This is a genomic window from Jiangella rhizosphaerae, from assembly GCF_003579925.1.
Lineage (GTDB): Bacteria > Actinomycetota > Actinomycetes > Jiangellales > Jiangellaceae > Jiangella > Jiangella rhizosphaerae.
Genome location: NZ_QUAL01000044.1, coordinates 1 through 42054, shown reverse-complemented (window position 1 = coordinate 42054; position 42054 = coordinate 1). Strand labels below are relative to the sequence as shown.

At 73.2% G+C, this 42054-nt stretch carries 36 protein-coding genes; 17 read left to right on the top strand and 19 right to left on the bottom strand.

Annotated elements, in window-relative coordinates:
• The first annotated feature begins 224 nt into the window (after positions 1–224).
• Both DY240_RS31680 and DY240_RS34005 read left to right on the top strand, forming a co-directional pair.
• Positions 225–395, top strand: coding sequence for a hypothetical protein (locus tag DY240_RS31680; protein ID WP_158602745.1), 171 nt, complete (start codon positions 225–227; stop codon positions 393–395).
• A gap of 69 nt (positions 396–464) precedes the next feature.
• The gene (locus DY240_RS34005; RefSeq protein ID WP_158602744.1) at positions 465–3371 is read left to right on the top strand and encodes a helix-turn-helix transcriptional regulator; all 2907 of its coding nucleotides are present in this window, start codon (positions 465–467) and stop codon (positions 3369–3371) included.
• Positions 3372–3462: 91 nt separating this feature from the next.
• Here the strand turns inward: DY240_RS34005 and DY240_RS05415 are convergent, their stop codons facing one another.
• Together DY240_RS05415 and DY240_RS05410 are read right to left on the bottom strand one after the other, a co-directional pair.
• Positions 3463–4233 (bottom strand): NAD-dependent epimerase/dehydratase family protein, encoded by a 771-nt coding sequence (locus DY240_RS05415; protein ID WP_119658937.1) that lies wholly within the window; start codon positions 4231–4233, stop codon positions 3463–3465.
• A 7-nt stretch (positions 4234–4240) separates the two neighbouring features.
• Positions 4241–5377 carry a mandelate racemase/muconate lactonizing enzyme family protein gene (locus tag DY240_RS05410; protein ID WP_158602743.1) on the bottom strand — a complete coding sequence of 379 codons (1137 nt, stop codon included), beginning with the start codon at positions 5375–5377 and terminating at the stop codon, positions 4241–4243.
• An 82-nt stretch (positions 5378–5459) separates the two neighbouring features.
• Here DY240_RS05410 and DY240_RS05405 point away from each other — a divergent pair, with 82 nt between their 5' ends.
• Positions 5460–6197 carry an SDR family NAD(P)-dependent oxidoreductase gene (locus DY240_RS05405; RefSeq protein ID WP_119658935.1) on the top strand — a complete coding sequence of 246 codons (738 nt, stop codon included), beginning with the start codon at positions 5460–5462 and terminating at the stop codon, positions 6195–6197.
• A gap of 107 nt (positions 6198–6304) precedes the next feature.
• Positions 6305–7072, top strand: a complete 768-nt coding sequence (gene map, locus DY240_RS05400) for a type I methionyl aminopeptidase (RefSeq protein ID WP_119658934.1) — start codon at positions 6305–6307, stop codon at positions 7070–7072.
• Between the two features lie 18 nt (positions 7073–7090).
• Here map and DY240_RS05395 read toward each other — a convergent pair whose 3' ends face one another.
• The 6 genes from DY240_RS05395 to DY240_RS05370 all read right to left on the bottom strand — a co-directional run bounded on the left by DY240_RS05395 (position 7091) and on the right by DY240_RS05370 (position 17145).
• Complete coding sequence (locus DY240_RS05395) at positions 7091–8221, bottom strand: mandelate racemase/muconate lactonizing enzyme family protein (RefSeq protein WP_233552618.1); 1131 nt, start codon at positions 8219–8221, stop codon at positions 7091–7093.
• Between the two features lie 22 nt (positions 8222–8243).
• Positions 8244–12923: a golvesin C-terminal-like domain-containing protein gene (locus DY240_RS05390; RefSeq protein ID WP_119658932.1), complete on the bottom strand. Its 4680-nt coding sequence runs from the start codon at positions 12921–12923 to the stop codon at positions 8244–8246.
• A 94-nt stretch (positions 12924–13017) separates the two neighbouring features.
• Positions 13018–13914 carry a carbohydrate ABC transporter permease gene (locus tag DY240_RS05385; protein ID WP_119658931.1) on the bottom strand — a complete coding sequence of 299 codons (897 nt, stop codon included), beginning with the start codon at positions 13912–13914 and terminating at the stop codon, positions 13018–13020.
• Positions 13911–14855: a carbohydrate ABC transporter permease gene (locus DY240_RS05380; protein WP_119658930.1), complete on the bottom strand. Its 945-nt coding sequence runs from the start codon at positions 14853–14855 to the stop codon at positions 13911–13913. Before DY240_RS05380 ends, DY240_RS05385 begins: the two co-directional genes overlap by 4 nt.
• Before the next feature lie 4 nt (positions 14856–14859).
• Positions 14860–16317, bottom strand: coding sequence for an ABC transporter substrate-binding protein (locus DY240_RS05375; protein WP_119658929.1), 1458 nt, complete (start codon positions 16315–16317; stop codon positions 14860–14862).
• Between the two features lie 30 nt (positions 16318–16347).
• Complete coding sequence (locus DY240_RS05370; protein WP_119658928.1) at positions 16348–17145, bottom strand: IclR family transcriptional regulator; 798 nt, start codon at positions 17143–17145, stop codon at positions 16348–16350.
• Positions 17146–17231: 86 nt separating this feature from the next.
• On the opposite strand from DY240_RS05370, the gene DY240_RS05365 reads away from it, so the two are divergent.
• From DY240_RS05365 to DY240_RS05355, 3 genes are read left to right on the top strand one after another with little or no spacing between them, the layout of a single operon-like run.
• Positions 17232–18401 (top strand): mandelate racemase/muconate lactonizing enzyme family protein, encoded by a 1170-nt coding sequence (locus DY240_RS05365; RefSeq protein ID WP_119658927.1) that lies wholly within the window; start codon positions 17232–17234, stop codon positions 18399–18401.
• Positions 18398–19303 (top strand): dihydrodipicolinate synthase family protein, encoded by a 906-nt coding sequence (locus DY240_RS05360; RefSeq protein WP_119658926.1) that lies wholly within the window; start codon positions 18398–18400, stop codon positions 19301–19303. The genes DY240_RS05365 and DY240_RS05360 overlap by 4 nt, the downstream gene beginning before the upstream one ends.
• Positions 19304–19317: 14 nt before the next feature.
• Positions 19318–19911, top strand: a complete 594-nt coding sequence (locus DY240_RS05355) for a YesL family protein (protein WP_119658925.1) — start codon at positions 19318–19320, stop codon at positions 19909–19911.
• Between the two features lie 14 nt (positions 19912–19925).
• On the opposite strand, the gene DY240_RS05350 is transcribed toward DY240_RS05355, so the two are convergent.
• Complete coding sequence (locus tag DY240_RS05350) at positions 19926–20996, bottom strand: 3-deoxy-7-phosphoheptulonate synthase (protein WP_119658924.1); 1071 nt, start codon at positions 20994–20996, stop codon at positions 19926–19928.
• 474 nt (positions 20997–21470) lie between these two features.
• Between DY240_RS05350 and DY240_RS05345 the strand changes: the two genes are divergently transcribed.
• Positions 21471–21740: an SGNH/GDSL hydrolase family protein gene (locus DY240_RS05345; protein WP_119658923.1), complete on the top strand. Its 270-nt coding sequence runs from the start codon at positions 21471–21473 to the stop codon at positions 21738–21740.
• A 371-nt stretch (positions 21741–22111) separates the two neighbouring features.
• Here DY240_RS05345 and DY240_RS05340 read toward each other — a convergent pair whose 3' ends face one another.
• Complete coding sequence (locus tag DY240_RS05340) at positions 22112–23713, bottom strand: type IV secretory system conjugative DNA transfer family protein (RefSeq protein ID WP_119658922.1); 1602 nt, start codon at positions 23711–23713, stop codon at positions 22112–22114.
• A gap of 7 nt (positions 23714–23720) precedes the next feature.
• Positions 23721–24863 carry a M48 family metalloprotease gene (locus DY240_RS05335; protein WP_119658921.1) on the bottom strand — a complete coding sequence of 381 codons (1143 nt, stop codon included), beginning with the start codon at positions 24861–24863 and terminating at the stop codon, positions 23721–23723.
• A gap of 308 nt (positions 24864–25171) precedes the next feature.
• Here DY240_RS05335 and DY240_RS05330 point away from each other — a divergent pair, with 308 nt between their 5' ends.
• Positions 25172–26611, top strand: coding sequence for an amidase (locus tag DY240_RS05330; RefSeq protein WP_199700867.1), 1440 nt, complete (start codon positions 25172–25174; stop codon positions 26609–26611).
• The gene (locus DY240_RS05325) at positions 26581–27453 is read left to right on the top strand and encodes an LLM class flavin-dependent oxidoreductase (protein ID WP_199700866.1); all 873 of its coding nucleotides are present in this window, start codon (positions 26581–26583) and stop codon (positions 27451–27453) included. Before DY240_RS05330 ends, DY240_RS05325 begins: the two co-directional genes overlap by 31 nt.
• A gap of 556 nt (positions 27454–28009) precedes the next feature.
• Here DY240_RS05325 and DY240_RS05320 read toward each other — a convergent pair.
• The gene (locus tag DY240_RS05320; RefSeq protein ID WP_119658919.1) at positions 28010–28816 is read right to left on the bottom strand and encodes an IclR family transcriptional regulator; all 807 of its coding nucleotides are present in this window, start codon (positions 28814–28816) and stop codon (positions 28010–28012) included.
• Between the two features lie 67 nt (positions 28817–28883).
• The gene (gene pepN / locus DY240_RS05315; protein ID WP_119658918.1) at positions 28884–31436 is read right to left on the bottom strand and encodes an aminopeptidase N; all 2553 of its coding nucleotides are present in this window, start codon (positions 31434–31436) and stop codon (positions 28884–28886) included.
• A 124-nt stretch (positions 31437–31560) separates the two neighbouring features.
• On the opposite strand from pepN, the gene DY240_RS05310 reads away from it, so the two are divergent.
• A complete protein-coding gene (locus DY240_RS05310; RefSeq protein WP_119658917.1) occupies positions 31561–32169 on the top strand; it encodes a mycothiol-dependent nitroreductase Rv2466c family protein in 609 nt (202 codons plus the stop codon).
• A gap of 20 nt (positions 32170–32189) precedes the next feature.
• On the top strand, positions 32190–32669 hold the full coding sequence (locus DY240_RS05305; protein WP_119658916.1) for a ribose-5-phosphate isomerase: 480 nt from the start codon (positions 32190–32192) through the stop codon (positions 32667–32669).
• Here DY240_RS05305 and DY240_RS05300 read toward each other — a convergent pair.
• On the bottom strand, positions 32666–32869 hold the full coding sequence (locus DY240_RS05300) for a hypothetical protein (protein WP_119658915.1): 204 nt from the start codon (positions 32867–32869) through the stop codon (positions 32666–32668). The two genes, DY240_RS05305 and DY240_RS05300, sit on opposite strands and share 4 nt — an antisense overlap.
• A 14-nt stretch (positions 32870–32883) precedes the next feature.
• On the opposite strand from DY240_RS05300, the gene DY240_RS05295 reads away from it, so the two are divergent.
• On the top strand, positions 32884–33693 hold the full coding sequence (locus DY240_RS05295) for an Fpg/Nei family DNA glycosylase (RefSeq protein WP_119658914.1): 810 nt from the start codon (positions 32884–32886) through the stop codon (positions 33691–33693).
• Positions 33694–33759: 66 nt separating this feature from the next.
• A complete protein-coding gene (locus DY240_RS05290; protein ID WP_119658913.1) occupies positions 33760–34866 on the top strand; it encodes a PP2C family protein-serine/threonine phosphatase in 1107 nt (368 codons plus the stop codon).
• Between the two features lie 644 nt (positions 34867–35510).
• Here the strand turns inward: DY240_RS05290 and DY240_RS05285 are convergent.
• From DY240_RS05285 to DY240_RS05275, 3 genes are all read right to left on the bottom strand, one after another.
• A complete protein-coding gene (locus tag DY240_RS05285) occupies positions 35511–36161 on the bottom strand; it encodes a Rid family hydrolase (RefSeq protein WP_119658912.1) in 651 nt (216 codons plus the stop codon).
• A 16-nt stretch (positions 36162–36177) separates the two neighbouring features.
• Complete coding sequence (locus DY240_RS05280) at positions 36178–37695, bottom strand: flavin monoamine oxidase family protein (RefSeq protein WP_119658941.1); 1518 nt, start codon at positions 37693–37695, stop codon at positions 36178–36180.
• Positions 37696–37891: 196 nt separating this feature from the next.
• Positions 37892–38494, bottom strand: coding sequence for a TetR/AcrR family transcriptional regulator (locus DY240_RS05275; protein ID WP_119658911.1), 603 nt, complete (start codon positions 38492–38494; stop codon positions 37892–37894).
• Positions 38495–38595: 101 nt separating this feature from the next.
• On the opposite strand from DY240_RS05275, the gene DY240_RS05270 reads away from it, so the two are divergent.
• The 3 genes from DY240_RS05270 (at position 38596) to DY240_RS05260 (ending at position 40770) form a co-directional block, all read left to right on the top strand.
• Entirely contained in the window at positions 38596–38991 is a 396-nt protein-coding gene (locus tag DY240_RS05270; RefSeq protein WP_119658910.1) for a cupin domain-containing protein, read from the top strand.
• Between the two features lie 121 nt (positions 38992–39112).
• Positions 39113–39466, top strand: a complete 354-nt coding sequence (locus DY240_RS05265) for a YciI family protein (RefSeq protein ID WP_119658940.1) — start codon at positions 39113–39115, stop codon at positions 39464–39466.
• 5 nt (positions 39467–39471) lie between these two features.
• A complete protein-coding gene (locus DY240_RS05260; protein ID WP_119658909.1) occupies positions 39472–40770 on the top strand; it encodes an RNA polymerase sigma factor in 1299 nt (432 codons plus the stop codon).
• On the opposite strand, the gene DY240_RS05255 is transcribed toward DY240_RS05260, so the two are convergent.
• Together DY240_RS05255 and DY240_RS31675 are read right to left on the bottom strand one after the other, a co-directional pair.
• The gene (locus DY240_RS05255) at positions 40771–41451 is read right to left on the bottom strand and encodes a hypothetical protein (RefSeq protein WP_119658908.1); all 681 of its coding nucleotides are present in this window, start codon (positions 41449–41451) and stop codon (positions 40771–40773) included. It abuts the gene before it with no gap.
• Positions 41452–41500: 49 nt separating this feature from the next.
• Positions 41501–42054, bottom strand: a 554-nt coding sequence (locus DY240_RS31675) for a hypothetical protein (RefSeq protein WP_119658907.1), incomplete at its 5' end; no start/stop codon positions are given.

Here is a 42054-nt window from a genome sequence, read left to right as displayed (position 1 = left end):
CTCGCCCTCACCTACCGCGGAGGCATCGTGCTCGCCGCCGTCACCATCTGGCTACGCCAATAAGGAGACGCGCCCTAGGCCGCTCAGCCCACCTTAGGTGGTGCCTCAGACCGCCTTAGACGACACCGGGCGGCCACAATGCGGCAGTCTCCCGATGCGTCACACGGCGCCTCAGAACCATGCTCGATGACAGAACGCACGAGTATGGCGAGGAGCCGAGCATCATGAGCATCCACGGGGACTACGCGGCACGGATCGTCCACGACCAGAGGTCGCGCGAATTCCAGGCCGACGCACGCAGGGACGGGCTCGTCCGGCAGGCGCTGGCCGCGGCCAAGCGCACGGCCGGCCGCAAGGCCGCCGCCACGGCGCGCAGCCGGGCCCGGACGGCCTGAGCGGGGGGACGGGTCAGCTGGAAGGACATTCGGATGGGGCTGTCGGTGGCGGGTGGCAGGATGAATGACGTGGTCGTTCACGTCACCCGCACCACTGGCCTCGTCGGAAGGGAAGCGCAGCTCGCCGACCTCCGGGCGGCGCATGCCGTCGCGTGCGCGGGTGAGCCGGTCACCGTCCTCGTCGGGGGCGAGGCCGGCATCGGCAAGACCCGCCTGGCCGAGGAGTTCGTGGCCGAGGTGGCCGCGGCCGGCACGCGCACCGTCGCCGGGCAGTCCGTCCCGCTCGACGGCGAGGGGCCGGCCTTCGCGCCGCTGGTCGGCGCGCTGCGCGGGTTGCACGCCGAGTTCGGGGCGCAGCGGCTGCTCGAGCTGGCCGGCCCCGGCGGCGAGACACTGGCCGGGCTGGTGCCCGAGCTGGGGGTCGCGCCGGCCGAGGGGCCCGAGGGCCGCGGCCGGCTGTACGAGGTGGTCACGTCGCTGTTCGAGCGGGTGGCGGCCGACCGCCCGCTGGTCGTGGTGCTCGAGGACCTGCAGTGGGCCGACAGCCCGACGCGCGACCTGCTGCGCTTCCTGGTGCGCGGCGTGCGCGACGCCCAGTTGATGCTGCTCGCCACCTACCGCTCCGACGAGCTGCACCGCGGCCACCCGCTGCGTCCGCTGCTGGCCGAGCTCGACCGCCTGCGCCAGGTGCGCCGCATCGAGCTGCCCCGGCTCGACGCCGACGAGGTCGTGCAGCAGCTGCGCGAGCTGCTCGGCCGGCCGCCCGAGCGCGCCCACGTCGACCGCGTCATCAAGCGCAGCGAGGGCATCCCGTTCTTCGTCGAGGAGCTCGCGCACGCCGACGGCGGCTGCGCCGAGCTGCCGGGCTCGCTGCGCGACCTGCTGCTGGTCCGGGTCGAGCCGCTGTCCGAGGAGACCCAGCGGCTGCTGCGGCTCATGTCGGCGGCCGGCAACCGCGTCGACCATTCCGTGCTCGAGATCGTCGCCGACGAGCAGTCCGGTCCGCTGGAGACCGCGTTGCGCGAGGCCGTCTCGGCCGGCGTCATCGTCGTCGACGGCGACGGCTACGCGTTCCGGCACGCGCTGCTGCGCGAGGCGCTGCACGACGACATGCTGCCGGGCGAGCACGCCCGCATGCATGCCCGCTACGCGCAGGCGCTCGAGGCGCACCCCGAGCTGATGCCCAACACGCCCACGGCGGCCGAGGTGGCGCACCACTGGTACTCCGCCCACGACGTCGAGCGCGCGTTCGCCTGGTCGCTGACAGCCGCCGACGAACTGGTCCGCAGCTACGCCCACGCCACCGCTCAGCAGCTGCTCGAGCGGGCGCTGGAGCTGTGGGACCAGGTCGCCGAGCCCGAGCAGGTGGCCGGCAGCGACCGCCTCGACGTCCTCATCCGCGCGGCCACCGAGGCCTACGCCGCCGGCGACTTCGAGCGCACCTTGTCGCTGGTCAAAGAGGCACTGCGGCTGGTCGACCGCGCGGCCGACCCCGCCCGGGCCGGCTGGCTGCTGGCGCTGCAGGGCAACGTGAAGAACCGGCTCGGCCGCCACGGCGCCATCGAGGCGCTCATGGAGGCGCGCGAGCTCATCCCGGCCGAGCCGTCGGTGCAGCGGGCCGAGGCCCTGGACTGGCTGGCCACCATGCTCATGCTCGACTGGCGGTTCGACGAATGCCTGGTCATCGCCGACGAGGCCGAGCAGGTCGCGTCGGCCGCCGGGCTCGAGCGCATCGTCGCGTCCGCGCAGATCACCCGGGGCACGGCGTGGGTGCACATGGGCGACGCCGACAAGGCGCTGGCCGAGCTGCGCCTCGCCGGCCCCACCGCCACCGCCGATCCCGACCACCTGCACCGCTACTTCGTCAACCTCTCCGACGCCTACACCCTGCTCGGCCGCTACCGCGACGCCGTCGACGTCGCCACCGAGGGCTACGAGCACGCCCGCAAGCGCGGCCGCAAGCGCACCTCCGGCGTGGTGCTGGCCGGCAACGCCGCCGAGCCGATGCTGGCGCTGGGCGACTGGGAGCGGGCCGAGCGGATGATCGAACGCGGCCTCGAGCTCGTGCCGCCGCCCAACCACGAGCGGCACATGATCGGCCTGCAGGCCTGGCTCGGCCTGTGGCGGGGCGACGTCGACGCGGCGGCCGCGGCGGTCGAGCGGCTGCGAGCCGGCATGACCCGCCGCGTCGTGCTGCCGCAGGACAGCCGGCTGGTGGCGCGCCTCGAGGCCGACGTCGCCCTCGCGCTGGACGACGCCGAGCGCGCCTGGGCCACCGTCACCGGCGAGATCGGGGCGCACCCCGACGCCGCGGTGCCCGGCTACGACCTGCCGCTGGCCTTCGCCGGGGCGCAGGCGCTGGGCGCGCGCATCCGCGCCGCCGGCGGCGACGACGGCTTCGCGTCCGACGCTGCCTGGCTGCGCGCGCTCACCGAGCAGGCGGCCCGCGGCTGGCCCGTCGGCGTGTGGACCGTGCTGATCGACGCCGAGCTGGCCGGACGCGGCGGCACCGACGCCGAGACGTGGGAGCGCGCGCTGGCGGCGTTGCGGGCGGCCGAGGGGCCGGTCCACCTGGTCCCGTACGCCGGCTATCGGCTCGGCCAGGCTCTCGTCGCCGCCGGCGACCGCGACGGAGCGCTCGACGCGCTGCGCCAGGCCGCCGCCGCGGCCGACGCCCTGGGCGCCGGGCTGTTCCGCGGCTGGATCGGCGCCTTCTCGCGGCGGGCCCAGCTGCCACTCGTCTCCGGCGTCCCCGCACCGCCCGCGCCGTCCGGCCTGACGGTGCGCGAGCACGAGGTGCTCCGGCTGGTCGCGGCCGGGCGCAGCAACCGCGAGATCGGCGAAGAGTTGTTCATCAGCGCCAAGACCGCCAGCGTGCACGTGTCGAACATTCTCGCCAAGCTGGGCGCCTCGGGCCGGGGCGAGGCGGCCGCCATCGCCCACCGCGACGGCCTGCTCGACACCGCCGCCTCCTGAGCCTGCGCGCGCCCACCCGGCCGGCCCCAGGCGCACCCCGTCGCGCCTCGCCCCACCCCACCCCACAGCAAAGATCAACGGGTGGACGGGGTCAGGGGACGGCGACGCGCTCGTCGCGCCACCGGCACAGGCCGCCGTCGCCGGGGACGACGTCGCCCGCGTAGGCCTCGGAGTCCGACTCCGGCCGGTAGCCCAGCTCGTCCGTCGCGTTGGCGTAGGAGAAGACGCCACGGGTGTTGGCCGACACCCCGAAGTAGCAGCCGTACCGGACGTCCGCCGCCAGCGCGGCCCGCACCAGCAGCCGCAGGTCGCCGGGGGAGAGCCAGCCGAGCAGGTTGCCGGTGTCGGCGGGCCGCGGCACCACGCCGCCCAGGCGCAGGCACAGCACTGCCGGCCCGCCGCCGTCGGCGACGGTGCGGCCGTAGGCCTCGGCGAACACCTTGGCGGCGCCGTAGGTGCAACAGGGCCGGACCGGCCACGCCGGGTCGACCAGCGTGCCGGCGGGCAGGCCCTCGGCGACGTAGCCGCCCATCGCGTGCACCGAGCTGGCCAGCACCACCGTCGACACGCCTGCCGCCCAGGCCGCGTCCAGCAACGTCACGACGGCGTCGGCGTTCGGGCGGCGCAGCTGATCCCAGGACGCCCCGGGCGACGGGTTGGCGGCGAGGTGCACGACGGCGTCCATGCCGTGCACCGCGGCCGCCGTGAATGCGGGGTCGGCGAGGTCGCCCGTGCGGGTGTCGGCGCCGTCCCAGCCGGTCACCTCGCGGGTGTCGACGGCGCGGACGTCGAGGCCGGTCAGGCCGGGCCGGAGCATGTGTGCGACCTTGCCGGCCGCTCCGGTCACGAGAACAGCGGACATGCGTACCTCACCAGTTCGTCAGCGAGCCGTCGGGACGACGGTAGCGGGGCGGCGGCCCGAGCTCGCCCGTGGCCGCGCGGCGGGCCGCCGGCAGGTCGATCTCGACCCCCAGGCCGGGCCCGTCGCCGGGGCGGACGGTGCCCGCCTCGACCACCGGGCCGGCCAGCACCAGCGGGTCGCCGGCCCACCCGTGCGGGTGGCCCTGCTCCTGCACGCTGACGTTCGGCAGGTTGAGGTTGAGGTGCGCCGACGCCGCCGTGCAGACCGGGCCGAGCGGGTTGTGCGTGGCGACCTGGATGTGGTGTGCCTCGGCCATCGCGGCGATCTTGCGGCCCTGGGTGAGCCCGGTGTTGGCGAGGTCGATGCGGGCGTGGTCGACGAGGTCGCCCTCGAGCAGCGGCCGGAACTCCCACACCGTCGTCAGCTGCTCGCCGGCCGCCAGCGGCACGCCGGTGCGGGCCCGCAGCGTCCGGTACGCGTCGAGGTTCTCCGCCCGCAGCGGGTCCTCGACGAAGAACGGCCGAGCCGGCTCGATCTCGCGGCAGAAGACGGCCGCCTCGGCCGGGTCCAGCCGGGTGTGCACGTCGATGAGCAGCTCGACGTCGTCGCCGACGGCCTCGCGCAGACCGTGGAAGACGGCGATGTTGTCGCGCAGCGTCGCCCGCGGCTCGAGTACCGGCTCGGCCGGCGGCTGCAGCCCGAGGCGCAGGTGCTGCCAGCCCTGCTCGACCAGCCGCTGCGCCCGGTCGACGTACTGTGCCAGGCCGCGGCCCTGCAGGTGCACGTAGGCGGGGACGTGCTCGCGGACGGCGCCGCCGAGCAGCTCGTGGACGGGGACGCCGAGCGCCTTGCCGCGCAGGTCCCACAACGCGAGGTCGATGCCCGCCGCGGCCGCGGCGACGTCGCCGACGGCGGGGAAGAAGCCGCCGCGCAGGAACAGCTGCGAGAGTTCCTCGATGCGGTGTGCCTCGGTGCCGACGGCGAGTTCGGCGAAGTCGGCCAGCGCGCCCAGCACGGCGCGCGGCCGCGACCGCATCCCGACCTCGCCGAGGCCGTGCAGGCCCTCGTCGGTGTGCACGACGACCAGCAGGTACGTCCCGGTGCCGGTGGCGACGACCAGCGGTTCGACCTCGGTGATCTTCATCGATGCGACCTCAGCTCGATATCCATATGGTGATAGTGTCATGCTGATGATGCACTAGTTGTGCAATTTTGAGGAGGTCGGGGTGTCCGGACGCGGTGTGCTGCTGATCGGTGCGTCGTCTGAGATCGGTCGTGCCATCGCCGACCGGTTCGCCGCCGGCGGCGACACCGTCGTCGGCGTCAGCGTCCACCCGCTCGACCACCCGTCCCTGGCCGTGCACCTCGAGGCCGACTGCGCCACCGCGGCCGGCGCCCGCCGGGTCGTCGGCACCGTACTCGAGCGGGCCGGCCGGCTCGACGTCATCGTGCCGGCGGCGGCCGTCCAGCCGACCGCGCCGCTCGTCGAGACCACCGACGAGCAGTGGCACGCCGCCCTCGGCGCCGTCCTGACGACCGCCTTCCAGGTCTGCAAGCAGGGCCTCCCGCACCTCGCCCCGGGCTCGTCGATCGTCGCGGTGTCGTCGGTGAACGGACGGGTCGCCGCCCCGTGGCTGCCCGCGTACGCCGCCGCGAAGGCCGGCCTCGAGGGCCTGGTGCGCCAGCTCGCGCTGGACTACGGCCCGCGCGGCGTCCGCGTCAACGCCGTCGTCCCCGGACTCATCACCACCGACGCCGACGACCGGCCGGGCCTCGCGGAGGGTTACGCCCTGTGCCGCACGGGGCGTCCGGCCGAGGTCGCCGAGGTGGTGCACTTCCTGGCCGGCGACGGCGCCTCCTTCGTCACCGGCCAGGCTCTGCCGGTCGACGGCGGGCTCACCATCGCCAGCCCGGCCGCGTTCGCCCGGCCCGAGATGCGCGCCCGCTTCCTCCCCGGCGGCTGAGCAACCACGCCACCCCGCCCCGGTCCTGCCCCACCCAACTTCAGGGTGGGGTGGGGCGGGGGCGAGGGGGGTGGGCGGTGCCGGTATAGTAATACCGGAGGTGCGGTGTGATCGAACTGAAGACCGAGGCCGAGATCGCCAAGATGCGCGCGGCCGGACGACTCGTGGCGGGCATTCTGGCCGAGCTGCGGCCGATGGTCCGGCCCGGCGTGAACCTGCTCGACATCGAGCACCGGGCGCGCGAGCTCATCGCCGACGGCGGCGGAGTGTCGTGCTACTGGGACTACGCGCCGTCGTTCGGCCGCGGGCCGTTCCGCAACGTCATCTGCCTGTCGCTCAACGACGCCGTCCTGCACGGACTGCCCCATGACGTCACCCTTCGCGACGGCGACCTGCTCAGTCTGGACATCGCCGTCTCGCTGGACGGCTGGGTGGGCGACAGCGCGATCAGCGTCATCGCCGGCACGCCCCGCGCCGAGGACGTCCGGCTGATCCGGGCCACCGAGGAGGCGCTGGCGGCCGGCATCGCGGCGGCCCGGCCCGGCGGACGCATCGGCGACGTCTCGGCGGCCATCGCCGAGGTCGCCCGCGCCTACGGGTACACGCCGAACGGCGAGTTCGGCGGCCACGGCGTCGGCCGGACCATGCACGAGGACGAGCCGGCCGTGCCCAACATCGGCCGGCCGGGACGCGGCTATCCGCTGCGTCCCGGCCTCACCTTCGCCGTCGAACCGTGGTTCGCCGCCGGCACCAGCCGCATCGTCTACGACCCGGACGGCTGGACGATCCGCTCCGCCGACGGGTCGCGCACCGCCCACAGCGAGCACACCATCGCCATCACGCCGGACGGCGCCGAGGTGCTGACCGCGCCCTGACGGGCGCCGTCGAACCGGTCAGCGGTCGACGACGGCGGCACGGACCTTGTCCTCGTCGACCACCACGCCGAGGCCGGGGCCGTCGGGCAGCAGGTACGCGCCGGCCTCGGCGACGATCGGCTCGGCCAGCAGGGCGTTGGCCAGGTCGACCGTCCCCGGCGAGTACTCGAAGAACGGCGCGTTGTCCGCCGCCGCCGCGACGTGCAGCCCGGCCGCCAGCGCCAGCCCGAGCGCCGCCGAGTGGTGCGGCATGATCGGCCGGTACGCGGTGTTGGCCAGCGTCGCGATGGCGTTGCCCTCGGTGATGCCGGTGCGGCCGATGTCGGGCTGGTAGATGTCCAGCGCGTCGACGGCCAGCCAGTCGGCCACCTCGTAGCGGTGCCGGTGCGCCTCGCCGGCGGCGATCGGCAGGTCAGCGGCGGCCGCCAGGGCGGCGTACCCGCGGGCGTGCTCGGCCGGCAGCGCCGACTCGAGGAACCACGCGCCGCGGGCCGCCAGCTCGCGGGCCAGCCGCAGGCCTGACGCGCCGTCCAGCCGGCAGTGCACGTCGACGGCGAACCGGGCGTCGGGCAGCACCGCGGCGGCCCGGTCGAACACCACCAGCGCCTCGTCCACGTCCGGGCCGAGGTGCAGCTTGAACCGCCGGACGCCGTCGTCCCAGTGCCGCCGGAACTCGTCGGCGGTGGTGGCGGTGCCGACGGACGTGAGGTAGCTGGGGATGCGCCGCTGGAACGCCCCGCCCAGCAGCGCCGCCACCGACAACCCGGTGGCCCGCCCGAGCAGATCCCACAGCGCGATGTCGACCGCGGCCAGCGCGTCGGCCTGGTGGCCGCCGAGGTGGCCGCGCTCGCGCATCAGCTCGCCGAGGCGGAACCGCAGCGGCCGCACGTCCGCCGCGTCGGCGCCGAGCAGCGCCGGCGTGAGCAGGTCCTCGACGATCGCGGCGACGACCCGCGGCCCGACCGGCACCAGCGCCTCGCCCCAGCCGACCAGCCCGTCGGTCGTCTCGATGCGGACGAACACCGTCTCGCGGCTGGGCGAGTAGATGGTCGGCCGCTGGTGCGGCGCCTGGTAGTCGGGGCCGCCGCGGTCGGGCGTGCCGTCCAGCGCCAGCCGGAGCGGGAACGCCTCGACCGCCGCGATCACCATGCTCTTCACCTGTTCTCCGATCTCACTGCGCGGGCACGACGGGCTCGAACCGGGCCGCGTCGGCACGATGGTGGCCGGCCGCGACGGAGGCCAGCCGGACCGCCGCGGTCGCGGGGTCCAGGTCGACGATGCCGAGCTGCCGCCAGGCGCCCGCGCCGACAGTCTGGTCGACGACGACGGTGAGCGCATCGCCGGCGGTCACGACGGTGTAGCTGGCGGCCGTCGTGGTCGTCGCGTTCGTCGGGTACCAGACGCTGACCCGGTAGCGCCCCGCCGCGGCGAGCGCGGGAGTCCAGGTCGCGACGGCGCCGGTGGCGCCGCCGGTGAACCGGGACCGGCTGCCGTCGTGACCGAGCAGGCTGCTGGCGCTCCACGCGCCGGACTCCGCGTAGCCCGGGTCCTCGTCGTCCACGACGACGACGGCGGAGGGGTCCGGCGTCCCGACGGCCACGGCCAGCGCCGTCTCCGCACCGGCGGCCGACAGCATGACCTCGTGCAGCATGCCCGCCACGGCGTCGGCCGGCGCCGTCAGCTGGAACTCCAGCGGCATCGAGGCGCCGCCGGCGAGGTCGACGTCCACGGAGGCCGGCGCGACGGTCCAGCCGGCCGGTGCCGCCACGGTCGCGGTGCCGCTCACGGGCGTGCCGTCGCGAGCCGTCAGGGTCGCCGTCAGCGTCGTCGTCCCGCCCGGCCCGGCGACGTCCGCGGCGGCCACCTCCGACAGCACCGGCAGCAGCGCGGCCGCGTCGACCGGCTGGAACCGCACCGCGTCGGCCCGGAGGAAGCCGGGGTTGCGCACCTCGGCCCGCACGTAGCCCTCGGTGCCGGCGGTGAACCGGAACCGGCCCAGCGGCCGCCAGCTGTTGGCGTCCTGCTGCTGGTCGACGACGAACTCGCTGTCGCCGTCGGCGTGGTGGACGATGTAGACCGCCGCGCGTGTCGTGTCGGCGTTGCTCGGGTACCAGACGGCGACGTCGTAGCTGCCGTCGGCGGGCAGCTCCGGCCGCCAGGTGGCGGTGCCGCCGAGCCGGTTCTCCTCGCTGTAGCGCGAGGGCGTGCGGTTCCAGCCGGTGAGGCCGCTGGGCAGCCACCAGCCGGTCTCGACGTAGCGCGGCCAGGGGTGCGCGTCGTCGACGATGATGTCCGTGCCGGCCAGCCGGACGGTGACGGCCCGCTCGCCGGCCCCGTCGGCCGCGACGGCGACGCGGTGCGCGCTGCCGGGGGCGGCGTCGGCGGCGGAGGTCACGGTGACGGTGTACTCGCGCTCCTCGCGCCCCGGCACGTCGAACGCGATCTCGGTGGCGTCGGCCGTCCACCCCGCCGGCAGGCTGACCCGCAGCGTCCCCGAGCGGGGCAGCGGCCCGACGTTCAGCACGGCGGCGGTCAGCTGGAACGCGTCGCCCGCCGCGGCCAGCTCGGCCGGCGTCGCGGTCAGCGCCGGCAGCTTCAGCGGCGCCAGCACCTCGACAGCCGCCGGGGCGAGCGCGACGCTCCCGCCGGTCCAGCTCGCCGTCCCGGCCAGCTCGACGCCGCCGGTCGCGTCGGACGGCGCGGTGACGTCGAACGTCCAGTCCGCCGTCCCGCCGGCCGGCACCGTCGCGGGCACCTCGCCCACCGGCTGCGCCGTCCAGCCGTCCGGCACGGTCAGCGCCACGGCGGCGCCGGAGAGCTCCGCGGCGCCCGCGCGGACCCGTGCCCGGACCCGGACGGTGTCGCCCGGCGTGGTGTCCGGCGACGCCGACAGCTCACCGTTCGCGGCCTGCCCGGCCGGGACGACGCCGGTGACCGACGCCGGCAGCCGCAGCGTGTGGGGCTGCGTCGCCGCCGCACCGGCGACGACCCGGTACGTGAACGGCGTGGTGAGGCCGTCGACGGGGACGGTCCACTCGTACGGGAACACCTTGGCCGGCGCCTGCTGCTCCGCGCCGTCGCCGACGGCGTAGAACAGCTGCGGCTGCGGCGACTCGACGTCGACCTGCACGTACGCGTCGTACCCGGACCGGTCCGGCCGGACCAGCAGCACCGCGCGGACCAGGCCGGTCTCGGCGGCGGGGTCGAGGAACGCGTCGTGGTGGCTGTCCGGCGACCGGTCGGCGGCGTCGGAGGTCCAGTGCCACGGCACGTCGATGTCGACGCCGCGGACCACGAGCGCGGCGTGGCCCTTGGCCGGCACCGTCGCCGTCAGCTGCCCGCCGCGCAGCGCACGGGACGCCCGGACGCGCGCGCTGGCGCCCAGCACCTCGACCCGGTTCGCGTCGCGCCGCGCCAGCCCGGTGACCGGCGTGGCGACGTCGACGGTCACCCGCTCCTCGGTGTCGCTCTCGTTGGTGAGGCTGATGTACAGGCTGCCGTTGCCGACCGCCGTCAGCCAGTTCACCTGCGGGTTGTCGACTTCGACGATGCCCTTCGGGAAGTAGGGCCAGACGCCGTCCTCGCCGTAGAACGTCCCGGGCGCGTGGCCGTAGGTCGAGTACTTGAAGAACACGTAGTTCGTCTCGAACTGGCGCGGGAAGTCGATCTCGCCGCCGGACCGGGTCATGTGCTCGGTGACCAGGTAGTCCAGCGCCAGGCCCAGCTGGCCGGGGATGTGGTGGAAGTAGATGGTGCTCGACCCGGGCGGGCCCTGGTACGGGAAGTCCGGCTTCATCTGGTCGACGATGAACTGCCGGTTGTAGTACCCGGGGTAGTTGGTGAACCGGCCGACCACCAGGTTGTGCGCCACGTCGCGGAACAGGTCGTCGCCGGTGTGGCGGGCCAGCCGCAGGAAGAACGCCGCCCACGCCGGGATCCAGGTGAAGCCGCCACCGGGGTTCACCCGGCCCGCGGCGATCTTGAACGTGGACAGCTGCTCGAACGTGACGCCGTTGGTCGACGGCATCCAGGCCGGGACCTCTTCGCTCTTCACCGTCGTCTCCGGGTACTCCGGCAGCAGCGGGGTGTTCCAGCGGTCGATCTGGGCGTCGATGAACGGCTGGTTCGGCACCGTCACGGTGGTGTCCGGCACCGGCCGCACCTGCATGAGCGTGACGTAACGCTGCGCCTCGCGGTACGCGCCGTCGAGGAACTCCTGCTCGCCGGTGAGCTCGAACAGCACCAGCAGCTCGGTCCAGCCCTTGACGTAGTTGTAGCCGAAGCCGTTCTCCGCCTGGTTGGTGGTGTACGGCCGCATGATGAGGTCGCGGATGTACCGGCGCGCCTCGGCCTTGGCCTCGGCCAGGTACGCCTCGTTGCCGGTGAGCACGTAGGCCTGCAGCGGGGTACTCACCGGAGTCCGGGCGTCGCGCGAGGGGCGCTGCTCGACCACGTCGCGGGCCAGCCGATGGATGCCGGCGTTCTGACCGCGGGTCTGCTCGTACAGCGGCACCAGCGTGGAGGCGTCGCCGGGGATGCGGCCGATGCGGTACAGGTTGGGGTCGCCGTAGACGGAGGCGCCCGGCACCGGCGTGCTGCCGTGGCCGGCCCGCGACAGGTGGTACTCGATCAGCGGGCGGGCCCGGCGCTCGTACAGCCCGTCATGGCCGGTCAGGTAGTACGCGGACAGCAGGACGCCGGCGATCGGGGTGCGCACCGCCTGGTCGTTCTCGATGTCGACGAACCCCTTGGCCCGGTTCCACCAGCCGCTGAACGACGGCACGAACGACTCGCTGTCGTCACCCTCGGGCTCGACCATGATCAGGTCGATGAGGTTGTGGATGGTGTCGGTGAGCGAGGTGTCGTAGACATTGCGCCGGTAGGGCGCGTAGTCGTACTCGTGGCGGACGAGGTCGCTGTAGGCGTCGTACATGGTGCCGGCCGCGGCGTACAGGCCGAACGCGTAGCCGCGACTCTCGCCGGCGGCCAGCGGCGAGCGGCGGCCGGCCTGCGGCGCGAAGACCACCGGCTGCACGTTGCGCTCGTCGTTGCGCAGGCTCATGCCGAACGGCTGGCCGTCCGGCCCCAGCTCCCGCTCGTGCTCGAACAGCAGCACCTCGCCGGGCGTGTAGACGCCGAGGGTGACGTCGTGATCGCCGATGCGCCGCTGGGTCAGCGACATCGGCGCGAACAGCTCCCACGCGCCGAGCGCCTGCGCGCCCTCGATGACCCGGGCGTGCTGCCGCGACCCGCACAGCACCTCGTCGACGTCGTCGGGGGTTACCGCGTCGACGGACTGGTAGCCGACGACGTAGTGGCCGGCGGCGCCCGCGGTGAGCGTCCACTGCAGTTCCGGGTTGGCGCCGGCCAGCGACCAGCGGACGGTGAGGTCGTAGCCGCCGGGCGGGGTGCTGCGCAGCTCGACGGTGTGCGCGTCGATCTGGGCGAGCGAGTCGAACGCCACCCAGTTCGGCGTCATCGACGTGTAGTAGTCGGTGGGGTTGCCGTCGTCGCCGGTCAGGACGATCCACTGCTCGTCGAAGCGGGCGCCGGGGTCGGTGACGCGCAGCCAGCCGCCGTCGGGGGTGCGGACCTCCACCTCGCGCACGTAGGTGTGTCCGCCGTCCCAGCCGGCGCGGTGGAAGCTCACCCGGTGCCGGTCGCCGGTGATCGTCGCCGCCGGCTCGGTGACCAGGTTGGGCATCGGGAGCCGGCGCAGCGCGTCCGGGAGCGGCGGCTGGCCGTCCGCGGCCGGGGTGGTGGCCGCGGCCACCGGGAGCCCGAACGCGTTGACCACGGGTGGCAGGACGGCCGCGCCGAGCAGCAGCCGGATCGCGGTGCGACGGGACATGCCCGGATTCGGGCAGGCTGACGCCAGGGGTACCTCGTGCATGTGCCAGACCTTTCGTGCGGGGGTCACATGGGGTCGGGTGCGGGGTGAGAGGTCAGTTCTTGACCGCGCCGGCGATTCCTTCGACGAACGTGCGCTGCAGGAAGAGGAAGACGACGACGATCGGGATGGTGCTGATGCACGCGGCGGCCGCCATCCCCGTCCAGTCGGTGCCCTCCTGGCCGAAGAAGTTGTACATGCCGACGCCGAGCGTGCGGAGGTCGGGATTGCCGAGCGTGAACACCAGCGGGACGAAGAACGAGTTCCACGCCGTGATGAAGTTCAGCAGCGTCACGGTGCCGATGACCGGCTTCGAGAGCGGCAGCATCACCCGGAAGAACGTGCGCAGGTAGCCGGCGCCGTCCACCCGCGCGGCGTCCTCCAGGTCGCGGGGGATGCCGGCGAAGAAGCCCATGAACAGCAGGATCGGCACCACCAGGGCGGGTCCGGCCTGCGCGAGCGCCGCGCCGAGCAGGCCGTTGTTCAACCCGAGGTCGCTGACCAGCAGGAACACCGGGATGATGGTGTACCCGTGCGGGATGAACATGGTGGCGATCAGGATGCCGACGATCACCTTCCTGCCCGGCAGGTCCGGCCGCGACAGCGCGTAACCCGCCGCGGCCGACGCGAGCAGCACGATCAGCACCACGGTGATCGAGAACGTGACGGTGTTGATCGTGTAGTCGCCGAACCGGGCGGTCGTCCAGGCCCGCTCGAAGTTCTCGAACGTCCACTCGTCCGGGATCAGCGACAGGCCGCCGAGCAGCATCTCGCTCTGCGACTTGAACGCGGCCGACACCATCCAGATGAACGGGTAGACCCAGAGCAGGCAGAACGGGATGAGGAACAGGTGCCACAGCTTGGGCCGGAGCTTGTACCAGCGGTTGCGCCGGTCCGGGCCGGCCGGCGCGACCGGCGCCGGCGTCTCGCGGACGAGTTCGGTGGTGCTCATGTCGTCGCTCCCGCCTTGTACTGGCGCCGGAGGACCGGGGCCTGCAGCAACGTGATCAGCAGCGTCATCACGCCGAACACCACACCGGCGGCGCAGGCGAACCCGTACCGCGGTGCCTGCAGGAACGGGTCGAACGCGAACCGGTAGATGTAGGTCGGCACCACGTCGGTGGCGTAGTTCGGGCCGCCCTGCGTGGTCGCCTGCACCAGGTCGAACGTGTTGAGGCTGCGCTGGAAGACCAGCAGCAGGATGACGATGGCCAGCGGGATCAGCATCGGCAGCACCACGAAGCGCAGCGACTGCCGCGAGCTGGCCCCGTCGATCAGCGCCGCCTCGTGGATGTCCTTCGGGATGGTCTGCAGGGCCGCGAGCCAGTAGATCAGCGTGATGCCGAAGCCCTTCCAGATGTCGATGCCGATCAGCGTCGGCAACGCCGTCGACGTCGAGCCGAGGAAGTTGATCGAGGAGTCGATCAGTCCCAGGTCCGAGAGCGCGGTGTTGACCACGCCGCGCACGGGGTCGAACAGGATGGCGAACACGATGCCCACCACCGCGGTGGTCGTGACGACCGGCAGGAACAGCGCCAGCCGGTACACGTTGCGGCCGCGCAGCAGGGCGTTGTTCAGCAGGATCGCCAGCACCAGCGCCAGCGGCAGCTCGATGACCAGGGCGGCGAGCGAGAACAGGAACGAGTGCCAGAACGCGTCCCAGAAGTCGCCGGAGCCGAGGACCTCGCGGAAGTTGTCCAGGCCGACCCAGTCAGTCGGCGAGCCGACGCCGTCCCAGTCGAAGAACGAGTACCACCAGCTGGCGATCATCGGCCAGATCGAGAAGCCGCCGAACAGCAGTGCGGCCGGCACGAGGAACGCGTAGCTCCACGCGTGGCGGCGCCAGCGCCCGGCGGCGCGAGGCCGCCGGGCAGCTGCGTACGTCGAAGCCATGGACTTACTGCTCCGGGGTGTAGTTCTCGAGCGGATCCCAGTCGGGGAACGTGATGTCCTCGATCGTCGCGGTGCCGTCCAGCTCGGCGAGCGTCTCGTCGAGGAACGCCTGGATCTGCTGGTCCAGGGCCTGGGCGATCGGCAGGAACGGCTTGTTGTTGATGATCGCGTCGACCGCTGCGTCGGTGTGCTTGAGCTCCGGCCGCTGGGCCCGGGCCCGCAGGATCTCCGCTCCGCCCGGGCTGAGCAGCATCGGGTTGGGCACGACGCGCATGGTCTCCTCGGCCGCGGAGAGGATGGCGGCCTGGTCCTCGTTCTCGCGCGCCTGGTCGGCCCAGGCGTCCTCCAGCGCGGTGAACGAGCCGAACTGCTCGTAGTACGCGCGGTGGAAGTCCTCGGAGGCCAGGAAGTCCATGACCTTCCACGCCTCCTCCGGGTGCTCGGTCTCCGACGACATCGACCAGATCGGCTGGAACGACTGCTTCGTCGGGGTGTACGCCACGCGGCCGCTGTCGGGCACGGGCAGGGGCGCGATGCCCATCTCGATCTCCGGGTTCAGCTTGCGGATCTCCGCGATGTGCCACGGCGCCGTCGGGTACATGGCGATCGTTCCGGCGGCGAACTCGGTGAACGCCCGGGCGCCGTCCCAGCTCTCCCAGCCCGGCACCATGACGCCGTCGGCCTGCATACGACGGTGCAGCTCGACCGCCTCGACCATGCCCGGCGACGCGGTGGCCGGCTGACCGGTGCGGAAGTCGATGCCGTCGCTGACCACCGAGAACGGCGCCGCGACCTGCGCGAGCATCTCGACGGCACCGGCCTTGCCGGTCGTCGGCGCGTAGCCGAAGACCTGCCCGCCGCCGTTCGCGGTGATGGTGCGGGCCATCTCCTCCATCTCGCCCCATGTCTCGGGCGGCCCGTCGTAGCCGTTCTCGCGGAGTACGGCCTCGTTGTACACGAGCACGCGGATGTCCCACTTCCCGGAGACCAGCGGCAGCGTGTACAGCTCGCCGTCGCGGTGCAGGCCGGAGGTGGACGGGTTCATGGTGCCCTCGGGGAACCGCTCGATGAACTCGTCGGTGACGAACTCCTCCAGCGAGTGCACCCAGCCGCGCTCGTACATCCGGTCGAAGCCATCGGCCTGCGCCCGGAAGACGTCGGGCGGGTCGCCCTGCTGGAACATCAGCTCGACGGCGTTGAGCTGCTGGTCCGTGGGGTTCTCGATGATGTCGACCGTGATGCCGGGGTTGTCCTCCTCGAACTGGTCGAACTGGGCGCGGTAGAACTCGCTCGCGCCGGGCGGGTCGGGGACCAGTGCGACGGTGATGGTGACGTTCTCGCCGGAGGCGCCGTCGTTGCCGCTGTCGTCCTCGCCGCTGCCGACGAGGTTGCAGCCGGTGGCCGTCAGCGCGACGGCCGAAACGGCCGCCGCCCAACGCAGCGTGCGTCGTGTGCGGGACATGGTTCTCGCGGACTCCTTTGTCGGTGAACGTTAGGGGTGGTACTGCGACGCCGGCGCGTGCCGGGGACCGAGGTAGCCGAGGCCGACGCTGATGGAGTCGGCCACTTCGATGACGGTGCTGGCCAGCTCGGGCTCGCCGTCGGCGAGACCCAGCGCGGAGAGCGGGCCGGAGATGGACAGTGCGGCGACGATGCTGCCGGACTGGTCGAGGATCGGGGCCGCGACGCAGGAGCGTCCCAGCGCCAGTTCCTCGACCTCGGTCGCGTAGCCGCGGTGGGCGGCCAGGTCGAGCGCGGCGTCGAGCTCGTCGTGGTCGCAGATCGTCCGTGGCGTGTAGCGGTGCAGGTCGGGGAGGAGCTCACGGCGCTCGGCCGGCGTGAGCGCCAGCAACAGGCACTTGCCGATGCCCGTGGCGTGCAGCGGGTTGCGCTGGCCCATCAGGGTGAACGACTTCGGCGCCAGCCGGCCCTCGAAGTTGCACAGGTAGAACAGCGACGAGCCGTGCCGGACCGCGACGTTCACCCCCAGGCCCAGCGACCCGGCCAGCAGTTGCGCGGCCTGCCGGGCCTCGCGGTGCACCGGGTGCTGGTTGATCGCCACGCCGGCCAGCGTGAGCAGGGCCGGGCCGAGGCGATAAAGGTTGCTGGCCGGGTCGCGCTCCACGTACTCGAGCGACTCCAGCGTCGCCAGCAGGCGCGACGCCGTCGACTGACCCAGGCCGGCGTACTTGGCGACGTCGGAGACCCGCAGCGCACGGCCGTCGAGGAAGGCCGCGAGGACGCTCGCCGCCTTCTCGACGCTCTGGTTCGTGCTCTGCTCCGATGCCACCGTCGCTCCTGATATTGAAGGTTGCGTGCACTATGTGGGAGAGTTACGCATATGTTGCATCAAGTCAAGCCCTCTCCGGATGCGCGATGTTGATTCGTGATGTCGAGACCTTCATCCTGAAGGTCGCCGCCGACGACGCGTACCTCGGGGCGCTCCGCGACGGCAGCGCGATCGGCCCGGGCTACACCGTGCGCGAGCCATGGCGCAGCCTGTACTCCGACCGGTTCGAGACACTGCTGGTCAAAGTGACGGCCGACGACGGCACCGCCGGCTGGGGCGAGGCGCTGGCACCGGTGGCGCCGGAGGTGCCCGGCTCGATCGTCGACCTGCTGCTCGCGCCGGTGCTGCGCGGCATGGACGCGACGCGGCCGCGCCCGGCGTGGTCGCGGCTGCGCGACCTCATGCGCGAGCGCGGCCACCTCGCCGGGCATCAGGCCGACGCGCTGGCCGCCGTCGACATCGCCCTGTGGGACCTCGCCGGCCGGCTGGCCGGGCGGCCCGTCGCCGACCTGCTCGGCGGGGCGTTCCGCACGGAGCTGCCGGCCTACGTGTCCGGGCTGCCGCGGCCGTCCGACGCCGCCCGGGCCTGGCTGGCCCGCGACTGGGCGAACCGCGGCGCCAGCGCGGTGAAGCTGCACCTCGGGTACGGCGTCGAGGCCGACCTCGCCACCGTCGACGCGGTCCGCAGCGCCGCGCCGGCGCTGCGGGTGGCCGTCGACGCGCACTGGGCCTACTCGCTCACCGAGGCGCTGCGGCTGGCCGAGGGCCTGGCCGAGCGGTCCGGCTGGTTCCTCGAGGCGCCGCTCGCGCCGGAGGACGTCGCCGGGCACGCCGAACTCGCCGGGCGGTCGCCCGTGCCGATCGCCGCCGGCGAGTCGCTGCGCCACCGGTACGAGTTCCGGCAGTGGCTCGAGGCCGGCGCCATGGCCGTCGCCCAGCCCGACGTCGGCCGCACCGGCATCACCGAGGCCATGGTGATCGCCGAGCTGGCCGCGGCCCGGCACGTGCCGGTCGCGCCGCACCACTCCACCGGCCTCGCCGTGGCGCTGGCCGCCGGGCTGCACGTCGCCGCGGCCGTGGAGCTGCTGGAGGTGTTCGAGTACCAGCCCCTGTCCACCGACGTCGGGCAGCGGATCCTGCGCGCGCCGATCGCCGCCGGCCCGGCCCGCATCCCGCTGCCCACCGGCCCCGGCCTCGGGGTCGACGTCGACGAGGAAGCCGTCCGCAAGATCGCCGAGGAGAGTCGAACCGTATGAGCCACACCGTCCACGGCCTGGTCCCCATCCTGGCCACCCCCTTCCTGCCCGACGGCGCCCTGGACCGGCCGGGCCTGCGCCGGCTGGTCGAGTTCCAGCTGGCCTCCGGTGTCGACGGCGTCGCCGTGTTCGGGATGGCCAGCGAGGGGTTCGCGCTGACGCTGGAGGAGCGCCAGCAGATCCTCGGCGACGTGCGCGCCGTCGTCGGGACCGCCGTTCCAGTGGTCGCCGGGGTGAACGGGACGTCGTCGGTGACGGCGCTCGAGCAGGCCCGCGAGGCGGCGTCCGGCGGCGCCGACGCGCTCATGGTGCTGCCGCCGTTCATGGTCAAGCCGGGCCCGGACCAGCTGGTCGAGTTCTACGGCCGCCTCGGCGAGTTCGCCGTCGCCACCGGCACCGAGGTCATGGTGCAGGACGCGCCCGGCGTCACCGGCGTCGCGATGTCGCCGGCGCTGATCGTCGAGCTGAGCAAGCTCGACGGCGTCACCTCGGTCAAGGTCGAGGCGCCGCCGACGGTGCCCAAGGTCGGCGCCGTCGCCGACGCCGTCGCCGACGAGGACGGCGGGTTCGCCGTGCTGGGCGGGCAGAACGCGCAGTTCGTGCTGGACGAGTACGCGCGCGGCTCGATCGGCACCATGCCGGCCTGCGAGTTCCCCGACCTGCTCGGGCCGATCCTGGCCGACTGGAACGCCGGGCGGCGGGCGCAGGCCCGGGAGGCGTTCGCTCGGTTGCTGCCGCTGATCGTGCACGGCCTGCAGCAGGGCATCGCGTGGGCGGTGCACAAGGAGGTGCTGGTGCGGCGCGGCATCATCGAGCACACGACCGTCCGGCTGCCGGCCAAGACGCTGGACTCGGGCGGCCGCGCGCTGCTGGATGACATCCTGACGGCGTTGGGGCTGTGACGCTCGGGAGGACCATGGCGGAGATCGAGGTCGGCGGACGGTTCGGCCGGCTCTACGCGTACCTGGACTGGCCCGTGCGGCTGGCCGTCCTCAACCTGCTCTGGCTCCTCGGCGTGCTGGCCGGTCTGGTGCTGTTCGGCCTGGCCCCGGCCACGGCCGCGCTGTACGCCGTGCTGCGGGCGTACGTGCTCGGCCGGTCGCCGCGGCTGTGGCGCGACTTCTGGGCCGTCTGGCGGTCGTCGTTGCGCTCGTCGCAGCTCGTGCTGGGCGTGCCGATCCTGACCGTCTGGGTGGTGGTGTTCTACCTGCTGCTGTCCCGGTCGACGCCGCTGGTGTGGGCGATGGCCGTGCTCGCGGCCGGGTACCTCGCGACGCTGCTGCAGCTGCCCGCCGTCGTGGCGCACGTGGACCTGCCGGCGGTGCGGTCGTGGCAGGTCACGGTCGAGGTGGCGTGGCGGCGGCCGCTGGCGACGGTGGCCGTGGCCGGGCTGGTCGTGGTGCTGGCGGTCGGCGGCTGGCTCACGACGCCGGCCGCCGTCCCGCTGTTCTTCCCCGCCCTGCCCGCGCTGCTGGCCACCCTCACCGTCCAGCGCGGGCTCGCCCCGTGACCCGGCGCGGTCGCTCAGCTCGCCACCGTCCGCCGGGCCCGGACCGCCGCGGCCAGGTCGCCGAGCAGGCCCTCCGTCGTCTCCCAGCTCATGCACGCGTCGGTGACGCTCTGGCCGTAGACCAGCGGCGTGCTGCCGATGTCCTGCCGCCCGGCCACCAGGAAGCTCTCCAGCATCACGCCGGCGATGCCGCGCTGGCCGGACGCGACCTGCCCGGCGATCTCGCCGGCGACGACGGCCTGGCGCTCGTGGTCCTTACCGCTGTTGCCGTGGCTGGCGTCGATGACCAGACGCTCCGGCAGCTGCGCCTTGTGCAGCAGCGCGAGCGCGTCGCGGACGTGTTCCGGCCCGTAGTTGGGGCCGGCGCTGCCGCCGCGCAGGATGACGTGGCAGTCGGGGTTGCCGGCGGTGCTGACGGCGGCCGCGCGGCCGTCGTGGTCGACGCCGAAGAAGACGTGCCCGTGCGAGGCGGCCGTGCAGCCGTCGATGGCCGCCTGGACGTCGCCGCTGGTGGCGTTCTTGAAACCGACCGGCATGGACAGGCCGGACGCGAGCTGGCGGTGCACCTGGCTCTCCGGCGTGCGCGCCCCGATGGCGCCCCACGAGACGGTGTCGGCGATGTACTGCGGGCTGATCGGCTCGAGGAACTCGCAGCCCACGGGCAGGCCCTCGCCGAGCACCTCGAACAGCAGCTCGCGGGCGATGCGCAGGCCGCGCTGCACGTCGAACGTCCCGTCCAGGCCGGGGTCGTTGATCAGGCCCTTCCAGCCCACCGTCGTCCGCGGCTTCTCGAAGTACACCCGCATGACGACGGCGAGGTCGTCGCGCAGCGCGTCGGCCACCGGCTTCAGCCGCCGGGCGTAGTCGAGCGCCGCCACCGGGTCGTGCACGGAACACGGGCCCACCACCACCAGCAGGCGGTCGTCGTCGCCGGCCATGATGCGGCGGACCTCCGCCCGGCTCGAGCGCACCAGGGCGGCGTGCTCCTCGTCCATTTGCAGCTCGGCGAGCATCTCGGACGGCGGGACGAGCGGCTGGAAGCCGGTGACGCGCAGGTCGCCGGTGGGGGACTGGGGTTCGGGCATGGGTGCAACGTCTCCTCTGCAACGAGCGGGACGCCCCGTCGGATGCCCTGCGAGCCGGCCCGTCTCATGACGAAGGGCAGAGACGGGACGTCTCTGCCCAGCTGGCTCCGGGTGGGTCGGCGGTCAGCGCATGACGCGCCCGGCTCCACCCGGAGCCTGCGCAAAATACGGATACCGACGAACCACGATCACGGGTCGAACTATAGCCGGAAAGCGGGCCGCGCGTGACGGTGGGTGTGTGGACGGCAGCGACGGCGCTGCTCGAGGACGTCCGGCTGGCGGACGTGACCGTCCATCCGCACGTCGGCGGCAAGGGCCTGAGAGTGCGGCTGTCGAACGTGTTCGGGGCGGCGCCGGTGGTGCTCGGGCGGGTGAGCGTGGCCGGTGCGGGCGTCTCGTCGCGGGCGGTCCGGTTCGGCGGCGCGTCGTCGGTGACGGTGCCCGCCGGCGGGGTCCGCCGTTGTCGCCGCCACCATGACGCCGTTCGGCGGCGCGGCGGAGTGGACGCCTGGGCGGGAGGCGATCCGGCGGGCGGCCAACGCCCACCTGCGCTCCGCTGCCGCCGCCGACGCCGTCGCCGACTTCGACGCGGCACTGCGTGACCCGGCCGCCCCGTCGCGGCTGCGCCCGGAGTACGACTCCGGCGACCACCTGCACCTCACCGACGCCGGCCGCGCCCGCCTGGCCGAGGCAGCCCTGCCGGTACTGCGCCGCGTGGCCGCCGGCTCACGCCCACGCTCATGATCATCCAAGAAACGAGGTGCTCTGACGCCTCGTTTCTTGGACAGTCCTTGACGACGCCGGCGGCTCGTGCTCGGGAAGCCGCCGGATACTCGCGACAGTGACGTATGCCGGGTCGATCCGGGCTCGGTCCGTCGGTTTCGCGGGTATCCGACGTCTTGGCGGGCGGCAGCGATGGCGCCGTCTTCCGGGGTCGGCGTCGGCGGTCTTCGATGCCGGGAGTCGACTTCGATGTCGGCAACCGTCCTCTGCGTGGCACGAGGACGATTCTCGCCATCGAGGACGGTCGCGGCTATCGAGGTCGCCGGGACGGGCGGCGCGGTTGTCCACGTGCCGAGACTTCACCGCGTTTCGCGAGGCGTCACGAGTGCCCGTCAGGCGCGCAGGTTGATCAGCGTCGGGCCGGTGCGGGTGCCGTCGGAGCGGGAGAGGGCGACGACGCAGTGGCCGGCCGGGATGCGGGTGACGATGTCGGACACCGTCCATCGCGGGCGTTCGACCCGGCGCAGGTTGGTGCCCTTGGTGACGCCCCAGTTGCGGGTCTCGCCGTCGGAGCGGTTCCAGCCGCCGCGGCTGTCGCGGGAACTGCCGGTGGTGCGGGCCAGGCCGGTCGCCTCGCCCTGGCTGTAGCTGATCTCGGACACCCAGTGGTCGCCGAACCAGTCGGAGAACACCTTGGCGTCGACGGGGTCGATGCCGCCGAACACCGCCTTGCAGCCGACCGAGCCGAACACCGTCGCGCGGACCTGGACCGGGAAGTCGCTGATGGTCTGGGCCAGCAGGATGAGCCCGGCGTTGTTGGACCGCAGCTTCTGCACGCCGCGCGCGACGTAGTCGTCGACGAAGCGGCCGGCTTCGTCGATGGCGAGGGCCTTGAAGATGCCGCGGTTGGTGTCGGGCGCCGACGTGACCTGCACGAACTGCGACACCACCAGCCGGGCCAGGATGCGGGTGGCGTCGGGGAACTCGGCCTCGGGCAGCGACACCCGCACGCGCAGCGGCTTGTTGATGTCGTGCATGCGGAAGGTGTTCTCGCGGTCGAACAGCTCCATCAGCCGCGGCCGGGCCAGCAGCTGGAACCGCTCGACCAGCGACGCGGCCGGGTCGGCGTTGCGGGTCAGCTGGTCGCGGCGGCTGTCGAGCAGCGCCTTGGCCTCCTTGCCGTCGGGGCCGCGCAGGTTCGCCTTCACCTGGTCGGTCATGCCCTGCTCGGAGCGCAGCAGCGCCAGCATCTCGCGGATCTTCGGCCACCGCCCGAACGCCAGGTGGAACGGGGCGAGGCACGCGTACAGCGCGTTGCGCGAGCCGTCCATGAAGTAGGCCATGTCGTCGGTGACGTACGGCGGCAGCATGGCGCTGGCCAGCCGGTCGGCCGCGGTGTCGGGGTGGTTGGTGCCGCCGTAGAGGTCGAACCCGGTGGTCGGGTTGAGCGGGTCGATGGTGACGTCGAACCAGCCCTGGTGCGCGAAGTCGTCGCCCTTGGGGTCGACGACCACGACGCTGGCCTGCCCGGCCAGCGCCGACAGCGACAGGTGCTCGACGATGGGCAGCGCGAACCCGCGCGTCTTGCCCGACCCCGGCGGCCCGATGACCAGCAGCGACGTACGCAGGACGTCGTGGTCGATGCCGAAGTCCTGGGTCATGACGGTGTCGGCGTGCGGGTCTTGGACGGTGCGGCCGAGCCGGACCTGCCCCAGCGCGAGGTTGTGCCGGGCCAGCCGCGGCACCGGCAGGTCGTGCAGCGCCGACGGGTGGGCCAGCGCCGCCGGGCCGTAGCGGACGATCTCGTCGGCCAGCTGGGCCAGCGCCGTGGGGTCCTCGGCACGGGTGTGCAGGGCCCCGGTGATGCGGGCGGTGTCGACGTCGGAGAGCCGGCCGTCCTGGACCAGCCGGTCCATCGCCACGGCGGCGTCGGGATGGGCGGCACGCAGGACGTCCCACGGGGTCGCGCCACGGCGGCGTCGTCGGATCGGCATGGTTCTCCTACACGTTCTTCCGCAGGTAGGCGTCGAGCCGCTTGATGCGCGCCGCCAGCGCGGGGTGGGTGCTGAACAGCCGGGCCCGCAGCACGAAGTTGCGGCGGTCGTCGTCCATGCCCTGACGCAGCCAGTCTTCGAACACCTCGATGAGGGCGTGCCCGTAGCCGAGGTTGGCGGCGATGCGGTCGGCGCGGTATTCGCTGCGCCGGGCCAGCCAGGGCAGGATCAGCGGCGTCAGCACGATGAGCGCGACCGCCGGCGGCGCCCACGTCTGGCCCGACTGCACCGCCGTGGCCATGAGCACCGTCACGAAGAACACCACGAACAGGATGAGCGACCAGGTGATGACCTTGGCGATGAACGACGCCAGCGCCGGCATGCGGGCGACCACCGCGAACACCGTCGAGAACAGCGCGACGACCAGCCGCAGCACCAGCCGGAGCACCCGGGTGAGCAGCCGCGCCGGCACGGAGTACCAGTAGGCCAGCAGGTTGCTCCACGGGTGCCCGCCGAGGTGGTGGCCGAGCTCGTGCGCCAGCACGGCGGCCAGGTGGTGGTGCGGCATCGCGTCGAGCGTCTTGCGCGTGACGGTGACGATGTGCCCGGACGCGGCGTAGGCGTTCAGGGCGTCGCTGTCCTCGATGAACAGCTGGTACCTGGCGCCGTCGCGGCCGGCGGCGCGGGTGACCTCGTGCCAGGCGTGCTCGAGCCGGTCGCGCTCGCTGGGCGTGGGCCGGCGGGCGCGCAGGAAGAACCGGGCGACCCCGACCTCGACCGGGCGGTAGAAGATGAGCACGCCGCTGAGCAGCCACAACACCATGCAGAGGATCGGCACGACGGTGGTGTTGCCGACGAGCGCGCCGATGCCGAGCCCCGCCATGCCGACCACCGTCAGGCTGAACAGGAACCACGGCAGCGCCAGCACCAGCGACGCCAGCGTGGAGAGGTCGGCGGTGCGGCGGTGCCGCAGCGGCCGCGGCGTGGTGGTGCTCGACGGCCCCGACCAGCGCTGCCGCAGCCCGGTGGCCGGCGGCGGATCGGGGTCTTCGAAGCCGCCGGGCGGCCCGGTGGGACGGACGTGGGACGCGCCGTCCGGGCGCACGCCGGAGGCGCCGCCGGGGCGCGGGCCTGCCGCTCGGTCGCTCATCGCCGCCTCCGATGAACCTCGTGATCATCGATTACAGCCGCCGTCGTGACAGCTGCGCAAGTGTGAAAGTCACAATAGGCGGCGCCTGTGACACCCGAGGGCGGATCAGCTCCACCGCTCCAGCCGGCGGCGTTCGTGCACAGGCCCAGCCCGTCCAGCGTGAGGTCCGCTCGACCACGCGGTTCCGGTCGCGCGCGACGATCTCGCCGTCGTCGTCGACGAGCACGGCCCCGAACGGACGGTTGCCGGTGGCGCGGCCCGTTCTGTCCTCGCTCCATGGTGATCCACCGGCGCGTAGGGTCGATGACGTGACTCGGACTCAGATCCATGAGCTGACGGGGCTGGAGCTGGCCACGGCGGTGCGCAAGCGCGAGGTGTCGCCGTCGGAGGTGGTGGAGCACACCCTGGAGCGGGCCGACCGGCTCGACCCGTCCATCGGTGCTTTCGTCACTCAGACCCCCGACCTCGCGCGTGAGCAGGCGGCCGAGGCCAAGACGCTGCTGCAGCAGGCCAGGTCCGACGACGAGCTGCCGCCGTTCCTGGGCGTCCCGTGCCCGGTCAAGGACCTCGCGATGGTGGCCGGCGTGCCGTTCCGGTCCGGCAGCGCGGCGCTCGGCGACTTCGTGGCGCCCGCCGACGACGGCGTCGTCACCCTGCTGCGGCGGGCCGGCACGCTGATGATCGGCAAGACGAACACGCCCGAGTTCGGCCTGCCGCCGTACACCGAGCCCGACATCGCGCCGCCGGCCCGCACGCCGTGGGACACCTCCCGGTCGGCCGGCGGGTCCAGCGGCGGGTCCGCGGCGGCGGTCGCGGCGGGCATCGCGCCGGTCGCGCACGGCAGCGACGGCGGCGGCTCGATCCGCATCCCCGCCAGCGCCTGCGGGCTGGTCGGTCTCAAGCCCACCCGCGGCCGCGTCAGCCCGGGCCCGTACCGCCCCGAGGGCGCCGGCCTGGCGATCAACGGCGTGCTCACCCGCGACGTGCGCGACACCGCGGCGCTGCTGGACGTGCTGTCGCACCAGTGGCCGGGCGACCTCTACGTGCTCGCCCCGCCGCAGACCACGTTCCTGGACGCCTGCGAGCGCGAGCCCGGCCGGCTGCGCGTCGGCCTGCTCACCGAGCCGGTCATCGTCGACGGCGCGCCCGTCGACGAGGCGTGCCTGACCGCGGCCGTCCGCACCGCGCGCCTGCTGGAGGAGCTCGGCCACCAGGTCGAGCCCGCGCCGGTCCCGTTCGCGGCCGAGCGCTGGGACTCCTTCGAGTCGATCTGGTCGGTGCTCGCGCTGAGCGCGCCGGTGCCGCCCGAGCACGAGCACCTGCTGCTGCCGCTGACCCGCTGGCTGCGCGAGAAGGGCCGCTCGGTCAGCGGCCTCGAGTACGCCTCGGCGCTCGGACTGATCCAGACGACGACGCACGAGACGGCCGCCACCTGGGCGGCGTACGACGTCGTCCTCAGCCCGACGCTGGCCCAGCTGCCGGCGCCGGTCGGCTCCCAGCGCGACGACGCCGACCCGGCCGGCGACTTCGCCCGGCAGATGGCGTTCACCCCGTGGACCAGTGTCTGGAACCTCACCGGCTGGCCGGCTATCAGCCTGCCGCTCGAGACCGCCGACGTCGACGGCGTGAGCCTGCCGGTGGGCGTCATGCTGGGCGGGCGCCACGGTGCGGAGGAGACGCTGCTGTCGCTGGCCGCCCAGCTCGAACGGGCCCGGCCGTGGCGCGACCGGAGGCCGCCGCTGTGGTGAGCTTCGGCTACTTCCTGGTCCCGAACGCGGCCGACCCGCTGCTCGAGACCGCCCGCTCCGCCGAGGCCCTGGGCCTGGAGTACGTCGGCATCCAGGACCACCCCTACCAGCGCCGGTTCGTCGACACCATCGCGCTGTCCGGCGCGATCCTGGCGGCCACGTCGACGCTGCGGGTGTTCCCCGACGTCGCCTGCCTGCCGCTGCGCCCGCCCGGCGTCCTGGCCAAGACGGCGGCGTCGCTGGACGTGCTGTCCGGCGGACGGTTCGAGCTGGGCCTCGGCGCGGGCGCGTTCTGGGACGCGATCGAGGGCTACGGCGGGCAGCGCCGGACGCCGGGGCAGGCGCTGGCGGCGCTCGGCGAGGCGATCGAGGTGATCCGCCGGCTGTGGAGCGGCGACCGCGGGCTGCGGTTCGAGGGCGAGCACTACCACCTGCGGGGCGTGCACTCCGGTCCGCTACCGGCTCATGACCTCGGCATCTGGGTCGGCGCCTACGGGCCGCGAGCGCTGGCGCTGACCGGCCGTCTGGCCGACGGCTGGGTCCCGTCGGTCAACGCCGACGTGCTGCGGCGGCTGCCGGAGCTCAACGAGCGGGTCGACGGCGGCGCCGTCGCGGCCGGCCGCGACCCCGCCGCCGTCCGGCGGGTGTTCAACGTCGGCGGCACCATCACCGACGGCGTGTCCGAGGGCTACCTGGCCGGTCCGGTGTCGCAGTGGATCGACGAGCTGACGGTCCTGGCGGCCGAGCACCGCGCCGACGTCCTCGTCTTCGGCGGCCCGCCGTCACAGCTGCGCACGTTCGCCGAGCAGGTCGTCCCCGCGGTCCGCGCCGCCCTCCCGTGACTCCCCGCCCCCGTTGATCTTGGAGTTGCTCGGGTATCTACCGGACATTTCGCCCGGCGATTGCCGAACAACTCCAAGATCAACTGTGGGTCGGGCACGGTCGGTCGGCGCGGCCGTGCTGCCGCCGGTGCTGAGAGCCTTCGGTCGGCCGGTGCACTCCGCGCCGGCCACGGCGGCGGATGCGCGGCCCCAGCCCTGGCGCAAGCTCGGGTAATTCGAGTTCGCCGCCGGCATGCGCGGACAGGCGCGCCATGGCCGTGCCCGTTTCGCCCTACTTTGCCGGGCTGTGGACAGCGATGATCATCGGCGATCGCCTACATCACGAGGATTACGTGAGCATCAACATGCCTGCAGGGGTGTTGACGCTGGGGTAATCCTTGTGATGGCTCCCGAATCACGGCGAATCTCACCAAGTGGACGCCCGACGACAGCAAACTCACACGCAAACGCGGCCGACGCCCCTGGAGCCGTCGCCGCTCCTCCTGGCAGGGGACGGGCCAACGCAGCAGGGGGATGTCGACGAGCGTCGACTGACATGTGCTGGTCCGGACGCCCGTCAGCCGGGAAGCGCCGTCACTGTGGCGTGGTAGCCGAGGTTGGACGAGATCTGGTCGGCGTGCTCGATGGCGATCATCGCCAGCTCGTCCTGCCGGGCCGGGAGGTTCATCGCCGACAGCGGCCCGGACACCGACAGCGCGGCGATGATCCGGCCGGACCGGTCGCGGATCGGCGCGGCCACGCAGGCCCGGCCGAAGGCCAGCTCCTCGAGCTCGGTGGCGTAGCCGCGCGAGCGCACCTCCTGCAGTGCCGCCGTCAGCTGGTCGTACGACGTGATGGTGTGCGGGGTGTAGCGGGCGTACTCGGTGCCGATCAGCGTGCGCAGCTCGTCCGGCGGCAGCTCGCTGATCAGTGCCTTGCCCATGGCGGTGGCGTGCAGCGGGCCGCCGCGGCCGATCAGTGTGGACGGCCGGGGTGAGTTGGCGCCCTCGAAGTGGCACAGGTAGAACAGGCTGGCGTCGTGGCGTTCGGCGACGTTGACGCCCAGGCCGAGCGACGCGGCGAGGTTCTGGGCGAGCTGCCGCGACTGCTGGTGCACCGGCGACTGGTTCAGCCCGATGCCGGCCAGCGTGATGACGCGCGGCCCGATGCCGTACAGGCCGCTGCGCCCGTGGTGGGTCAGGTACCCGAGGTTGACCAGCGCGCCGACCAGCCGAGACACCGTCGACTGGCCCAGCCCGGTGGCGGCCACCAGCTCGGAGATGCGCCGCTCGGGGTGCTCCTCGGTGAACGCGGACAGCAGCGAGAGCGCCCGCTCGACGCTCTGGGTGCCGCCGGCGGACTCGCGGGCTGCTACTCGTGGCACGTCCTTGATCCCCCAGCTTGGTCGGAACCGACATCTACATCGTAGATGAAAGCCCGCACCAAACCCGTCACCCCGCCTGCCGGTCGCGGTCCTGGGCGCGCAGCGCGCGGTCGAGGTCGGCGAGGCCCTCGACGACGAGCCGGCGGGCGGCGTCGGGCAGCTCCGCCGTCTCCAGCCAGCCGCGCACCGTCGTGGCGGTGGCGGCGTCGGCGAGCAGCCGCGGGAACAGCCCGATGATGATCGCCTGCGCGCTCTCGTTGGTCCGCTCGGCCCACACCCGCGGCACGGCGTCGAGGTACGGCTGGACGTACGGACGCACCAGCTCGCGCTGCTCGGGGTGGGCGAACCCGCGCACCGTCGCCGTGAGCAGCGCGTTCGGCAGCTGGTCGGACTCGACGGCGGCCTGCCAGGCGGCCGCCTTCGCGGCGTGCGTCGGGACCGCCGCCCGGGCGTAGGCCGCCTGCCGCTGCCCGGTCGCGGTGTTGTCGCGCTCGAGCTCGGCGTCGACGGCGTGCTCGCCCGCCGCGCCCAGCACGACCAGCCGCTGCAGCAGCGTCCACCGCAGGTCGGTGTCGACGACCAGGCCCGGTAGCAGCGACTCGTCGCCGTCGAGCAGCGCCTTGATCTCCGCGACGTGCTCGTCGCTGGCCGCGGCCGCCACCCAGGCGCGGGTGAAGGCGAGCTGGCGGTCGCTGCCGGCCTCGGCCTTCCCGGCCAGCTGGCGCAGCGCCGCCGCCCAGCGCGACGACAGCACGATGCGGTTGGCCGGCCAGGCGTAGAGGTCGATCGCGGCCCGGGCCGAGGCGAGGACGTGCTGCACCACGCCCATCGACGTCTCGCGCTCGATGCCGCCGAGGACGAGCTCGACGAACGAGCTGGCCGACATCTCGGCGTCGCGCAGCATGTCCGTCGCGGCCGTCCAGCACAGCGCTCGCGGCAGGGGATCGAGCGAGCCGATCGAGCGGACCACCGTCGCCAGCGAGCGGTCGTCGAGGCGCACCTTCGCGAACGTGAGGTCGTCGTCGTTGACCAGCAGGAGGTCGGACTGGGTCTCGCCGCGCAGCTCGGCGACCTCGGTGCGCGGGCCGTCGACGTCCAGCTCGACCCGGCGCCGGCGCACCAGCGTGCCGTCGTCGGCGTAGTCGTAGAGCCCGATGGCCGCCCGGTGCGACCGGATGACCGGGTGCTCGGGCGCGGCGGTCTGCTCGATGGCCACCGAGGTGTACCGGCCGGAGTTGTCGACGGTCACCACCGGGCGCAGCGTGTTCACGCCGGCGGTGCGCAGCCACTGCTCGTTCCACGCCGAGAGGTCGCGGCCGCTGGTCCGCTCGAGATGCGCGAACAGGTCGGTGAGCGCGGTGTTGCCCCACGCGTGCTCGGCGAAGTAGGCCCGCACGCCCTCGAGGAACGCGTCGCGGCCCACCCAGGCGACCAGCTGCTTGAGCACGCTGGCGCCCTTGGCGTAGGTGATGCCGTCGAAGTTGACCTCGACGTCCTCGAGGTCACGGATGTCGGCGGAGATCGGGTGCGTGGAAGGCAGCTGGTCCTGACGCAGCGCCCACAGCTTCTCGGTGACGGCGAACGTCGTCCAGCCGTCGGTCCACCGGGTCGCCTCGGCCAGCGACAGCACCGACGCCCACGTCGCGAACGACTCGTTCAGCCACAGGTCGTCCCACCAGCGCATGGTGACGAGGTCGCCGAACCACATGTGCGCCATCTCGTGCAGGATCGTCTCGGCCCGGCGCTCGTAGGCGGCGTCGGTGACCCGGCTGCGGAAGACGTAGTCCTCGTGGTGGGTGACCGCGCCGGCGTTCTCCATGGCGCCGGCGTTGAACTCCGGCACGAACAGCTGGTCGTACTTGGCGAACGGATAGGCCAGCCCGAAGACGTCCTCGAAGAACGCGAAGCCGCGGCTGGTGACGTCGAACAGCTCGGCGGCGTCGAGGTGCTCGGCCAGCGACTTGCGGCAGTACAGCCCGAGCGGGACGGTCTTCTCCTTGCCGACGTACTCCGACCGCTCGACGTGGTACGGACCTGCGACGATGGCCGTCACGTAGGTGGACAGCCGCGGCGTGGGCTCGAACGTCCACCGCTTCTTGCCGTGGCTGGCCCGCCCGGCCTTGCCCGGCGAGTTCGACACGACCTCCCAGCCCGACGGCGCGTCGACGACGAACGTGACCTCGGCCTTGATGTCGGGCTGCTCGAAGCACGCGTAGACGCGGCGGGCGTCGGCCACCTCGAACTGCGAGTAGAGGTACACCTCGTCGTCGACCGGGTCGACGAACCGGTGCAGGCCCTCGCCGGTGTGCATGTAGGCGGCGTCGGCGACCACCTTGACCTCGTTCTCGCCGGCCAGGCCGCTGAGCCGGACGCGGCTGCCGTCGAACACCTCGGCCGGGTCGAGCGCGGTGCCGTTGAGGACGACCTCGTGCACGGCGGGCGCGATGAGGTCGAGCCAGGTCTCGGCGCCCTCGGTGGCCGCGAACGTCGCCGTCGTCGTCGACCCGAAGGTGGTCTCGCCGCGGGTGAGATCGAGTTCGACGGTGTAGCGCACCGACGCGGGGTCGACGACGGCCGCACGCTCGCGTGCCTCGTCGCGGGTCAGGTTCGTGCCAGACATGACCTTGATCCTGGCAGAACATCCGCCGTCGTGCTGGCGGTGGGCGGTGGGAATCGACCGGGCCGCCGCGAGGTTGGCCAGATCGAGACCTCGTTGACGCGTCAAAAGTGATGAAGGGCAGCTTATGAGCGAGACCACCCCTGTCGACTTCTGGTTCGACCCGATCTGCCCGTGGGCATGGATGACGTCCCGGTGGATCATGGAGGTCGAGCGGGTTCGGCCGATCGAGGTGACCTGGCACGTGATGTCGCTGTCGTACCTCAACGCCGAGCGCGACCTCGGTGAGGAGTACAACCGGCTGATGGCGGACAGCTGGGGCCCGGTGCGCGTGGTCACCGCGGCGAAGGAGCTGCATGGCCCCCAGTGGGTGAAGCCGCTCTACGACGCCATGGGCACGCGGTTCCACCCGGGGCGCGAGCGCGATCGCGGCACGGTCATCGCCGCCGCCCTCGACGAGGTCGGCCTGCCGGCGTCGCTGGCCGCGTACGCCGACACCGACGAGTTCGACGCCGCGCTGAAGCAGAGCCACCACGCCGGCATGGACCAGGTCGGCACCGAGGTCGGCACGCCGGTCATCGCGGTCGAGGGATACGCCTTCTTCGGGCCGGTCCTGTCGCCGGCGCCCAAGGGCGACGAGGCCGGCCGGGTCTGGGACGGCGTGCGGGCGCTGGCCTCGTACGACGGCTTCTTCGAGCTCAAGCGGACGCGCACCCGGGAGCCGATGTTCGACTGACGTACGGCAGACTGACGCCCATGCGCGTCCACGTCGGCTCCGACCATGCCGGGTACGAAGTGAAGAACCGCCTCGTCGAGCTGCTCCGCGACGGCGGCCACGAGGTCGTCGACCACGGCCCGTTCGTCTACGACGAGCTCGACGACTATCCGACGTTCTGCCTGCGGGCCGGCGAAGGAGTGGCGGCCGACGACGGCAGCCTCGGCATCGTCATCGGCGGCTCCGGCAACGGCGAGCAGATCGCCGCGAACAAGGTGAAGGGCGTCCGGGCCGCGCTGGCGTGGTCGGAGGAGACCGCGCGGCTGGCCCGCGAGCACAACGACGCCCAGGTGCTGGCCATCGGCGCCCGCATGCACCCGTTCGAGGACGTCGCGGCGTTCGTGCGGGCGTTCCTGGACACGCCGTTCTCCGGCAGCGAGCGGCACGCCCGCCGCATCGCGATGCTCGGCCGGTACGAGACCGACGGCGAGCTTCCTCCGCTGCCGGCGCCGGCCGACTAGCTGCGTCTGGGGGCGTCGCGGTCGGCCTTGGGACCGGTCCGGGGCGGCAGCGGGGTCTTCCCGATCCGCTCCAGCGCGGCCTCGACGTCGCCCGGGCTGGGCCGCGACACGTCGCGGGCCCGCAGCGCCCGCGACACGCCGACCTGGGAGCGCCGGTCGACCTGGTCGAGCTTGCGGATGCCCTTCTCGCGATCGTTCACAGGAAGGACGGTACGTGCCCGAGGGCCACACGATCCACCGGCTGGCCGGTGAGCTGGGCGAGGTGTTCGGCGGCCGGGTGGTCGGCGTGTCCAGCCCGCAGGGGCGGTTCGCCGCCGGCGCCGCCGTCGTCTCCGGGTCCCGGCTGGAGCGGGCCGAGGCGCACGGCAAGCACCTGTTCATCGGGTTCGCCGGCCGGCGCTGGGTCCACGTCCACCTGGGGCTGTACGGAAAGTTCGACGTGGTCGCCGCGCCGGCCCCGGACGGCCCGGTCCGCGGTGAGGTCCGCATGCGGCTGACGGCCCGCGGTGCGCACGCCGATCTGCGCGGCCCGACCCGGTGCGAGGTGGTCGGCGACGACGAGAAGGCTGCCGTCGAAGCGCGGCTCGGCCCCGACCCGCTGCGCGGCGACGACCCCGCTGGGGCGCTGGACCGGATCGGCCGCAGCCGGGCGCCGATCGGCGTCCTGCTCATGGACCAGGCTGTGGTCGCGGGCGTCGGCAACGTGTACCGCGCGGAGTCGCTGTTCCGCGCCGGAGTCGACCCGGCGCGGCCCGGCTCGTCGGTGCCCGCGGAGGTGCTGCGGGAGATCTGGGCCGACCTGGTGTCGTTGATGGCGCGGGGCGTCGAGACCGGCCGCATCGACACCGTCCGGCCCGAGCACGAGCCGGAGGCGATGGGCCGCCCGCCCCGCGTCGACGACCACGGCGGCGAGGTGTACGTGTACCGGCGCGCGGGGCAGCCGTGCCTGGTCTGCGGAACCCCCGTCGCGGCCGGGAGAGCGGCGGCCAGGAACCTGTTCTGGTGCCCGAACTGCCAGCATTGACACGCCATGGCGGGCAATTCTGTGTGATCTTCCTCCCACGCTCTCTTTGCCGCTAGGGTCCTCCGTGTGACGACCCGATCGGCTGGCGTGCTCGGGCTTGCCGGGGCGTTCTTCGGCGGGCGTCCGGCCAGCGCCTTGACGCGGCGGCTCCTCCGCGAGCCCGTGGTCATGGCCGTCCTGCTCGCCGCCACCCTGCTGCTCGGCCTGTCGATGGTGCAGTGGGAGTCGATCGTCCCGGCCATCGCCCTGGTGCTGCCGCTGCTGTTCGGCGGGCTGTTCGTGCCGCCACGGGCGCTGGCCTGGCTGGTCGGCACGGTCGCGTTCTGCCTCATCGCCGGCGGCATCGTCATCGGCGGCGGGCAGACCTTCGTCGCCGTCACCGCCGTCGTCGGCATCACCGCGGTGGTCTCACTCGGTCTGGCGCGGTCGCGGGCCCGGCTGGGGCTGCAGGGCACCATGGGCGAGTCGATGCTCGTCGACCTGCGCGACCGCCTGGCCGCCCAGGGCCGCATGCCGCCGCTGGGGCGCGGCTGGCAGATCGACCTCAAGCACCACGCCGCCGAACGGTCCAGCTTCTCCGGCGACTTCGCCGTCGCGTCCCGCTCCACCGACGGCCGCATGCTCGAGCTCGCGTTGGTCGACGTGTCCGGCAAGGGCCACAACGCCGGGACCCGCGCTCTGCTGCTGTCGGGCGCGTTCGGCGGGCTGCTCGGCTCGCTGCCGCCCGACCAGTTCCTGCCGGCGGCCAACGCCTACCTGCTGCGGCAGCGCTGGCCCGAGGGGTTCGCGACCGCCGTCCACCTCGTCGTCGATCTCACGACCGGCGAGTACGAGGTCCGCTCGGCCGGCCATCCGCCGGCCATCCACTTCCATGCCGGCTCCGGCCGCTGGGCCACCCTCGACACCGAGGGTGGCCTGCTCGGGGTCTACGAGCAGAAGCACTACGAGCCCGTCACCGGGCGCATGCGGCCCGGCGACGCGCTCATGCTCTACACCGACGGACTGGTCGAGGCGCCCAGGCGCGACCTGTCCGACGGCATCGACAAGCTGCAGGGCGAGGCCGAGCGGCTGGTGGCGCACGGCTTCGACGGCGGCGCCCAGAAGCTCATCAACGCCGTCGCCTCCTCCGACGCCGATGACCGCGCTCTGCTGTTGCTCTGGCGCACCCTTTGACGACGGCGTTGGTCGGCGTGTTCGCGTTCCCGTCCCCCTGCTGCCCGATTGTCTTGGCCGCGGGCGCGCGCCTCAAGTCCGCGGCCTCTGCTGTGTGCTCTTCGCTGTGGTTGAGGGCNCTCAAGTCCGCGGCCTCTGCTGTGTGCTCTTCGCTGTGGTTGAGGGCCTTGGACTTGACCCGCGCGCCCGCGGCTAAGAACGGGCAGCTATCAGGGGGACGGGGGAAGAGCGGCGACGGCTCCCGCGGCGTTGGCCCCGTTACGGTGTGGCGTTTGTGTCGTGGAGCGTCCACCTGGTGAGATTTCACCGTGATGCGAGAGCCATCACGAGGATTACCCCAGCATCACCACGGCTGTAGGGGTGTTGATGCTCACGTAATCCTCGTGATGTAGGCGATCGCCGATGATCATCGCCGTCCACAGCTCGACAAACGGCGCGAAACGGGCACGACAACGCCGAGGCGTGCCCACATCCTCCCCGTCCCCCTGATAGCTGCCCGTTCTTGGCCGCGAAGCCGCGGGTCAAGTGCGCCCGTCGTCGCGAAGCGACTCCATGGCGGACTTGAGGCGCGGGTTCGCGGCAAGAGAATGGGGCAGCAGGGGGACGGGGAGCCGGCCCACGTCACGACCCCGGCAATCGCACTTTCAGCGGCCGCGGGAGTAGGCGGCGACCACCTCGATCTCGACCAGCCAGCCGCCGACCGGCAGCGTGTCGACCTCGAGGTTGGTGCGCGACGGCCGGGCGGCGTTGGCGAACGAGACCGGCGCGTACGCCGGGATCACCTCGCCGGTCACGCGGTTCACGTTGGCCATCCACTTGCGGTACGCGCGGTTCCAGCCGTTGTAGTCGGCCCGTTCGGCGCCGGGCGGGGCCTCCAGGTAGATCCGCATGCTGATGACGTCGGCCAGCGAGAGCCCCTGCGACTCCAGGTTCTCCTTGATCCGGGCCATCGCGTTCATGCCCTGCGCCTCGGTGACCGTGACGCCGGCCGGCAGGACGCCGCCGGGGAACTGGGCCGGATCGATGTAGCGCTCCGGCGTCCCGGCCGGCGCGGCGGTGTTCAGGGCCGACGGGCCGATGCCGCTGGAGAAGTACAGCGGCACCTGGTTGCCGACGGCGACGCCGCCGGCGATGAACGGGTCCGGCGCCTGCTCCGGAGCCGCGATGTTGAACCGCACCTCCTGGGGCCGGGGTGCGCCGATGCCGGTGACGGCGACGACGCTGCCGGTGACGGCGAGGGTGCTGAGGCTGGACACGATGGCGACGACGGCCAGCCGGCGGGTGGGCTTGCGCATGGGGGTCTCCCGTGGGTCAGGCCGCCGTGACGGCGACGCGCTCGTGCAGGGCGGTGACGACCTGGCGGGCGGACTCGAACGCGCCGGCCTGCCAGGCGATGAGGTAGCTGAGGTGGTCGCCGGCGAAGTAGGTCCGGCCGTCCGGGCGCAGCAGCTGGTCGTAGGCCGCACCCCGCCCGCCGGGCCAGTTCACCCAGCCGCCGAGGCTGTACGGCTCCTTCGGCCAGGCGATGGAGAACGAGGTCTCCAGCTCGTCGCGGTACTTCGCGCCGTGGATCTTCACGCCCTGCGCGACGGCGCGCGTCTCGCGGTCGGCGACCGGGAGGTCGGTGTAGGAGCCGGAGTAGTAGCCGACGACGACGCCCTTGCGGCCGAGGAACCCCGACGACGGGTACCAGATCCCGGAGATGTCCATGTTCGTCGCGGTGATGCCGCCGAAGATCTTGTCGTCCTCCTCCCACCAGCGGCGGCCGTACTGCAGGCCGATCTTCCCGGTGTTCGCGCCGGTCGGGACGGCGAGCGCGTCCTTCGTCGCCTGGGCGAAGTTCGACGGGATGGTCTTGAGCACCATCGGCGGGATGGTCGCGATGCAGTAGTCGGCGTCGATGGTCCTCGTCCGGCCGCCCTGGCGGTAGCTGACGCGCACGCCGTCGGGCAGGTTCGTGATCTGCGTGACCGGCGCGTTGTAGGTGATGCGCCGCCTGCCGCCGATGGCCGCGGCCAGCGCGGCGGAGATGCGGTCCATGCCGCCGACCGGCTGCCACATCATCATCGCCTGGTCGAACCCGAACTCGAAGGAGAACCGGGTGCCGAACCGGCTCTGCAGGATCGCCGACATCGACGGCGGCGTCCCGACGACGCCGGCGTCGTGCCCGGCGCCGGGGGCGTCGACGTAACCGCGGCGGCTGTTGCCCGCGTACTTGCCGCCGGTCAGCCCGCCCAGGCTGGTCGCCAGCTCGATCAGCCGCTCGGCGTCGTCGGGGCTGAGGACGGTGTCCAGCGCGCCCTGGTCCGCGGCCTGCGCGAGCAGTTCGGAGATGTAGCCGTAGACGTCGGCCTTGGCCTGCCGGTGGGTGACCGGCGTGCTCGCCAGCTCGCCGTAGTCGGTGCTGCCGGTGTTCTCGTGGTAGTAGAGGCTCTCGGCGTTGGCGTTGACCAGCGCCTCGATCGCGACGCCGAGCTCGCGGCAGTAGTCCAGCGTCACGTGGTGGTTCGGGATGCGGGCCGGGCCGGCGTTGAAGTAGAGGCCGTCGTCGAACCGGCAGACCTGGGTCACGCCGTCGGTGTCGGTGAGCTTGTCGCCGCCCCGGATGGTCTTCGCCCGGCCGCCGGGGCGGTCGCGGGCCTCGAGGACGGTGCAGTCGTAGCCGGCCTTGCCCAGCTCGTACGCGGCTGCCAGTCCGGCGGTGCCGGCGCCCAGGATGACGACCTTCGTGCCGCGGGCGCGGGCGGCGTCGGGCAGGTCGGCGGCGCGGGGCGGTGCGAAGTCCGTGGCGGCCTCGGCGGGCGAGGCGAACAGGCCGAGGGCCTCCATGCTGCCGTAGAGCGCCGAGGCGCCGCCGACGGCGCCGACGCGGGTGAGGAAGCTGCGCCTGGTGTGGGCGTGCGGTGTACCGGCGGGGATGGTCACGACTGGCCTCCTTGTCGGTCCGCCCGGGCGGGGATCCCGGGCGCAGAGGCAGTCTTGGGACTGGTGGTTATGTCCGGATTTCGGCGGAGTTAGCGGATGATCACCGCGCGCTCAGCGCGTCCCACGCCGCCATCGTGAGGTCGACGGTGCGCAGCAGGGCCGGCCGGGTGGCGCCCTCGAGCGCCCGGACGGCGAGCCCCTGCACCTGGGCGTCGTAGTACTGCGCCAGGGTGTCGATGTCGTCCGACGGCAGCGGCTCGCCGGCCGCCTCGGCGGTGCGCAGCCGCGCGCGCAGGGCGGCCAGCCGGTCGCGGCGGCTGCGCTCGAGGTAGGCGACGACGGTGGTGTCGGACGGCGGGCAGCTCAGCGTCGCGCGCGTGAGCAGGCAGCCGCGCGGCCCGCCCCGCTTGGTGAACAAGGCGACGTTCTCGCGCAGCAGCGCCTCGACACCGGCGCGGGCCGTGGGCGCCTCGGCCAGCGCCGCGCCCGGCCGTCCTCCGTCGGCGGCCTGGTAGCGGTCGGCCGCCGCGCAGAACAGCGACGCCTTGGAGCCGAACGCGGCGTAGAGGCTGGGGGAGCCGATGCCGAGATGTTCGGTGAGGTCGGCGATCGAGGTGTCCTGGTAGCCGCGGGTCCAGAACAGCCGCATGGCGCGGTCGAGCGCCTCGTCGCGGTCGAACCCGCGCGGCCGGCCGCGTCCCATGGCGCCGTCCCCTTTCTGTGTCGATCGCTACATTAACCGGTTGACGGCGCCGGGCGCCACCCGCTTATTGTGTAGCAACCACTACAGAAAAGGAGCGCCACATGTCCGGCGTGACGAAGGTGACCAGCGACGACGACCTCGAGTGGTTTCGCCGCTTCGACCAGGACCTACTGCTGGCCGACGCGATCGACCAGCGGCACGGCGCCGCGATGACCGTCGGCTTCGCGCGCTACGGCGCGGGGGAGTCCAACCCGTGGACGGTCTCGTACGACGAGGCGCTGATCGTGACGAAGGGGCGCTACAGCGTCGAGAGCGGCGGCGTCGTCACGACGGCGGTGGCCGGCGAGGTCATCTACCTGCGCGCCGGCACCGACGTCGTCTACCGCGCGGAGGAGGAGTGCGAGGTCGTCTACGTCTCCCATCCGCACTGGATGCAGGCCACCGAGCGGTCGCCCTACAAGGAGCGGCTGGCCGAGTTCCGGCCCGTCGCGGGGTGATGGCCGCCGGACGTTCTCGTCGCCGGGCCCCGGGTGTTGTATATGAGGGCACTCGCCGTTCGTCGTCATGGTGAAGGGCGGCACCGGGCCGCTCCGTGACGACCCGCGAAGGGGGATCGAGATGCAGTACCTGCTTCTGATCTACTTGGAGCCGCCCGCCGAGGCGCCCGACCAAGCACAGCTCGACGCCCAGATGGCCGAGTGGTGGGCCTACGACGACGCCATCCGCAAGTCCGGCGTCTACGTCGACGCCAACGCGCTCGAGCCGGCGACGACCGCGACGACGCTGCGGCTGAAGGACGGCGAGCGGGTGGTCACCGACGGGCCGTTCGCGGAGACCCGCGAGGTGCTCGGCGGCTACTACCTGGTCGACGTGCCCGACCTCGACACCGCGCTCGACTGGGCCGCCAAGTGCCCCGGCGCGAAGTACGGGTCCATGGAGATCCGTCCGACGACGGTGTTCGAACGGGACTGACACGAGTGAGCGGGTGGGCGGCCGGCGCCGGCACGGATCCCGCCGAGGCGGTCTTCCGTGAGGAATGGGGCCGGCTGCTCGCCACGCTCGTGCGCTGGGTGGGCGACTTCGACCTGGCCGAGGAGGTGGCGGCCGACGCCATCGCGGCCGCGGTCGAGCGCTGGCCGGTCGACGGCGTGCCGGACCGTCCGGGTGCCTGGCTGCTCACGACGGCCCGCCGGCGGGCGGTCGACATCCTGCGCCGGCGGCAGAGCTACGCCGCCAAGCTGGCGGTGCTCAAGGTCGAGGCCGAACGCGACGAGGTGGCCCGGCTGAGCGCTCCAGCCGCGGCCGAGGCCGGGCCCGACGTCATCGGCGACGACCGGTTGCGGCTGTTCTTCACCTGCTGCCACCCGGCGCTGAGCGCCGAGGCGCGGGTCGCGCTGACGCTGCGATACCTGGCCGGGCTGTCGACGGCGCAGGTGGCGCGGGCGTTCCTGGTGCCCGAGGGGACGATGGCGCAGCGGCTGGTGCGGGCGAAGCAGAAGATCGGAGCGGCCGGCATCCCGTACCGCGTCCCGTCGGCGACGGAGCTGCCCGGCCGACTGCCCGCCGTGCTCAGCGTCGTCTACGTCGTGTTCACCGAGGCCTATGCGGCCAGCAACGGCGCCGCGCTGATCCGTCCCGAGCTGGCCGACGAGGCGATCCGGCTGGCCCGCATCCTGCACCGGCTGCTGCCGGCCGAGGCCGAGGTCACCGGGCTGCTCGCGCTGCTCCTCCTCGTCGACGCCCGCCGCGAGGCCCGCGTCGACGCCGCCGGCGACCTCGTCCTGCTCGAGGACCAGGACCGCTCGCGGTGGGACCAGGGCAAGATCGGCGAGGGCCGGTCGCTGGTGCTGGACGCGCTGCGGCACCGGCCGCCCGGGCCGTACGCGCTGCAGGCCGCCATCGCCGCCGTCCACGACGAGGCACCCACGGCCGACGCCACCGACTGGCGCCAGATCGTCGGCCTGTACGACGTCCTGCGCGCGACCGCCCCGTCGCCGGTCGTCGACCTCAACCGGGCGGTCGCCGTCGCGATGGCCCACGGTCCGGCGGCCGGGCTGGCGCTGCTCGACGACCTCGCGGCCGGCGGAGCGCTGGACCGGTTCCATCCGCTGCACGCCGCTCGCGGCCGCCTGCTGGACCGGCTGGACCGGCCGGCGGAGGCGGTCGCCGCCTACCGGCGCGCGGTCGAGCTGTGCGGCAACGACGCGGAGCGGGCGTTCCTGCTGCGCTGCCTCGCCGCGGCCGAGCACCGCGCCGCCGGTCGCGGCGGCGCCTGATCAGGGGCGATCGGGCACGTCGACCAGCTGCCAGCCTCCGCCGTCGCCGTTTTCGCGACGCCGGCGCAGCCAGCGGTCGCCGAACACGCCCGCCATGATCCCGCCGGCCACCGCGGGCAGCGCCCAGGTCGCAGCGTCGATCCCGCCGTCGTCCGATGGCGGCGCCGCCGCGGCCTGCGCGTCGTCGCCGGTGACCGTCGCGTCGTCCGGCTGCTCCGCGGCCGGCCGCAGCCCGGTCCGTCCGGTCAGCCCCAGCTCGACCAGGATCTCCGCCAGCGCCTCAGGGTCGCCCGGTCGGTGCCAGACACCCGCGTCGTCGAAGGCGATGGGGCCGGCGCCCATCGACTGGGTCGTGTGCAGCCAGTCCGGCAGCCCGTCGCCGTCGAAGGAGATGCGGTCGACCCGCCACGGCTGCACGTCGTGGACCATCCAGGTGACGACGATCTGGTCGCCGCCGATGTGCGGCGGCGCGGCGCCGCGGCTCGGCGCGGCCACCGGCTCGACGCCGAGCTGCGTCATCAGCGTCGTGTAGGTGCCGTTCGTCGCGTACAGGGACGCGGTCCGGCCGGTGGACGGCGACACCAGCAGCACGCTGGTGGGTCCGCCGGCCGACACGGGCGGCGCGGCGAACAGGAGGGCGCCGAGGGTGAGCACGACGGCGGCCGCGCGGGCGATGCGCATGGGAGCTCCAGCTGGTCGGTGGTCGTTGCCACGACTACACCGGCCGGGCTCAGCCGGTTCCCAGCGCCGACTCCGCGATCTCGACGGCACGGTCGCGGCCGGCGCCCTCGAGCCGGAACGTGACGCCGTCGTCGACCCACACCAGCGTCGGGCCGGCGACCCGCGCCGACTCCGTCCGCTCGGTGCCGTCGGGCGCGAGCAGCACGAGGTCGTGCGGCGTCGCGAACCACCAGGCGTCGCGGCCCTCGACGGTGAGCGTGACCGCCGTCGCGCCGGGCACCGCCGTCTTCAGGTACACCGGCGACAGCGGGTCGGCCGCCTGGTCCAGCCGGATCGTCCCGGTGCCGGAGCCCCAGGTCAGCGACAGCACCCGGTGGTCGGCCGACGCCTCGACGCCGTCCGGCGCGCCGAGCACCGCCGGCACGACCGGGGTGAGCCCGGTCAGCTCCGCGGCCGCGTCGAGCGAGAGCCCCGTCCGCGCCTCCGGGGGAGCCGACGCCGACGGCTGCGACGGCCCGGGCCGGACGGCGACCGCGCCGATGCCGAGCCACTCGCCGACGGCGGCCCGCACCGGCGGCGTCAGGCCGAGCGCCACCACGACCG

Excerpts from the sequence above, each read along its gene's own strand:
- DY240_RS05305 (WP_119658916.1), top strand. The coding sequence starts at position 32,190 with ATGCGCGTCCACGTCGGCTCCGACCATGCCGGGTACGAAGTGAAGAAC.
- DY240_RS05265 (WP_119658940.1), top strand. The coding sequence starts at position 39,113 with ATGCAGTACCTGCTTCTGATCTACTTGGAGCCGCCCGCCGAGGCGCCC.
- DY240_RS05380 (WP_119658930.1), bottom strand. The coding sequence starts at position 14,855 with ATGGCTTCGACGTACGCAGCTGCCCGGCGGCCTCGCGCCGCCGGGCGC.
- DY240_RS31680 (WP_158602745.1), top strand. The coding sequence starts at position 225 with ATGAGCATCCACGGGGACTACGCGGCACGGATCGTCCACGACCAGAGG.
- DY240_RS05365 (WP_119658927.1), top strand. The coding sequence starts at position 17,232 with ATGTTGATTCGTGATGTCGAGACCTTCATCCTGAAGGTCGCCGCCGAC.
- DY240_RS05270 (WP_119658910.1), top strand. The coding sequence starts at position 38,596 with ATGTCCGGCGTGACGAAGGTGACCAGCGACGACGACCTCGAGTGGTTT.
- DY240_RS05355 (WP_119658925.1), top strand. The coding sequence starts at position 19,318 with ATGGCGGAGATCGAGGTCGGCGGACGGTTCGGCCGGCTCTACGCGTAC.
- DY240_RS05280 (WP_119658941.1), bottom strand. The coding sequence starts at position 37,695 with ATGGAGGCCCTCGGCCTGTTCGCCTCGCCCGCCGAGGCCGCCACGGAC.
- DY240_RS05375 (WP_119658929.1), bottom strand. The coding sequence starts at position 16,317 with ATGTCCCGCACACGACGCACGCTGCGTTGGGCGGCGGCCGTTTCGGCC.
- DY240_RS05410 (WP_158602743.1), bottom strand. The coding sequence starts at position 5,377 with ATGAAGATCACCGAGGTCGAACCGCTGGTCGTCGCCACCGGCACCGGG.
- DY240_RS05345 (WP_119658923.1), top strand. The coding sequence starts at position 21,471 with ATGACGCCGTTCGGCGGCGCGGCGGAGTGGACGCCTGGGCGGGAGGCG.
- DY240_RS05350 (WP_119658924.1), bottom strand. The coding sequence starts at position 20,996 with ATGCCCGAACCCCAGTCCCCCACCGGCGACCTGCGCGTCACCGGCTTC.
- DY240_RS05310 (WP_119658917.1), top strand. The coding sequence starts at position 31,561 with ATGAGCGAGACCACCCCTGTCGACTTCTGGTTCGACCCGATCTGCCCG.
- DY240_RS05415 (WP_119658937.1), bottom strand. The coding sequence starts at position 4,233 with ATGTCCGCTGTTCTCGTGACCGGAGCGGCCGGCAAGGTCGCACACATG.
- DY240_RS05275 (WP_119658911.1), bottom strand. The coding sequence starts at position 38,494 with ATGGGACGCGGCCGGCCGCGCGGGTTCGACCGCGACGAGGCGCTCGAC.
- DY240_RS05255 (WP_119658908.1), bottom strand. The coding sequence starts at position 41,451 with ATGCGCATCGCCCGCGCGGCCGCCGTCGTGCTCACCCTCGGCGCCCTC.
- DY240_RS05395 (WP_233552618.1), bottom strand. The coding sequence starts at position 8,221 with ATGGTGATCGCGGCGGTCGAGGCGTTCCCGCTCCGGCTGGCGCTGGAC.
- DY240_RS05390 (WP_119658932.1), bottom strand. The coding sequence starts at position 12,923 with ATGTCCCGTCGCACCGCGATCCGGCTGCTGCTCGGCGCGGCCGTCCTG.
- DY240_RS05335 (WP_119658921.1), bottom strand. The coding sequence starts at position 24,863 with ATGAGCGACCGAGCGGCAGGCCCGCGCCCCGGCGGCGCCTCCGGCGTG.
- DY240_RS05340 (WP_119658922.1), bottom strand. The coding sequence starts at position 23,713 with ATGCCGATCCGACGACGCCGCCGTGGCGCGACCCCGTGGGACGTCCTG.
- DY240_RS05360 (WP_119658926.1), top strand. The coding sequence starts at position 18,398 with ATGAGCCACACCGTCCACGGCCTGGTCCCCATCCTGGCCACCCCCTTC.
- DY240_RS05285 (WP_119658912.1), bottom strand. The coding sequence starts at position 36,161 with ATGCGCAAGCCCACCCGCCGGCTGGCCGTCGTCGCCATCGTGTCCAGC.
- pepN (WP_119658918.1), bottom strand. The coding sequence starts at position 31,436 with ATGTCTGGCACGAACCTGACCCGCGACGAGGCACGCGAGCGTGCGGCC.
- DY240_RS05385 (WP_119658931.1), bottom strand. The coding sequence starts at position 13,914 with ATGAGCACCACCGAACTCGTCCGCGAGACGCCGGCGCCGGTCGCGCCG.